This is a genomic window from Diaphorobacter nitroreducens, assembly GCF_002214645.1.
Lineage (GTDB): Bacteria > Pseudomonadota > Gammaproteobacteria > Burkholderiales > Burkholderiaceae_C > Diaphorobacter > Diaphorobacter nitroreducens.
The window spans coordinates 3,557,501-3,615,171 of sequence record NZ_CP016278.1; the positions used below are offsets into that span (position 1 = coordinate 3,557,501).

Below are 57,671 nucleotides of genomic sequence, written 5' to 3' on the forward strand. Positions count from 1 at the left end.
CTCCTGAGACTCAGCGAAGTTGAAATGTTTGTGATGATGCAATCTCCCCGCGGAAAGACGGAAAGACCCCATGAACCTTTACTGTAGCTTTGTATTGGACTTTGAACGGATCTGTGTAGGATAGGTGGGAGGCTTTGAAGTGAGGTCGCTAGATCTCATGGAGCCAACGTTGAAATACCACCCTGGTGCGTTTGAGGTTCTAACCTAGGTCCATTAGCTGGATCGGGGACAGTGCATGGTAGGCAGTTTGACTGGGGCGGTCTCCTCCCAAAGCGTAACGGAGGAGTTCGAAGGTACGCTAGTTACGGTCGGACATCGTGACGATAGTGCAATGGCATAAGCGTGCTTAACTGCGAGACTGACAAGTCGAGCAGATGCGAAAGCAGGACATAGTGATCCGGTGGTTCTGTATGGAAGGGCCATCGCTCAACGGATAAAAGGTACTCTGGGGATAACAGGCTGATACCGCCCAAGAGTTCATATCGACGGCGGTGTTTGGCACCTCGATGTCGGCTCATCTCATCCTGGGGCTGTAGTCGGTCCCAAGGGTATGGCTGTTCGCCATTTAAAGAGGTACGTGAGCTGGGTTTAAAACGTCGTGAGACAGTTTGGTCCCTATCTTCCGTGGGCGCTGCAGATTTGAGGAAGCCTGCTCCTAGTACGAGAGGACCGGAGTGGACACACCTCTGGTGTATCGGTTGTCACGCCAGTGGCATTGCCGAGTAGCTAAGTGTGGAAGAGATAACCGCTGAAAGCATCTAAGCGGGAAACTCGTTTCAAGATGAGATCTGCCGGGGCCTTGAGCCCCCTGAAGGGTCGTTGTAGACCACGACGTTGATAGGCTGGGTGTGGAAGTGCAGCAATGCATTAAGCTAACCAGTACTAATTGCCCGTGCGGCTTGACCCTATAACTTTGACTGCCAATCGCAGCTCAAGACTGTTATGCCAAGTACGCAATCAAATCCACGCTGATTCACAGACTCTATGAATTCGCTGTGCAGTCCTCACTGCTCAGCAACCCTTTATGCCTGATGACCATAGCAAGTTGGTCCCACTCCTTCCCATCCCGAACAGGACAGTGAAACGACTTCGCGCCGATGATAGTGCGGGTTCCCGTGTGAAAGTAGGTCATCGTCAGGCTCTTACAGCCCAAACCGCCCTCCCACTAACATAGTGGGAGGGCGTTTTGCTTTGGGCTTGAGCGGTCAACATCAGCTGGCGCACAGCATTCAACAACTCCCCTGTAGATCTGCAGCCAATTCGACCTGCCCCCCTTAGACGTGTTATTCGAAGAGTTGACGGTTTGGGCTGCTGCTGGTTTCAAAGACACCTTGTTAAGGCGGAAGTGAAACCGGAGGTGGTTCATGGAGACAAGAAGGACATTCAGCCGAGAGTTCAAGTTCAAGCGGTCAAGCTGGTCACGAGCGTGGTGTGGTTGTGGCCAGGTGACCGGCCCCCCATCAGTCGTACCAAGCTGAAGTTAGTGAAATCCGTTAACCACCAACAGAATGACGGACATGAAGAAGAACAGATTCACTGACGAGCAGATCATCGGATTCCTCAAGCAGGCTGAGGTCGGCATGCCGGTCAAGGAGTTGTGCCGACTGGGCGGCTTCAGCGATGTGACCTTCTACAAGTGGCGCGCCAAGTTCGGCGGCATGCAGGCCAGGCGCGAAGCGGTCGCCAGGATGGTCGAGCAACTGGCCATCAGCGAACGCCGCGCGCTATACAAGGTTGTCACGAATGAGCTACCCAGAGCCGCCCAGGATGAATGCCGCCATGGCCGAGCTGAGTACGCGCATCGTCGAGGTGGCCCATGAGTGCCGACGCTTATAAAGTCCCTGACGCAGGCCAGACAGGAGATCACCCGATGGCGGTGGGACTACAACGAGGTTCGCCCGCGCGCTGGCGATGTCATGCAATCACCGGAGATCAAGTAATCTCCAAAAACCTGGACCGCTACTTAACACTGCCACGTCTGAAGAGGGCCGGTCACAATCTACCAAAGAACTGGACATTCACGAAGACGTGATGCGCAAGTGGGTTCGTGAACTGCGAGACGAACCCCAGGAGGCCTTCCTTGGCAACGGCAAACTAAACCCAGACGCGGAAATAGCGCAGCTGCGCAAGAAAGTGGCTGAGCTCAAGATGGAGCGCGACATCCTAAAAAAACCTGGCCTACTTCGCGAAGGAGTCGATGTGAAGTTCGGCTTCGTGGCGAAACACCCAGGGGCCTGTCCGGTCGATCTGATGTGCGAGGCGCTCGGTGTCTCGCGGGGTGGCTTCTACGCGTGGCTCACACGGCCCAGGGGTTGGCGCAGCCTCATGATGAAGTGCTGGCGCGCAGGTCTACCAGAGCTTCGTACGCAGCGACCGCACCTATGGCGCAGGCCGTGTGTGGCACAAGGTGCTGGAGCAAGGTCAGGCCTGTGGTCTGCGCCGCATTGAACGGCTCATGCGCGAAAAGGCTTTACAAGCCAAACCCCAACGGCGTGGACCGTCTAAGGACCGTGGCGTGCGCAATGCCGTGACCAATAACGTACTGGACCGGCGGTTCCAGGCTGACTACCCGAACCAGAGGTGGGTAGCCGACTTTGCCTACATCTGGACGGCAGAAGGCTGGCTGTACGTAGCAGCGGTGCTGGACCTGTACTCGCGGCGCATTGTGGGTTCGTCTATGCAGGAGAGCATGTGTGGCGTCGGGCAAGTCGGTGGCCTTGCAGCATCACTCGGATCAGGGCAGCCAGCACACCAGCGAGCAGAGGCTGCTGGATGAACAGGCCATCACTTGCAGCATGAGCCGGGCCCGCGAGGTCTGGGACAACTCGGCCATGGAGAGCTTTTTTCGTTCTCTCAAGATCGAACGCATCGCCAGGAGGTGTACTGAACACGAACGCAGGCACGTTCAGATGTATTCGATTACATCGAGTGCTTCTACAACCCGACGCGCCAGCATTCGACGCTCGGCTATCTCAGTCCGTACGGTACGAGCAAACTCAAAAGGCTTAGGTTGGTGTCAACGGAACAGGCAGCAGCCCACTCAACCAACAGCCGCCCATGAGTCGCATCCTGGCCATGAGTAACCTCCTGGAACTCAACGGCTAGCTCGCCAAACCGTCGCCACCGACTACATAAAGATCCGCCACGACTAAAACAAAAAATAGTGACATCGGCGCAAGGACCAAAAAGGCTGTATACTTCTAAATTCTTCGGAGGGGTGCCCGAGTGGCTAAAGGGGGCAGACTGTAAATCTGTTGGCTTACGCCTACACTGGTTCGAATCCAGTCCCCTCCACCAGATTGTGGTTTGAAGGCGTTGGACCGTACTTGCGCGAAATTCGGTCTTGCGGGAGTAGTTCAATGGTAGAACCCTAGCCTTCCAAGCTAATGACGCGGGTTCGATTCCCGTCTCCCGCTCCACGGTTTGGATAGGTTGGTTAAGAGGAGTTTGACTCCTTGTTGCCCATGTGGCTCAGTGGTAGAGCACTCCCTTGGTAAGGGAGAGGTCGCGGGTCCGATTCCCGCCATGGGCACCACAGTTTCAGGTGCGTCTCCGTTTGGGGTGCATCAATATTTGTCGTGTTGGTGTAGATTTTTTCGGAGTCGAAAAGATGGCAAAAGGTAAGTTTGAACGTACCAAGCCCCACGTGAACGTGGGCACGATCGGTCACGTGGACCATGGCAAGACGACGCTGACGGCGGCCATCGCCACGGTGCTGTCCAAGAAGTTCGGCGGCGAAGCCAAGGGCTACGATCAGATCGACAACGCCCCTGAAGAAAAGGCGCGCGGCATCACGATCAATACCTCGCACGTGGAATACGAAACGGCCACCCGCCACTACGCCCACGTCGACTGCCCCGGCCACGCCGACTACGTCAAGAACATGATCACCGGCGCCGCTCAGATGGACGGCGCCATCCTGGTGTGCTCGGCCGCTGACGGCCCGATGCCCCAGACGCGCGAGCACATCCTGCTGGCCCGTCAGGTGGGCGTGCCCTACATCATCGTGTTCCTGAACAAGTGCGACATGGTCGACGACGAGGAACTGCTCGAGCTGGTCGAGATGGAAGTGCGCGAGCTGCTGGACAAGTACGACTTCCCCGGCGACGACACCCCCATCATCCGCGGCTCCGCCAAGCTGGCCCTGGAAGGTGACCAGTCCGACAAGGGCGAACCCGCCATCCTGCGCCTGGCCGAAGCCCTGGACACCTACATCCCCACGCCTGAGCGCGCCGTGGACGGCGCCTTCCTGATGCCCGTGGAAGACGTGTTCTCCATCTCCGGCCGCGGCACCGTGGTGACCGGCCGCGTCGAGCGCGGCATCATCAAGGTCGGCGAAGAAATCGAAATCGTCGGTATCCGCGACACGCAAAAGACCACCGTCACCGGCGTGGAAATGTTCCGCAAGCTGCTGGACCAGGGCCAGGCTGGCGACAACGTGGGCCTGCTGCTGCGCGGCACCAAGCGCGAAGACGTCGAGCGCGGCCAAGTGCTGTGCAAGCCCGGCTCCATCAAGCCCCACACCCACTTCACGGCTGAGGTGTACGTGCTGAGCAAGGACGAAGGCGGCCGTCACACGCCCTTCTTCAACAACTACCGTCCCCAGTTCTACTTCCGCACCACCGACGTGACCGGCTCCATCGAGCTGCCGGCCGACAAGGAAATGGTGATGCCCGGCGACAACGTGTCGATCACTGTGAAGCTGATCAACCCCATCGCCATGGAAGAAGGCCTGCGCTTCGCTATCCGCGAAGGCGGCCGTACCGTGGGCGCCGGCGTCGTTGCCAAGATCATTGCGTAATCTAGTGGGGATCGAAGGGGTATAGCTCAATTGGCAGAGCGTCGGTCTCCAAAACCGAAGGTTGTAGGTTCGATTCCTACTGCCCCTGCCACTTCAAGGTGGTAACAAAACAAGCCCGCCAGCCCCTGGCGGGCTTCGGCGTCTTGTAAGGCGCGATCAAATAGGCGAATTTATCTATGGCCACATCCCAGGTTGAGACGGTCACGACTGGTGCGGACAAGGCAAAGTTGTTCGCGGCAGTGGCGATTGTTCTCGCGTCCATTGCCGGTTTCTATTTGCTGGGTAAGCAAGGGCCCCTGATTCAATGGGGTGTGTTGCTGTTGGGGCTAGTGCTGGCTGTAGCGGTTTTTCTCGTTTCCGAGCACGGACGCCAGTTCGTCGGGTTTGCAAGCGATGCGTGGCGTGAGGTCAAGAAGGTCGTCTGGCCCACGCGCAAGGAAACGCTGCAAATGACGGGCTATGTGTTCGCTTTTGTGGTGGTGATGGCGCTGTTCCTTTGGTTCACGGACAAGACCTTGGAATGGGTTCTGTACGACTTGATCTTGGGCTGGAGGAAGTGATGGTGGATGCCGTGGACACGAATGGTGTGCAGCCTCCGGTGGATGTTGCGGTGAATCCAGATCTGCGCTGGTACATCGTTCATGCCTATTCTGGTATGGAGAAGGCGGTGGAGCGCAACATCCAGGAACGCATTGCGCGTGCCGGTATGCAGCAAAAGTTCGGCCGCATTCTGGTGCCCACTGAAGAAGTGGTGGAAATGAAGAATGGGCAGCGCAAGACTACCGAGCGTCGCCTTTTCCCTGGTTATGTGTTCGTCGAAATGGTGATGGACGATGACACCTGGCACTTGGTGAAGCACACCAGCAAAGTGACAGGATTCGTGGGCGGGGTGAAGAACCGCCCTGCGCCTATTTCCGAAGAAGAGGTGCAGAAGATTGTCAGCCAGATGCAGCAGGGAACGGACAAGCCGCGCCACAAGATCGAATTCATGGTGGGCGAGTTGGTGCGGGTCAAGGAAGGTCCGTTCACCGATTTCAACGGCTCCGTAGAAGAAGTGAATTACGAGAAGAACCGCTTGCGCGTTTCTGTGATGATCTTTGGCCGCTCCACCCCGGTGGAACTGGAATTTGCCCAGGTCGAAAAGACCTGAGCGTCAGTGAAGTATTCGCGCTTTTCGACTCGGTGCGATGAGAGAAGAGAGTCGGTAACCCCGGGGAGCCTGGTGAACGATCAGGCGTTAATACCCGCAAGGAGCAAACATGGCGAAAAAAATCGTCGGCTTCATCAAGCTGCAAGTGCCAGCTGGTAAGGCCAATCCCTCCCCTCCGATTGGTCCCGCGCTGGGCCAACGCGGTCTCAACATCATGGAGTTCTGCAAGGCGTTCAACGCGCAGACCCAAGGCGTCGAGCCTGGTCTGCCGCTGCCCGTGGTGATCACGGCTTTTGCAGACAAGAGCTTCACTTTCGTCATCAAGACGCCGCCCGCAACGGTGCTGATCAAGAAGGCGATCAAGCTGGACAAGGGCTCCTCCAATGCCTTGAGCACCAAGGTGGGCAAGATCACCCGTGCACAGCTCGAAGAGATCGCCAAGACCAAGCTCAAGGACATGAATGCTGCTAGCGTTGACGCGGCAGTGCGCACGCTGGCTGGTTCTGCTCGCTCGATGGGCGTGACGGTGGAGGGTCTGTAAATGGCAAAGCTGACCAAGAAGCAAAAGGCCCTGCAGGGCAAGGTGGACTCTACCAAGCTGTACGCTTTCGCTGAGGCGGTGGCTCTGGTGAAGGAAGCCGCTACTGCCAAGTTCGACGAATCCATCGATGTTGCTGTGCAACTCGGCGTGGATGCCAAGAAGTCGGACCAAGTGGTGCGTGGTGCCGTGGTGCTGCCGAATGGCACGGGCAAGACGACGCGCGTTGCCGTGTTCGCCCAAGGCGCCAAGGCAGAAGAAGCCAAGGCCGCAGGTGCCGACATCGTGGGCATGGACGACTTGGCCGCTCAGGTCAAGGCTGGAGATATGCCATTCGATGTGGTGATCGCTGCTCCCGATGCCATGCGCGTCGTGGGTACGCTGGGCCAGATCCTGGGCCCCCGCGGTCTGATGCCGAACCCCAAGGTAGGCACGGTGACGCCGGATGTGGCGACGGCCGTGAAGAACGCCAAGGCGGGTCAGGTGCAGTTCCGTGTCGACAAGGCCGGTATCGTGCACAGCACCATTGGCCGTCGGTCGTTCGACAACGACAAGTTGCAGGGCAACCTGGCAGCTCTGATCGAAGCGCTGAACAAGGCCAAGCCTGCGACCAGCAAGGGCGTGTACCTGCGCAAGGTAGCCGTGTCGTCCACGATGGGCGTCGGCGTCCGCGTGGATACGCAGACCATCGCAGCGTAATTGCGAAATCTTCAGGCGTGGTGCCCATGAGGGCGGCAGGTCTGATGTGGTGGGCTGACAGCTCCTTTGAGGGCTGGCAGGCCATCCAAGACCGTTGGTGTGCAAGGTGCACTTAAACCTTTCGAGGCCAACGCAGATGGCGATCCCGCTGCAGATGGAATGCATGTTCCAAAACAGTTGGTCGCTGCAACAAGAGCGCGCACGGAGGCTTGTCCGAAGTGCGCATATGAAGGAGTAGACCTTGAGTCTTAATCGCAGTGAGAAAGAAGCGGTCATCAATGAAGTGACCAGCCTCGCCGCTAAAGCTCAAACGCTCGTGATCGCGGAATACCGTGGCATCACGGTGGCCGACATGACCAAACTGCGCGTGGAAGCTCGCAGCAAGGGTGTGAGCCTGAGTGTTCTGAAGAACACCCTGGCCCGCCGTGCTGTGGCTGGCAGCCAGTTTGACGTGGTGGCCGACCAGATGACCGGTCCTCTGATCTATGGCTTCTCCGAAGACGCTGTGGCCGCCGCCAAGGTGGTGGCCGATTTCGCGAAAACCAACGACAAGCTGGTGATTCGCGGCGGCGCTTTCGCAGGCAAGGCCCTGGACGTGAACGGCGTGAAGCAACTGGCCAACATTCCTACCAAGGAAGTGCTGCTGGCCCAGCTGTGTGGCTTGCTGATGTCGCCGATCTCCCGCACCGCCGTGGTGCTGGGTGCCCTGGCGGCCAAAAAAGGCGAAGGCGAGCCTGCTGCTGCCTGAGGCAGCGTGGCAATCGTCCCCCCTCTCAACCAATTGTTAGGAAATCAAAATGGCATTCGATAAAGACGCATTCTTGACCGCGCTGGACAGCATGACGGTCCTGGAACTCAATGACCTGGTGAAGGCCATTGAAGAGAAGTTCGGCGTGAGCGCTGCCGCTATGGCTGCTCCCGCTGCTGGCGGCGCTGCCGGCGGCGGTGCTGCAGCTGCTGAAGAAAAGACCGAGTTCAACGTGGTGCTGGCTGACGCCGGCGCCAACAAGGTGGCGGTCATCAAGGCAGTGCGCGAAATCACCGGTCTGGGCCTCAAGGAAGCCAAGGACCTGGTGGACGGCGCTCCCAAGAACGTCAAGGAAGGCATTGCCAAGGCTGACGCCGAAGCTGCCGTCAAGAAGCTGGTGGAAGCCGGCGCCAAGGCCGAACTCAAGTAATCGACCTTGTCTCCTGGGCTGGGGGTCTTGCGAAAGGCCTCCAGCCTTTGGTGCTTATGGGACGCACTTTAGAGCGCACCAGAAAGCGGCCCCCGTGGACTGTTTTCTAGTGTCTTCTGAACCATCCGACAGCAGAAGACGCCTTGGTTCGGGCGATGTGCAACGCATCGCCGTCCGCCATGGTTGGTAGTGGCCAACCGCCAAGCCTGCAAGGTGGCCGCCTTGCAGGGCAGTCGTCGAAGATCCCATTCCATGTCCTTGCCCGGAGATCTCATGGCCCAAACATCCACGTACAGTTATACCGAACGCAAGCGCATTCGCAAGAGCTTCGGTAGCCGCGACAGTGTGCTCAAGGTCCCGTACCTGCTGCAGATGCAGCGGGATGCCTATACCGCGTTCCTGCAGGCCGACACGGCCCCGCAAAAACGCAGCATCGAAGGTTTGCAGGCTGCGTTCAATTCTGCGTTCCCCATCGTCTCCCACAACGGTTTCGTGGAGATGAAGTTCGTTGAATACAACCTGGCCAAGCCGGCATTCGACGTGCGCGAATGCCAGACCCGTGGCTTGACTTTTGCATCGGCCGTGCGTGCCAAGGTGCAGTTGATCATCTACGACCGCGAGTCCTCGACCTCGCAGTCCAAGGTGGTCAAGGAAGTGAAGGAGCAGGAGGTCTACATGGGCGAAGTGCCCCTGATGACCGATAAGGGCTCCTTCATCATCAACGGCACCGAGCGCGTGATCGTCTCCCAGCTGCACCGCTCGCCCGGCGTGTTCTTCGAGCACGACAAGGGCAAGACGCACAGCTCTGGCAAGTTGCTGTTCTCTGCGCGCATCATCCCCTACCGCGGCTCCTGGCTGGACTTCGAATTCGATCCGAAGGACATCCTGTACTTCCGCGTGGACCGTCGCCGCAAGATGCCGGTCACGATCCTGCTCAAGGCCATCGGCCTGAACCCCGAGTCCATCCTGGCGAACTTCTTCGTCAACGACAACTTCCGCCTGATGGACAGCGGTGCTCAGCTGGAGTTCGTGCCCGAGCGTCTGCGTGGCGAGGTGGCGCGCTTCGACATCACCGACAAGGCCGGCAAGGTGATTGTGGCCAAGGACAAGCGCGTGACGGCGCGCCACACGCGTGAGCTGGAGCAGTCCGGCACAACGCACATCAGCGTGCCTGAGGACTTCCTCATCGGCCGCGTGGTGGCCCGCAACATCGTGGACGGCGACACCGGCGAGATCCTGGCCAAGGCCAACGAAGAGCTGACCGAGGCGTTGCTCAAGAAGCTGCGCGCTGCTGGCGTGCAGGACCTGCAGGTCATCTACACCAACGAACTTGACCAAGGCGCCTACATTTCGCAGACGCTGCGCATCGACGAAACCGTGGATGAATTCGCCGCGCGCGTGGCCATCTACCGCATGATGCGCCCCGGCGAGCCGCCGACCGAGGATGCCGTGCAGGCCCTGTTCCAGCGCCTGTTCTACAACCCCGACACGTACGACCTGTCGCGCGTGGGCCGCATGAAGTTCAACGCCAAGATCGGCCGCGACGAAGCCACCGGCCCGATGGTGCTGTCCAACGACGACATCCTGGCCGTGGTCAAAATCCTGGTGGACCTGCGCAACGGCAAGGGCGAGGTGGACGACATTGACCACCTGGGCAACCGCCGCGTGCGCTGCGTGGGTGAACTGGCCGAAAACCAGTACCGCACGGGCCTGGCACGTATCGAAAAGGCCGTGAAGGAGCGCCTGGGCCAGGCCGAGCAAGAGCCGCTGATGCCGCATGACCTGATCAACTCTAAGCCGATTTCCGCGGCGCTCAAGGAGTTCTTCGGTGCGTCCCAGCTGTCGCAGTTCATGGACCAGACCAACCCGCTGGCCGAGATCACGCACAAGCGCCGTGTTTCGGCCCTGGGCCCGGGCGGTCTGACCCGCGAGCGTGCCGGCTTCGAGGTGCGCGACGTGCACGTGACCCACTACGGCCGCGTGTGCCCGATCGAGACGCCTGAAGGTCCGAACATCGGTCTGATCAACTCGCTGGCCCTGTACGCGCGCCTGAACGAGTACGGCTTCATCGAGACTCCGTACCGCCGCGTGGTGGACGGCAAGGTCACGATGGAAATCGACTACCTGTCGGCCATCGAAGAAGGCAAGTACATCATCGCCCAGGCCAACGCCACGCTGGATGCCGAAGGGCGTCTGACGGGCGACCTGGTGTCGGCGCGCGAGAAGGGTGAATCGACCCTGGTGTCCGCCGACCGTGTGCAGTACATGGACGTGTCGCCTGCGCAGATCGTGTCGGTGGCGGCTTCGCTCGTTCCGTTCCTGGAGCACGACGACGCGAACCGCGCGCTGATGGGCGCCAACATGTCGCGCCAGGCCGTGCCCGTGCTGCGTCCCGAGAAGCCCATGGTGGGCACGGGTATCGAGCGCGTGGCGGCCGTGGACTCCGGCACGGTGGTGACGGCCAACCGCGGCGGCGTGGTGGACTATGTGGACGCCACCCGTATCGTGGTGCGTGTGAACGACGACGAAGCCGTGGCCGGTGAAGTCGGCGTGGACATCTACAACCTCATCAAGTACCAGCGCTCTAACCAGAACACCAACATCCACCAGCGCCCCATCGTCAAGAAGGGCGACAAGCTGGCCAAGGGTGACGTGATTGCCGACGGCGCTTCGACCGACCTGGGCGAGATCGCCATCGGCCAGAACATGCTGATCGCGTTCATGCCCTGGAACGGCTACAACTTCGAGGACTCGATCCTGATCAGCGAGCGCGTGGTGGCCGAAGACCGCTACACCTCGATCCACATCGAGGAGTTGGTGGTGATGGCCCGCGACACGAAGCTGGGCGCGGAAGAAATCACCCGCGACATCCCGAACCTGTCCGAGCAGCAGCTGAACCGTCTGGACGAGTCCGGCATCATCTACGTGGGCGCCGAAGTGCAGCCCGGCGACACGCTGGTCGGCAAGGTCACGCCCAAGGGCGAAACCACCCTCACGCCTGAAGAGAAACTGCTGCGCGCCATCTTCGGCGAGAAGGCGTCCGATGTGAAGGACACCTCGCTGCGCGTGGACCAGGGCTCGCAGGGCACGGTGATCGACGTGCAGGTGTTCACCCGTGAAGGCATCCAGCGCGACAAGCGCGCCCAGCAGATCATCGACGATGAACTCAAGCGCTTCCGCCTGGACCTGAACGACCAGTTGCGCATCGTAGAGGCCGACGCGTTCGACCGTATCGAGAAGCTGCTGACCGGCCGCGTGGCCAACGGCGGCCCGCAAAAACTCGCCAAGGGTACGAAGATCGACAAGGCCTACCTGGCCTCGGTGGAGAAGTTCCACTGGTTCGACATCCGCCCCGCCGAGGAAGAGGTCGCCACGCAGCTGGAGTCCATCAAGAACGCGCTGGAGCAGACCCGCCACAGCTTCGACCTGGCCTTTGAAGAAAAGCGCAAGAAGCTCACCCAAGGCGACGAACTGCCCGCGGGCGTGCTGAAGATGGTCAAGGTGTACCTGGCCGTCAAGCGCCGCCTGCAGCCTGGCGACAAGATGGCCGGCCGCCACGGCAACAAGGGCGTGGTGTCCAAGATCGTTCCGGTCGAAGACATGCCCTACATGGCCGACGGCACCCCCGCCGACATCGTGCTCAACCCGCTGGGCGTGCCTTCGCGGATGAACATCGGCCAGGTGCTGGAAGTCCATCTGGGCTGGGCCGGCAAGGGCATGGGCCAGCGCATCGGCGACATGCTGCAGCGCGAGGCCAAGACGGCTGAGCTGCGCAAGTTCCTGGAAGAGATCTACAACTCGCGCGGTCGCAAGGAAGACCTGTCCCAGCTGAGCGACGACGAAATCCTGGCCATGGCGCGCGAGCTGACCTCGGGTGTTCCCTTCGCATCGCCCGTGTTCGACGGCGCGTCCGAAGAGGAAATCAAGGACATGCTCAAGTTGGCCTACCCGGACGACCTCGCCCAGGCCAAGGGCCTGACCGAGACGCGCACGCAGGCGTACCTGTACGACGGTCGCACGGGCGAGCGTTTCGAGCGCCCGACGACCGTGGGCTACATGCACTACCTGAAGCTGCACCACTTGGTGGACGACAAGATGCACGCCCGCTCGACCGGTCCGTACTCGCTCGTCACGCAGCAACCGCTGGGCGGCAAGGCGCAGTTCGGTGGCCAGCGCTTCGGGGAGATGGAAGTGTGGGCGCTGGAAGCCTACGGCGCCGCCTACGTGCTGCAGGAAATGCTGACGGTGAAGTCCGACGACGTGCAGGGCCGTACCAAGGTGTACGAGAACATCGTCAAGGGCGAACACGCGATCGAAGCCGGCATGCCGGAGTCGTTCAACGTGCTGGTCAAGGAAATCCGTTCGCTGGGCCTGGACATCGAGTTGGAACGTTCCTGAGCAGGATCGAGTTTTTAAAAAAGTGAGCGGCTGGCGCTCACCTCGTCTGGGTTTGCAAATGTTTTGTGCTGCAAATCCTTATGTGGCAAGCGCCAGCAGCTATGTTTTTAGGTGAAAAGGAAAGAGTCACATGAAATCGCTACTCGACCTGTTCAAGCAATTCACGCCCGATGAGCATTTCGATGCCATCAAGATCGGCATGGCTTCGCCCGAGAAGATCCGTTCGTGGTCTTTCGGCGAAGTGAAGAAGCCCGAAACCATCAACTACCGCACGTTCAAGCCCGAGCGCGACGGCCTGTTCTGCGCCAAGATTTTCGGGCCCATCAAGGACTACGAATGCCTGTGCGGCAAGTACAAGCGCCTGAAGCACCGCGGCGTGATCTGCGAAAAGTGCGGCGTTGAAGTCACGCAGACCAAGGTGCGCCGCGAGCGCATGGGCCACATCGACCTGGCCGCGCCCTGCGCCCACATCTGGTTCCTGAAGTCGCTGCCTTCGCGCCTGGGCCTGGTGCTGGACATGACGCTGCGCGACATCGAGCGCGTGCTGTACTTCGAAGCCTACGTGGTCACCGACCCCGGCATGACCCCGCTGAAGAAGTTCGGCATCATGTCCGAGGACGACTACGACGCCAAGCGCAAGGAATACGGCGACGAGTTCGTCGCCAAGATGGGCGCCGAGGGCATCAAGGAGCTGCTGGAAGGCATCGACATCGAGATCGAGATCGAGAAGCTGCGCGGCGACCTGACGGGCTCCGAAGTCAAGGTCAAGAAGAACGCCAAGCGCCTGAAGGTGCTGGAGGCCTTCAAGAAGTCCGGCATCAAGCCCGAGTGGATGATCCTGGAAGTGCTGCCCGTGCTGCCGCCGGACCTGCGTCCGCTGGTGCCGCTGGACGGTGGCCGCTTCGCCACGTCGGACCTGAACGACCTGTACCGCCGCGTCATCAACCGCAACTCGCGCCTGCGCCGCCTGCTGGAGCTGAAGGCGCCCGAGATCATCGCGCGCAACGAAAAGCGCATGCTGCAGGAAGCCGTGGACAGCCTGCTGGACAATGGCCGCCGCGGCAAGGCGATGACGGGCGCCAACAAGCGTGCCCTGAAGTCGCTGGCCGACATGATCAAGGGCAAGTCGGGCCGCTTCCGCCAGAACCTGCTGGGCAAGCGTGTGGACTACTCGGGCCGTTCCGTGATCACCGTGGGTCCGACGCTCAAGCTGCACCAGTGCGGCCTGCCCAAGCTGATGGCCCTGGAGCTGTTCAAGCCCTTCATCTTCTCGCGCCTGGAGGCCATGGGCATTGCCACGACCATCAAGGCCGCCAAGAAGGAAGTGGAAGCCGGCACGCCCGTGGTGTGGGACATCCTGGAAGAGGTCATCAAGGAACACCCGGTGATGCTCAACCGTGCGCCCACGCTGCACCGCCTGGGCATCCAGGCGTTCGAGCCCATCCTGATCGAAGGCAAGGCCATCCAGCTGCACCCGCTGGTCTGCGCCGCGTTCAACGCCGACTTCGACGGTGACCAGATGGCCGTGCACGTGCCGCTGTCGGTGGAAGCGCAGCTGGAAGCCCGCACGCTGATGCTGGCCTCCAACAACGTGCTGTTCCCCGCGTCCGGCGAGCCCTCCATCGTGCCCTCGCAGGACGTGGTGCTGGGCCTGTACCACGCCACCCGCGAGAAGATCAACGGCAAGGGCGAAGGCCTGGTGTTCGCCGACACCGGCGAAGTCCAGCGCGCGCTGGATGCCGGCGAGGCCGAGCTGCACGCCAAGATCAGCGTGCGCCTGACCGAGTGGACCAAGGACAAGGCGACGGGTGAGTTCGTGCCCGAGACCAAGCTCGTGGACACCACCGTGGGCCGTGCGCTGCTGTCGGAAATCCTGCCCAAGGGCCTGCCCTTCAGCAACCTGAACAAGGCGCTGAAGAAGAAGGAAATCTCCAAGCTCATCAACGCGTCGTTCCGCAAGTGCGGCCTGAAGGACACCGTGGTGTTCGCCGACAAGCTGCTGCAAAACGGCTTCCGCCTGGCCACGCACGCGGGCTTCTCCGTGGCGATCGACGACATGCTGGTGCCGCCGCAGAAGGCCGAGATCCTGGCCCGCGCCGAAGCCGAGGTGAAGGAGATCGAGCAGCAGTACGTCTCCGGTCTGGTGACGGCCGGCGAGCGCTACAACAAGGTGGTGGACATCTGGGGCAAGGCCGGCGACGACGTGTCCAAGGTGATGATGGATCAGCTCAAGGTCCAGAAGACCATCGACCGCAACGGCAAGGAAGTGAACGAGGAATCGTTCAATGCCATCTACATGATGGCCGACTCCGGCGCCCGCGGCTCGGCGGCCCAGATCCGTCAGCTGGCCGGTATGCGCGGCCTGATGGCCAAGCCCGATGGCTCGATCATCGAGACGCCTATCACCGCGAACTTCCGCGAAGGCCTGAACGTGTTGCAGTACTTCATCTCCACCCACGGTGCCCGTAAGGGCCTGGCGGATACGGCGTTGAAGACCGCGAACTCGGGCTACCTGACCCGTCGCCTGGTGGATGTGACGCAGGACCTGGTGGTGACCGAGGACGACTGCGGCACCTCGAATGGTTCGCTGATGCGCGCCATCGTCGAGGGCGGTGAAGTCATCGAGTCCCTGCGCGACCGTATCCTGGGCCGTACCGCGGCCGAGGAAGTGCTGCACCCCGAAACGCGTGCCGTGCTGGCGCAGCCGGGTCGGATGCTCGATGAAGACCTGATTGAAGAGCTCGAAGCCGCAGGCGTGGACGAAGTGAAGGTGCGTACCGCGCTGACCTGCGAAACCCGCTACGGCCTGTGCGCCAAGTGCTACGGCCGCGACCTGGGCCGCGGCGGCCTGATCAACCTCGGCGAAGCCGTGGGCGTGATCGCCGCGCAGTCCATCGGCGAGCCCGGCACGCAGCTGACCATGCGTACGTTCCACATCGGTGGTGCGGCATCGCGTGCGGCGGTGGCGTCCAGTGTGGAAGCCAAGTCCAACGGCATCATCGGCTTCAACGCCACGATGCGCTACGTGACCAACACCAAGGGCGAGCTGGTGGTGATTGCGCGCTCGGGTGAAATCATCATCCAGGACGAGCACGGCCGCGAGCGCGAGCGCCACAAGGTGCCGTACGGCGCGACGCTGACGGTGAAGGCCGACCAGACCATCAAGGCCGGCACCATCCTCGCCAACTGGGACCCGCTGACGCGCCCGATCATCACCGAGTACGCAGGTACGGTGAAGTTCGAGAACGTCGAGGAAGGCCTCACGGTGGCCAAGCAGGTGGACGAGGTCACGGGCCTGTCCACGCTGGTGGTGATCGACCCCAAGCGCCGCGGCTCTGCCAAGGTGGTGCGTCCGCAGGTGAAGCTGGTGGACGCCGATGGCAAGGAGGTGAAGATCCCCGGTACCGACCACTCGGTGACGATCGGCTTCCAGGTCGGCGCGCTGATCCAGGTGCGCGACGGCCAGGAAGTGGGCCCCGGCGAAGTGCTGGCCCGCATCCCGATGGAAGGCCAGAAGACCCGCGACATTACCGGCGGTCTGCCCCGCGTGGCCGAGCTCTTTGAAGCCCGCAGCCCCAAGGACAAGGGCATGCTGGCCGAGATGACCGGCACGATCTCCTTCGGCAAGGAAACCAAGGGCAAGGTGCGCCTGCAGATCACCGATCCGGACGGCAAGGTCTGGGACGAGCTGGTGCCCAAGGAAAAGAACGTGCTGGTCCACGAAGGCCAGGTGGTCAACAAGGGCGAGCTGATCGTCGACGGCCCGGCCGATCCGCAGGACATCCTGCGCCTGCTGGGCATCGAGGAGCTGTCGCGCTACATCGTTGACGAAGTGCAGGACGTGTACCGCTTGCAGGGTGTGAAGATCAACGACAAGCACATCGAGGTGATCGTGCGCCAGATGCTGCGCCGCGTCGTGGTCGAGAACCCGGGCGAGTCCACCTACATCGCCGGCGAGCAGGTGGAGCGTTCCGAGATCCTCAACACCAACGAGGCGCTGCAGGCCGAAGGCAAGCTCCCTGCCACGTACTCCAACGTGCTGCTGGGCATCACCAAGGCGTCGCTGTCCACCGACTCGTTCATCTCCGCCGCGTCGTTCCAGGAAACGACCCGCGTGCTCACCGAGGCTGCCATCATGGGCAAGCGCGACGAGCTGCGCGGCCTGAAGGAGAACGTGATCGTGGGCCGTCTGATCCCCGCCGGCACGGGCTTGGCTTACCACCAGGCGCGCAAGGCCAAGGACGCCATGGACGAGGCCGAGCGCCGCGCCATCGCAGATGCCGAAGCCGCCGAGCTGGCCTCTGCCGGCACCGACGACGCAGCCGCCGAGATCGACGGCAGCGCCGACACGGCTGATTAAGCCGTTGCCAGTCCCGCCTCTCGCATGCGGGTACTGAACGCTCCCGGCTTGCCCATCCGGCAGGCCGGGAGTTTCTTTTTTGTCGTGTTACCAATCCCTCGGTTGGCAGGGGCCGTGCCCGCTGGCGCGAAGCCCCGGCTGTGAACATGTTGACCACCTGGATACTTCTCGCCCTGTTCCTGTTCTGGGCCGTGGGCGCCTACAACCGGCTCATCCGCCTGCGATCCGCGGCGCTGCAGGCCTTTGGCGGGCTGGACACCCACATGGTGCGCTGGATTGCCCTGCTGGGTGAGTACGAGGCTGCGCACGGTGCGCCTGGCGCGGTCCAGGCCATCGTGGGCGACGAACCGGCGCCGGCGGCGGGCGCGCATGACGCCCATGCCGCCCTTTGGGCCGCGGCCACGCAACTCGGCGCCTCGCTGGCAGTAGCGCGCGCGCGCCCGCTGGACAGCGGCGCCGCCGCCGCCCTGGCGGCCGCATCGCAGGTGCTGGAGAACGCCTGGCAGACCGTTGTGCGCGAAGCCGCGCAGGTGAGCGAAGGTGTGGCACCCCCTGCACTCGCCCCATGGGTGGTGCGGCGCGAACAGGTGGCGCTGCACAGCGACGAGGCGCGCCGCCTGTTCAACGATGCCGTGGCTCAGTACAACCATGCCATCGCCCAGTTTCCCGCCAGCCTGCTGGCGTGGCTGTTCGGCTTCAAGAAGGCGCAGACGCTGTGAACAAGCCTACTTCTATCCCGCCGCAGGGAACTCCCTCGGTCGCGTTGAGCCAGTTGCTGGACGCCACCGCCTTGGCGCTGCAGGCGGTGCGCGCAGGGCAGTCGGGCACCGTGGCGCTGGAGACCACGGCTGCCGCGCTGCGCCCCGGCGTGCAGGCGCTGTTGTTCCAGGTGCTGCGCCACCTGGGGCGCGCACAGGCCTTGCGCCGCCAGCTGGCACCCCGCAACCCACCGCCGCGGGTGGATGCGCTGCTGTGCACCGCCCTGGCACTGGCCTGGGACCCGCAGACTGCTCCCTACGCGCCGTTCACCCTGGTCAACCAGGCGGTCGAGGCCGCCAAGCGCCACCCCGCGACGCGGGCGCAGGCGTCTTTCGTCAACGCCTGCCTGCGGCGCTTCCTGCGTGAGCGCGACACGCTGGTGGCCGCCACGCAGGGCGACGAGGTCGCCGTGTGGAACCACCCCACATGGTGGATCCAGCGCCTGCGCCGCGACCACCCCGATCAGTGGCAGCAGATCCTGCAGGCGAACAATGCGCCCGCGCCCATGGCGCTGCGGATTTCTAAGTCAAAAAGCACTCCGGCGCTTTACCAGCAAGCGTTAGAAGCTATCAATATTGAAGCGATGGCGGTAGGCCCCGAAGGGCTGGCGCTGGCACGCCCCGTGCCGGTGCAGCAACTGCCTGGCTTTGCAGAGGGTGTTGTCTCGGTGCAGGATGCCGCCGCGCAGATGGCGGCGCCGCTGCTGCTCAACGGGCTGGACGCCGCGCAGCCGCTGCGCTTATTGGATGCCTGCGCCGCCCCCGGCGGCAAGACCGCCCATTTGCTGGAATGGGCCGCCGCACTGCGGGCCCCTTGGCGGGTCACCGCGTTGGAGGTGGATGCGGCACGCGCCGAGCGCATCCATGACAACCTGCATCGCCTGGGGCTGAGTGCCCAGGTGCTGGTGGCCGATGCCGCCGTGCCCGCCGACTGGTGGCAGCAGGCCAGCGGTGGTGAGCCGTTCGACGCGATCTTGCTCGACGCGCCCTGTACCGCCTCGGGCATCGTGCGCCGCCACCCCGACGTGCGCTGGCTGCGGCGCGAGAGCGACGTGGCCCAGCTGGCCGCGCAGCAGTCGCGTCTGCTGGCGGCGCTGTGGCCGCTGCTGCGCCCTGGCGGGCGGCTGCTGTATTGCACCTGTTCGGTGTTCCGGGCCGAGGGCGACGGGCAGATCGCAGCGTTTCTTGCGCACAACACTGACGCACGCCTGCTGCCGTCGCCGGGCCATTTATTCCCCGGCAGCCCAGACAAGCGCGACGGGCTCCGTGACAATGGGCCGGGTGAACACGACGGTTTCTTTTACGCCCTGTTGCACAAGGCCCCCGCCTGAACGTGCCGGTCTGCGCAGGCCGGGCTGGCTGTGGGCCGCGCTGGTTTGTCTGCTGGCGCTGTGGATCGCGGCCATTCCCGCCGCCCACGCCCAACAGCACGGCGAGATTGTTGAACTGCAACTCGACCCGCTGCCCGAGGGACTGTATCTGTCGGCCACGCTGCAGCTGGAACTCCCCGAACTCGTCAAGGATGCGCTCTACAAGGGCATTTCCGTGTTCTTCATCACCGAGGCCGAGGTGGTGCGCCAGCGCTGGTACTGGTCCGACAAAGTGGTGGCGCAGGCCAGCCGTTTTCTGCGGTTGAGCTACCAGCCCCTTACGCGGCGCTGGCGTGTGGTGCAGTCGTCCACGCCCTTTGCACCGTCGGGCCTGGGCGTGTCGCTGGGCCAGAATTTCGACACGCTGCAGGATGCGCTGGCATCGATGCAGCGCATCGCGCGCTGGAAGATCGCCGACGAGGGGCAGGTTGATGAAGGCGTGACCTACGTCATGAACTTCCAGTTCCGGCTGGATACCTCGCAGTTGCCCCGGCCCTTGCAGATCGGTGCGGTGGGCCGCTCGGGCTGGAACATGGTGCTTGCGCGCAGCGTGCCGCTGAGCGTGGTGGAGGCTGCGCGGTGAAAGCGGGCGATCCGCGTCCCGCGGGTTCGGCCCGCCGCGCAGAGACACGCGCACGCGCCGTGCGATGGGCGCTGGGCCTCGGCACGGGGCTGATGTGCGCCATCGCATTGGTACTGCTGTTCCTGCTGACGCTGGCCACCAACAACCGTGACCTGTACGAACGCAACTTCGCCTGGCTGCTGGGCGTGAACGTACTGGTGGCGCTGGTGCTGCTGGCCGTGTTGGTCTGGGGCGCGCTGCGCCTGGTGGTGCGCCTGAGGCGGGGGCGCTTCGGCAGCCGGCTGCTGCTCAAGCTCGCGGGCATCTTCGGGCTGGTGGGCGTGATCCCCGGGCTGCTGATCTACGTGGTGTCCTACCAGTTCGTCTCGCGTTCCATCGAGAGCTGGTTCGACGTCAAGGTCGAGGGCGCGCTGACCGCCGGTGTGAGCCTGGCGCGCGTCACGCTCGACACCATTGCCAGCGACCTGGCCTCCAAGACGCGCACCGCCAGCAGCCAGCTGGCCCAGGTGCCCGACGCGGCCGCGGGCCTGGTGCTGGAGCGCATGCGGGACCAGTTGGGGGCCACCGACCTCGTGCTGTGGAACGCCGCGGGCCAGCCCGTCGCCGGCACCGGGCAATCGCGCTACATGCTCAACCCCGAGCGGCCAAGCGCGCAGCAGTTCCGTATGGCGCGGCAAGACCGCGTCACCTTCCAGATCGAGGGCCTGGACGACATCACCGACCCGCTGGCCGCGGAGAACGCGCGCGTGCGCGCGCTGGTGCTGGTGGCCAACCCCGGCGTGGGTCTGCTGGCCGAGCCGCGCTTCGTGCAGGCTACCGTGCCCTTGCCCCAGGCGCTGGTCGCCAACGCCATTGCGGTGCAGGAAGCAAACCGCGAATACCAGGAACGCGCGCTGGCGCGCGGCGGGCTGCGGCGCATGTACATCGGCACGCTGACGCTGAGCCTGTTCCTTGCCGTCTTTGGCGCGGTGCTGCTCGCCGTGGTGCTGGGCAACCAGCTTGCGCGGCCCCTGCTGGTGCTGGCCGACGGCGTGCGCGAGGTGGCGGCAGGCAACCTGTCGCCCAAGGCCGCGCTGCAGACCAAGGACGAGCTGGGCGGGCTGACGCGCTCTTTTGCCCTGATGACGCAGCAGCTTGCGGACGCCCGCGGCACGGTCGAGCAAAGCCTGAACGCGCTGGATGCCGCGCGCGGGCACCTGCAGACCATCCTGGACAACCTCACGTCGGGAGTCATCGTGCTGGATGAAAAAGGCATCGTCCAGTCGTCCAACCCTGGTGCGACCCGTGTCCTGCGCGCGCCACTGGCGGCCTATGAAGGACGGCCGCTGGCTGAGGTGCCGGGGCTGGCGGATTTCGCGGCGGCCGTGCAGCGGCACTTCGATACCTTTTTGCTGGATCGTGACCACCACGGTCTGGACCACTGGCAGCAGACCTTTGAGCTGCACGCGGCGGGCGGTGGCGTCACCACGCAAGGCACCAGCCTGGTGGCGCGCGGTGCGCAACTGCCCAACGAGGCGCGGCTGCTGGTGTTCGACGACATCTCCGAAATCGTCTCCGCGCAGCGCGCCCAGGCGTGGGGCGAGGTCGCTCGGCGTTTGGCGCACGAGATCAAGAACCCGCTGACGCCGATCCAGCTCTCGGCCGAGCGTCTGGAGATCAAGCTCTCGGGCAAGCTGCCTGCGGCAGAGCAGGCCGTGCTGACCAAGTCGGTGAAGACCATCGTGGACCAGGTGGATGCGATGAAACGGCTGGTCAATGAATTCCGCGACTACGCGCGCCTGCCGTCTGCGGAGCTGCACACGCTGGACCTGAACGCACTGGTTGCCGATGTGCTGCATTTGTATGGCGCCGAGACTGCGCAGGTGCCAGTCGAGGCCGAGTTGGACCCGCGCTGCCCCATGATCTCGGGCGATGCCCAGCAATTGCGCCAAGTGGTGCACAACCTACTGCAGAACGCTCAGGACGCGACACAGCAGGCGGCCGAGCAGGGGGGCGTTCCACCGCCGCCCGTACGCATCAGCACACGCTGGAGTGCATCCGCGCAACGTGTGCGGCTGACGGTGTCGGACTGCGGGCCGGGCTTTCCTCCACACATCCTGCAGCGCGCCTTCGAGCCCTACGTCACGACCAAGCCGCGGGGCACCGGGCTGGGACTGGCCGTCGTCAAAAAAATCGCGGATGAACATCGCGCGCGGATCGATCTGGTCAACCGCGTGGAAGACGGCGTGGTGAAGGGCGCACAAGTGTCGCTATCATTCGCCCCTGAATCGGCGGTGGCGCTCTAACAACACCGCACGTGCAGCAAGGGTGCATTTACACACATGGCAAATATTCTGGTGGTCGACGACGAACTGGGGATCCGGGACCTGTTGTCAGAAATTCTGAACGACGAGGGGCATAGCGTCGACCTTGCCGAGAACGCCACGCAGGCCCGCAACGCGCGCTTGAATGGCAGCTATGACCTGGTGCTGCTGGATATCTGGATGCCCGATACCGACGGGGTATCGCTGCTCAAGGAATGGGCCATGGCCGGCACGCTGACCATGCCAGTGATCATGATGAGCGGCCACGCCACCATCGACACGGCCGTGGAAGCCACGCGCATCGGTGCCTTCTCCTTTCTCGAGAAGCCCATCACCATGCAGAAGCTGCTCAAGGCAGTGGAGCAGGGCCTGGCACGCAGTACGGCGCAGCCACCAGCAAGCGCTGCCGCGCCGGCCCAGACCAATACCGCACCTGCACCCGCAACAACCGGCGCCATTGCCAATGGCGCGCCGGCTCCTGCGCCTGTTGTTGCAGTGATGGAGCAGGCGCCCATGTCCCACCAGGGCTTCAATCTCGACCGACCCTTGCGTGAGGCGCGCGACGGTTTTGAGAAAGCCTACTTTGAATTCCATCTCGCCCGCGAAGGCGGCTCGATGACACGCGTCGCCGAAAAAACAGGATTGGAGCGCACACATCTTTACCGCAAGCTGCGCCAATTGGGGGTGGACCTCGGGCGCAACAAACGCAACGCGTGAATTGGCAAAAATTTTGCAGCTTGGTGTCATGCATCGATTTCTCGGGCTATAATTCAAGGCTCAGGCCCGGTAGCTCAGTTGGTAGAGCAGAGGATTGAAAATCCTTGTGTCGGCGGTTCGATTCCGTCCCAGGCCACCATCTTCCTTTCTCAGACGATCCCAAGTCAGCTCAGAAGTCCTTGTAAATCAAGGACTTAGCCCGAAAAGGCGGCTCAAGCGGTATCGCTGAATCCCACAAAGTCCTGTTCTTGCGTGTACCCAACGGTGTACCCCAGACTGCTTTTCAATCGCAGTCGATTTTGGGTACACCATGGGGCAACTCAACGAGCTTCAGATCAAGGCGGCAGCGCCGCGTGACAAGGAATATCTGCTGGCGGACGGCGAAGGTCTCTACCTTCGCGTGCGGCCGACCGGCAAGGTGTGGGTCTATCGCTACAAGCAGCACGGCAAGGAAGCCAAGCTCAGCATCGGGCACTACCCGGTGGTGACGCTTGCGGCGGCGCGCAAGAAGGCGCGCGCCGAAGCCGAGAAGCGAGCCGATGGCGTCGATCCACGGGAGGCGCGGCGCGTGGAGGAGGAGCGCGATCGAGTTGCCCGCCTCAATACCTTTGAACGGACCGCCCGCGCTTGGCATGCGCAGGCGCGGAAGGACCGCGAATGGTCGGCCAGCTATGCTGAGAAGGTGATGCGCCACCTGGAGCTGCACATCTTCCCGTGGATCGGTGCGCTGGCCATGGAAACCATCGTGCCGACCGAGGTGGTCCGGTGCCTGCACCGCATCAAGGAGCGTGGCAATCTGGAGACGGCGCAGCGCGTGCGCGAAGCGGTGCAGCACGTGTTCCAGTACGCCGTCGACGTGGGCACGCTGGATCCGGCCAGGAACTTCGTGAACAACCGCACCGGCGGTCTGCCGCCGCCCCGGGCTCGCCACTACGCCGCCATCACGGACCCGCAGAAGCTCGGCCAGTTGCTTCGGGACATGCGGGCCTACAACGGCAATATCATCACGCGCGCGGCCCTGCAGCTCTCGCCCTTGCTGTTCCAGCGGCCAGGCCAGCTGCGGCTGGCGCATTGGGAAGATGTTGACCTCGACCAAGCGCTGTGGCGCTGCCCGCCGGAGAAGATGAAGCTGCGGGAGTGGAAGAAGCGCGACATGCGCACCCCGGCTCACCTCGTGCCGCTGCCGACGCAGGCGGTGGAAATCCTGCGCGACATCCATCCTCTGACCGGCCCCAGTGGGCCGATCTTTCGCAGCATGGCGAAGCGCTCCGAGAAGACGCGCTACATGAGTGACAACACCGTCAACAGCGCCCTGCGCACGTTGGGCTACGACACGAAGGAGCAGATCACCGGCCACGGCTTCCGCGCCACCGCGCGGACCCTGATCCGGGAGCTGTTGGGGTGGGACCGTGAAGTGATTGAGCGGCACCTGGCTCACGTGTCCGATGAGGAACTGGGCGGCAGTTACGACCGTACGACGCACTTCGAGCAGCGCCGCAGGATGATCCAAGTCTGGGCCGACCTGCTCGACGATCTCGCTGAAGGCAAGGCTGTTGAGCCGGCACGCGATATGCGCAGCTTTGATGCTGCGCGGCCGACATCGCGGATGGGGGCGGGCTCTGCCGCAGGTGTTGGTAACGAGCAAGGGTTCAGGGCTGCGGCGTAACAGACCTTCGGTAGCCTTCCGGATCGTCGATCCATGCCTGAAGTTCTGCGCTTTGCCATGCGGGGGCCCGACCTCCCAGGTGAACGGGGCTGGGGAAGCGGCCCTCCGAAATGCGGCGATAGATCGTCGAACGACTGAGTGCTGAAATGCGCATCACGTCGTGCAGACGGTAGAAGGCGGGCGGTGCTTTCGACAGGCTGAGGTTGGGCAAGGCTCGATGGAAAAGCATGGAACGTCCTTCTCTTGAGCGATGTCGGAAGGATGCGTCCGAGGGCGATTCGCGCAAACCCAGGACAGCGCAATCTGTCGCACTGCATCAAATCGGGGCCGAATCCGTCGACAGGTCACTTGTGTCATTCGGGGTCATTGAGCCGCCACAGTGGCAATCGCGGCAACGACCTCTATCGAAGCCACTGCTGAACAACTCACGCCTGCGTCGCCAGCCCAGCTTCGACACGGCGCTTCTCCGTTGCCTTCTTGTTGTCATCGATCAACTTCAGCGCAGCCGCGAGCTCCTCCACGTCAGCAAGGAACTCGTCCGGCTGGGGGAGCGCGGGCGGCGCCTCGGCGCCACCTTCGTGTGTGAAGTTGGAGCACCGCGTCATGCCGTTGTACACGGCGCTTGCTTCGGCATCGTCGACGGAGACATACCGCAGCTTCGACGTCTCGATGGAACGCCTGAAGCGCTTCACGGTGCCCGCAAACAGGTGCTCCTCGATTAGTAGCTCCCACGTGTCCCGCATCCGCCTGTAGCCGTTGCGGACGATGTCGTTGTAGAACTTGTGGTTGTGCTCTTCTTCCAGCACCTTCTTTGCGCGCTTAGCCTGCTCTCGGAGCTCATTGACCCGCGCGCTCAGCTTCTTTCCTTCAAAGGGCAAGCCATCACCACAGATGCCTTTCTTTGCGCCCGCCGAGAAGACGTGGCGGTCCACGTCGGCAACGCCGTTCTCATCAGCGAAGTCCTTCAATGCCCAAGCGAAGGCTAGGTCGTGCGTGAACACGATGATCTGCCGCTTCTTAGCCTCAAGGGCAAGGCGCTTCGCGATCCTCTCGCGACGCACATGGTCCAAAGATGAAACCGGGTCGTCGAAGATGAGACCCGACCGGCCAGGCTCGATGCCAACCTCCGCCAAGAACAGGGCCATGGCGATGACCCGCTGCTCACCCTCACTGAGGATGTCCGACACCTTCGCGCGCGCGTACCGTGGCGCGGTACGAAGCTTGAGCTGCTGCATGCGAGCACCCTTTTGCCCCGTCATTTCCAAGACGACGTCCAGCCTACCGAGGCCGAGATTCGCGAGCTCCTGCGTAAACGCTGCGCGCAGTTCCTCCGTCACATGCGCTTCGTACAACTCGGTGGCCTTGCCGGTGACAAGGCGAGTGCTGCATCCCTTTATGGCCTCGCCAAACGCATGGTCACGCTTGTGCCACTCGATTGCTTCAAGCGCCTTGGGTAGGAGTCCCGCAAGCTTCGTCCTGGCCTCTAGGTCGGCAAGCACCTTTCTCTTGCGCTCGCGCTCTTCAGACGTCATTGCCTTCTCGAGCCGACCCGCCTCCCCAAGCTGCTTGCCGATCAACTCGTCCAGCGCTGCAATCGGGGACGCAGGTAGCACCTCCAGAGGATCCAGCTTCCGGTTCGGAGCCATTGCGACGATGCTCGCCTGTCGAGCCTTCAAAGCCGCCACGTACTCGTGGATGGCGACGACCAGAGCCGGTTGGCTTTCATGAAGCTCGTCCAAAAGCGCACGGTCAGAAGGAAAGGGGTCGAAGTTCAGCGAGGAAATCGCCCGGTAAAGCCTCTTGGTGATCTCCCGCGCCTCGGTGGCCTTTTTCTGCGCGTCGGCTTCTAGAAACTGAACGAAGGTCTTCAGCCTGTCGGTAGCCTCGTCGGTGAGCGGTTGCTGGCAGAGCACGCAGTGAGCGTCGCGGTCCGGTCCCGGGAATTCGTGCCCTGGGTATGCAACCTCCGTCGCGTACTTCATCGCGCTGCGCAGCAAGATCTCCCAGGGCTCAGTACCGGTCCCGACGACCTTCGCACCCCCAGCCTGAAGCGTGTTCGCCGCAAGCTTCGATGCAGCCTCTGCCGCCACCATGGCGACAAAAGCCTCGGCCAGCTGACCGGTAGCTCCGTCCAGCAGTGGTGCCTCCAAGGCTGCGAGCTCATTGCGCAGGGTGTGAAGGCGCGTTGCGGTGCAACGGATGGCGGCCGCGAGCTTGACCGGGTCCTCGTCTCGAAAAAGCTTGCTGAGCACCTGTCGCTCCGCCTCCTCTTCCTCCGACAACACGGCAAGCCTCTTGAACGCCTCCGGATCACTTTTTCGGCCAAGCTGCGCGTGTGCTAGACCGACGACGGTTGTGCCTGCGAGCGAAGAGAGCTGGGCCTGATCGAAGAAGTCTCCCCTCCTGTCCGCCTCAATCAGGCGTTGGACAGCGCCCAAGGCCTCGGACAGCCCGTGAATGATCTCCATTCCGTCGGGCACGAACAGGACCTTTGCCTGGTTGTCGACGAATACACGAGCACAGTGGGCATCGAAGACTGATATCTGCGAAAGGGGCGCAGGCGGAACAGTGCCCACCGTCCACTCCTGCGACTGGGCTGCCTGCCCCTCGTTCCATTCGAAGATCGCGCTGGCGAGCGCCGGCCCCTTCGAATCAACGTACACGTCAGGAAGGATGTCCTCGACGTTGCGTGCGCGGCAGGCTTTCTTCAATACCCTTGCGTAGCCAGACTTCCCTGCACCATTGTGGCCGTACACAACGGTCAGGCCTGCCGCTTGGAACGTCAGCGCCTGACTGGTGTCAATCGCATTCAGGTGCTGCGGCGAGCGCAGCGCGAGCAAGCTGACGTCCACGCCGGCTTGGGCAACCGCAGGTATCGTCTTCGGGTCGAGCCGTACCGCAATTCGGCCATCCGGGTCAGGCAACCCGTACTCGGACTTCGCTAGAGCAGCCAGCTCCTGCAGATCCTTGGGTGTCAGGCCTCCAGTCACCAGCCGCCGAACAGCGTCGTCGACCCACGCCGGCTGCTCTGCAGCCCAGGCCGCAATTTTCTGGATAATTTGCATCCGCCCCTCCCTGTCCTGTTTTTAGCTAAGAGCCAATGTTGCCCCGGGCCGCGGCCGCCGAATAAGACCGCCACCGTTGGTTCACTGCCATGTGCCTTCGGACCGGAGTTTCTGCAGCAGTTTCACAAGGTCCTTAGCCTGACGATCGGTGGGGACCCATCTGGGATTCGACGCCACGCGCAGAAGTCCGTCCTCGCCTGGGGTGGTGGCCTTTGTTTCACCGGCTCGCTGGCGCAACTTCGTCCAGTTGTCGGCGCCGAATGCCATGACCTCCTGCAAGGCATCCACGCCGGCGTCGATCCTTGCCTCCGCTCTGGCGGACCGTCGAGATGCCACCGCATCCTCGGACGCTACCAGCTCCGTCTCGAAATCCGTCAGGAAGGGGATGGGTGCCGCCTTCATGCGTTGCCAGGCAAGCTCCTTCTTGCACCACTCCGTCACGTTCTGTATGCCCGCCTCGGGGTGGGTGATCACGGCATACGCAGCCTTTGCAATCAGGCGGAGCTGCTCGATCAGTGCAGGCGAAAGTTCCTGTGCCCTCCAGAGCTGCTGGAAATTGAATTTGCAGGCGTCTGCACGGCTTTCGATCATGTGAGCGAGCTTGGACAGCGAGAAGGTAACGATGTTTGCCCTGTAGCCGCCGTCGTACCAGTCCTCTTTCGGAACGATTCGCTCCAGGGTTCGGAACATCAGGGCCTTGGCGACCAGTTGCCTGAAGTACTCATCGTGGAAGACCTCCGGGTCCCGTTCCCATTCCGTCGTGATGTGCTCGGCGAAACGGATGAAGTTCTTCTGCGCTCCGCGGCTCACCTCATGGGGAAGCTGGCGCCAGGAGTTCTCGAACTTCGCCAAGTCGGTCTTCGTGATGATCTGCTCGCGTGGGGCCTCCGTTTCGAAGCGCTTTCGCTCTCCTGCGCTCAGCCGACCGAGCTCGACCGCATACTGACCACGTGCGCGTTCGTAGAACCAGAAGCTCTCGACCTGTGCCCCCTTTCTGGCAGGTGCCCTGAGCCGGCGCGAGATCTTCTCGATACGCCGATGGAACTCATGATTGGCAAAGAAGTCGGCGTCGGAGACCTTGTTCTGCGAATTCGAGAAGCGAGAGATGAGCGGGATGAAGGTCCCTGCGCGTTCTTCGTCCACAACGGACAGCTTCATCTGAACGAGAACGCCCGACAGGTCGACATCGGCCTTGCGCCTGGCGTAGGACATCGAGGCCGTCGTCTGTCCACCGTTGACGATCTGGAAGTCGGCGGCCGAGACCACGCGCTTTCCCTCGGCGGTGTCGAGAATCTGGACACTGGATGCCGTGGCCGCGATGCCGTTGTTGTAGGCGAAGAACATGCCGGGTTCCCGCTGCAGCGTCTGCTGGATGCCCTTGTTGACCTTGCCGGTCGTGCTCAGGAAGGCTCGCACGTTGCCCTCGAGCAGGCGGCTGCCGTGCGTTTCATAGATGTCCGCGAGCGTCGCACCCGGGATGACGCACAGATACCCCTCGTACGCATCGGAGTTCATGCTCGCTGGAAGGCATGGCAGACCGCCCGATGGCAGGCTTCCGAAGTCGATGACGAGCTCATCCCTTCCTGATCGGGACAGATGTGCTCTGTGAAATCGTGAGAGGTCCCAGATGTGGAACTCGACGGGGCTTCCTCCGATCGAGCCTTCCGGCCAATCCTTGATTCGTGTGCTCAACGGCCGGTCGCTCACGAGATACAGCCGGTAGCGGGAGATATCGGCAGCCCGGGCGCGCAGATCTCGAGCGAGTCCGTGCTCGGGCGAGCTCTCCTCGGTCATCTCGATGACTGTTCCCGCAAGGGATTCCTCGACGAAGGCCTGTAGTTCCGCAAAGAGCTTTCGTGCCTCCACGCCGGTGAGGTTGCCTGGCTCATCAATACCGGAGTAGTCCGCTACCACGATGCGTGCCGACTGATCGGCATCGTCGAAGGCATATCCATCCACCGACAGCTTCCTCGATCCGGCCTTCGGCAGCCGAAAGAAGCATGGCGTGAAGTCGCTGAGTTCCTCCGCTTCCTCCAGCAGTTCGCCGCACAGTTCGACGAACGCTGTGTATCCGAGATTCCGATCGGCGCTTGCTCGGACCTTGGCGCGGGCCAGGAGCTCGCGGCGAAAATCCTCCGGTGAATCCATGGCTACAGTTCTCCTGCTATTTCGAAGGGTTCAAGGCTGTCGAGCAGCAAGCTGTACTTGCCGTCGGATATCGGCTGTGGTAGCTGGCTGCGTTTCAGACAGGGAAAGCCTTCAGCAACGGATATCCAGCGCGTGCGCACGAGACGGAACTCCTCCTCCGCATACTCGGCGCGATCGGTGAAGCCGGCCTGCCGCAACAGACCCTCGAAGCTGTCGGAGGGTTGGATTGCGTCCACCACCTGTGTTCGTATCACCGAGACGAGGGATGAAAGGCTGTGCCCGCCTGTTCCTTTCGCACACGGCGCGAACTCACAGACCGCAAGCGTCAGCGCGTCCGAGGAGATGTCGAGCTGTTCGAGAGAGCTGATGCCTATCTCGGCCGTGCCCGCGCGGATCGCCTTGACCTCCACGAATCCACTGGGGAGAAGAAAGTCCTGCGGAGCGTCAAGGGGGCCACGCCAGCCCGCGACGGCTTGCTCTGGCCCGAAGCGATCGATGGCGCGGGTCAGGATCGTCAGCTCCCCGAGCAGCCCCAGTCGCTCCTCCCCCGAAAGAAGACCGTCCGGACCCAACGCGAGCAGTCTCTGCCATCGAGCGAGAAGCTGAAGCACGAAGCTGCCGGCCTGTGTCCCAGCGGCTGTCTTCATGCCCTGCTGCACGATCTCGTCGCACATCGCTGCGAACATGGGGCGCAGGATGGGCTGCTTGAGCGACAGGGATGTGGCCCACTTGCCATCCGCGCGCAGTCCCAGGCTGACGTCCACCGCGGCGTACGTGGGCACAGTTCCGGGCGACTCGTCGGAGATGGCAAGCAGCCCGACCCTCTCCTGCCCATCCAGCTGCGCAAAGAGGTCGAGGGGATGGTGCGGCGATACCCGTCGATGTACAGGCAGGGGGAACGCACCCGCCAGTTCGGCCCACTGACTCTCAATCATCGGAATCATCCCCATCCGGTTCATCCTCCTCCTCCTCGATGGCGTGATCGCGCAGCCAGGTGGTGTTCACGCGATAGGCCACCGTCTTGGTGAGTGTCTTGTCGTCGAACTGGGGAAAGCTCAGGCCATAGGCCACGAAGAGATCTTCCTCGGTTAGGCCCTTCCAGATGCCGTCATTGCCCGCGTGATGAGGGACGACTGCATAGATCAGTAGAAGCGGCCTCTCCCTCCGCGAACGAAGCTTGTGGTCGGCAAGATTCTTGCCCTCGGCCTTTGCCTGCGCGACCAATTCATCCACCACATTCGTCGGGATTCCCTCGCGCTCGACACCGCGCGATCCCACACGCGCCTTGGCGCCGGAGACCAGCACGGTCTGGTCGCTGTCCGAGGTGGTGACGACGCGCTTCACCGGTTTGAGCTGGATGCCGCTGTTCAGGAAGTCACGCTCCTCCAGCTCTCCCTGAGGGAAGACCACGTCCCAGAACTGCAAGGAAGATGCATCCGTTTCCGCGATGAACTTGCCGAGTCCGAAATCCGCCTTCTCGTCGTCTGCCACATAGAGCTTGAAGTTGTGCGGGTGGACCTCGAACGAGTCGATGAACCTGGCGATCACCTCCTTGGGTACACCCCGGGCGATCGGATTTCCCCACTCGGATTTCTCGACCGGAATCTTCCGTTCCTCCAGCGATCTGATCATGGCTTGCGTGGTGCGCCTGTTCGCGCCGTTCGACATTGCCCGAAGCTTCGTGGTTTCCGCTCCTTCGGCGCTCCAGGATATCTGCTTGATCACCGTCTGCGACTTGCGCATCTTGTTGCGTGCCGTGACGATCAGGGTGTCCGGGTGCGAGCGAACCTTGAGGCCGAAATCCTTCGGGGTCAGGTCGAGGCGGCGCATTCGGCGAACCTCGTCTCTCAGCTCCTCCGTGGCCGAGGCGACGTGCGAATACCACTGCTGCGCATCCGTCGTGATCCACAGTCGGCAGAGATCCTCGTATCCCTTCCGATAGCCGAACCACCGGCCCATTTGGAGCAGCGTGTCGTAGGCCTGGGGATTCCGGTGGAAGTAGCTGACGCACAGACCTTCGAGCGTGAGACCTCGCGAGAGGCTGTTGCCGCCGACTGCAATGACTCGCAGGCCCGTATCCTCCTGTTTTGCGTAGTCGAGACTGGCAGCTCCCGATTTCTGGTTCACGGACCGGACCACAATGGGCGCAGTGGCTTCGAAAAGCGCTGCCAGCACCTGCTCCCAGGTGAATCCGCAGCCCAGATATTCCTCGGTGAAGAGAGTGGCGATTTCATTCAGCACGGCGCTCTGTTTCCACGCGGCGCCGTCGAGCCGACTGAAGTTGCGGATGTGCTGCTTCGCGTGTTCCGTCACGGTGTCCACGAGGTCCCTGACGCGATCCTGCACCTCAGTGAATCGGCTGACATTGATGAGCATCGAGCGGTGCGCGGTCGAGTCCCCACGAAGGTCGCGTATGGCGTTCGCGACGAGGAACTGCAGGATGGCGCTGTGCAGACTGGCGGGCAGCCTGTCGAACTGAAGACCGCTCTTGTGCTTCAGTGGAAACACTTCCTCGGCATCCTCGAGGTCCTTGATCAGTCCGGCATCACCATCTTCACCGAAGATGCGGGTCGCGCCGACGTAGTTGGTGGGGGCGTCCAGGGCATAGATGAAATCCCGCGGAAAGAGCTCTTCCTTGTGGAAGTCGTCGTCCGATGTGTCCGGGTCTATGAAGACGTTGGCGAACGGCGTTGCGGTGAACCCGACATAGGTGCTGCGGGTGAAGATGTTGAGGAGGCCGCGTATGCTGCGATTGATCGCTGTCGGATCCTTGTCCTCGTCGTTGGTGTTGACGGAGGCATTGTCGGCCTCGTCGTCTATGAGCAGCAGGCTCTCCCGGATCCTGCCGCTGGTGTCGGCGTTGTAGGCCTGCAGCCACGTGGCAAGGTTCTCGATGATGCTCTTGTGCTTCTTCACCACGAAGAGCACGGGCTCCTTCACTGCGCTCAAGGTAAGCTGACGAGAGTTGAGCACGTCCTTGTTGAAGTCGCGGGTCCGTGACGTGAAGACTGCGGCGAATCGCTTCTGATTGTCCAGGCCGGCTCCCACGGCACGGGATTTCCAACCGTCCTTGCCCTTCGTCGGCAGGAACTCCGAGCTGTCGAGACCTGCGAATCCTTCGTCGAGCCGCTTCTGTGTCTGACGTCGGAGACTTTCCAGGCTTCCTGCAAGGAGGACGATGGCCTGATAGCCCGCGTCGGCTGCCTTGCAGCAGAGTGCGGTGTAGGTGGCCGTCTTGCCTGACTGCACATCTCCGATCACGAGACCGCGACGCTTCCATTGATCCTCTGGCGCAGCGGGGTTGCCACACAGATCGAGAATCGCATCGGTGACCCTGTCGAAGTTGCGCAGAACCCCGGACGGCCATTCCTTCTGGAGATGGTTGCTGAAGCGCGTCCAGTAGAACGGATCGATGGTTGCCCGTCGGGCATCGAGCCATGGCTTCACGTCATCGGCCTTGAGCCCCGTTCCGACATCCATGCTCACTCGCAGTCGCGCCAGCAGCTCCTTGAGGACTTCGTCCCGCTCGGAGGCCGTGGTTCCCTGTCCGATGGTCTCGAGAACCGGCGCGAGCTGTGCCATCCGCTCCCTCAGCTGCGGCTCGGTTGGCACGATGTCGTCCTGGAATGACTTGACGACATAGTCGGCGAGCAGTTGAGCATTGCGCGAGAGTTTCACCTGAGCTTCTCCTTGATCTTCGTGGTCATGTCCGGATACTTGTTGAATGGCTCCAGCAGGTGGAGCCGTTCCAGCATCGCTGCTCTGTCCTGTGGCGTGCCCGCCAGGGCACCCAGGAGGTGCCCTGCGATCTCAAGGAGCCGATCTTCGACATCCTCAGGCCTCTCGTGAATGTCGGTACGCCTGTCGGACGCCATGTCAGCGTAGACGGCATCGAATGGGAACGAGTCCTCGATCATCTGGACAAAGCGCTCGAGGATCGGCGCGGCGCGCTCCGGCACTTCCTTCCGGAGCGCGCTGAAGAGGTCATGCTCGCGATTCACCTCGTACCGGATGTTCCTGTCGCGCATCTCCAGTCGCCTCCAGGCAGGAACGAGGTCGGGACTCCATCCGCGGTTGCCTCTGAAGGTGTAGACGCGCCTGCTGCGGTCGGCGATGCGCTCGACGATCCTGGACAGTCCCCGACGGACCTCCTCCGGTGGGTGTGCGGCAGACTTCTTGACGTCCAGCGACCAGAGATGGTCGAGGGAGTTGGGAATATCGACCACCACCCGGGCAAGCTTGGTCATCTCTTCCTGCTTGGCGAGTCGGAACCAGGTTCCCCAGGTGATGAGGCGACGGTTCCTGTAGACGTAGAAGCCTTGGTTGCGTCTCAGGCCTTCCTCGCCACCTGCGAGTGCAATTTCCTGCACGCTAAGCTTCGATGCGTGAGGCAGGATGTGTGCCTCCACACGCACGGCAGCACCGTCGACATGCAGCGTTTCCGGTGGGAGCGTCTGCCTGCCCTTCGCATTCAGGAGGAACGGATCGAGAGGTCGGACGGGCAGTCCGTTGATCGTGATCGTGAGTTCCGGGAATGACCCCTGAAGGAAGCGATGGAACACCAGCGAGAGATGGTCTCGCGCACGGTCCATCAGGCCCATCAACGCTTCCTCGGCGTTTGACTCTCCCGCCAGCGCACGGTCCGGATCTCGCCAGACCACCAGTGTCCCGGATGTCCGCTGCCGCAGGGCCGAGATGTTCGGCACCGAATCGAGATCCTGAGCATCCAGCTCGAGCAGCATCCAGTCGGCGCAGTCGTCCAGATTCCATTCAGCGCCGTTGATCGCCCCTCCAGCGGTGGAGGCGACCGTCATGCGGCGGCATTGGGAAAGACTGGCCGTCTTGAGGCCCAGACCGAACCTTCCCAGATCGTCGCGTCGTCGTTCCGACTGGGGGTTGCGGCTGCCGTGCCTCATTGCGGAGAACAGCTGATCGGCCTCCATTCCGCTGCCGTTGTCGCTGATCGAAACGTAGGGTGAGGGAGACAAGGAAAACATCACCTCGACTCTTGTCGCCGCTGCGGCGATGCTGTTGTCGATGATGTCGGCCAGGGCGGTCTCGAACGAATAGCCGATTGCCCGCATTGCCTCCAGCAGAGTGGGCGCCAGCGGAGGGGTGTACCTCTTCTTCAGAAAGCCTCCTTCCCTTGTTTTTCTCGTAACGTAACACAGATGTTACGGAAGGGCGGGAGTTCGCTGCCTTCGAGTCGAGCCGAGGGAGGGATCCTGGGGCAGAACGATCCTGTCATCATCTGCACATGCGTGTAACCACTACACCTCAGCGCAGCCGGATGATGTCCGGCATTCGCGGAAAGGACACACGACCCGAACTCGCTCTCCGGTCCGCCCTGTTCGCCGCGGGGCTCCGCTACCGGCTGCATCAGCGGGGCCTGCCCGGATCTCCCGATCTGGTCTTCCCGAAGTATCGCGCGGCATTGTTCGTGCATGGATGCTTCTGGCATCGTCACGATGGCTGCAGGTACGCCACGTCGCCGAAGACGAACAGCGATTTCTGGCGCCTGAAATTCGAGGGAAACGTCAGCCGGGACGCACGCAATGTCGCCCTGCTCGGCGAGCAGGGCTGGCGTGTGGCCATCGTATGGGAGTGCGCATTGAAACGCTCGGTGGACGAGGTTGCCCAGGCGGTCGGCATGTGGCTGCGGGGAAATGAGGCCGCGCTGACCATCGAGTGACTAATCCGCCTATACCAGATCCAGCATGGCCTGGCGCCTGTTCGAGACCGCCACATCGCAGGACTCAGGTCTCGATCCGGAAGCGACTCTGGACTTTCGCCTGTTCTCGCGATTCAACCCTGCAAGGAGACCGCGCACGATCTTCGCCAGCTTGTTTGCCAGGAGTGGGGGGACCGCATTGCCGACCTGGATGTACTGCTCAGTGCGGTTTCCTGCAAAGAAGTAGTTGTCCGGGAAGGTCTGCAGCCTAGCCGCCTCTCTGACCGTGAGGCTGCGGCATTGGGTCGGATCGTAGTGGATGTAGTAGTGACCATCCTTCGCGATGTGCGAGACGATGGTCGTGGCAGGCTCCCGGGCGCACTGCACCCGGAATCTGTCCTTGAAGGGAATGACCTCGGTGTCCCTGTCCTTCGGCACATTGATGTGATTCGGCAGGAGCCTTGGGGGGAACACATCGAGCCGCGGCGAGTACTTCTCCGACTGGGCAAAACATGCCGCGAACAGATAGCGGGCGAGGTCGGATGACATGTGCGAACGCGCCTCGTGCTGACAGACCCCATTGAGATTCCTGTCGGTCACCCAGCGCTGCAGTTCCGTCTGGTTCTTGAACTTCGGCTTGCGACCAGGCTTCTGAGCGAATGGCTTGCCCACTCCGCTGCTCAGTGCCGCCTGCGCCGAGGTGCGCATCAGTTCGATCATCGCCTCTTCGCTTTCCGTTCCCCAGCCCTTGACATAGGAGGGGCCCGCAAGCACGGCTGCGCGCCATGTTTCTGGGGAGTCGTTCCTGGAGAGCCTGCTGCGGATCCTGGGAAGGTCATCGATGGCCTGCTTCACCGTGACGGGCTTCGGGACAACAGGCAGCAGGTTGTGGCGAGACGCGCCCGCGTCCCTTCTGACCCCCAGAAGGATCACACGGTGTCTGCACTGAGGGATGCCATGGCGTTCCGCCTGAATGACGAAATCAACCGGGTCGAGAGTCTCGCTGTCCCCCGCCTTGACGAAGGACCGGATCTCGTACTCCAGCCCGGGCGCAGGCGCCGAAAGGTCTGCAAGGATCCTTTCGAACATCGGACTGCCCGAATGCTGGGAAGACAGGAGTCCCTTGACGTTCTCCATGACGAATATCGTCGGTCGATGAACCTTGATGATCCGCAGGTATTCCCTGTAGAGGAAGTGCTTCTCGTCCTCGTGGAACTTCTTGTCGTTCGCTCGCCTGGATCTGCCAGCGAGGGAATACGCCTGGCACGGCGGGCCACCGATGAGTACCCACGTGTCCTTGCCCTTCAGGGCAGCGCGGATGTCCGCGTCAATACCCTTCTCGTCCGCCTTGCCCAGTTCGAGGCATTGGGCCTCCTTCTCGGCACGGGCGAACGCCTCCGCAACGGCTGGAATCTTCCTGAACGTCGCCTCGTCGATCTCGTTGCGGATATAGGAGTAGTAGTGCTGGATGTGCCTGGTGCCTCGCAGCTGCCGGAAGACCGCACGCAACGTCAGCGTCTTGTGGGCGATGGGATCCTTCTCTATGGAAAGCCCAATCTCGAAGACCGGCTCGTGCTTGTGGTCCAGGAGCGAGGAGAAGCCTTCGCCCAGCCCCCCCGGACCTGCGAAGAGGTCAATTATTGGAATCGGCATTCGTGACCTGACTGTCTTCTGAAATGATGTTCTTCTGTTTGGGAGTACCAGCCCTGGCCGCGTGATCAAAGGATGTTCCGTTCATGCGGCGACGCTCTCCATGTACGGACGCATCACATTCGACACCCGGTCGATGCTTGCGTAGTGGGATAGCTCATCCATCGTCACCTTGCGCTGCGTCCAGCCTTCGCGCAATGCCTCCAGTGCGATATCGATGCCGATCTTGTTTCGGTACTTGAAGCAATCGGCAATTGTCTTGGCCGCGTTGAAGACCGGCACCTCCACTCCGTCGACCCGAACGGGCTCTATTCCCTCCGTCAGCGAAGTTCCCGACATTCGAATGGCCCGCAGCGACGGCCGGTGAACGCGAGGCGTGGGCGAGTTGTGAGGGATCGCAAGCCAGACCTGACGCGGTGCCTGTGTGCCCAGCCCATGGACGCGTAGTGCCGAGAGCAGGCAGATGACTCCTCGAGGAACAAGAAGCGCGACCTCCGCCAGCGAGTGGTGTTCACTCAATGGTTGGTCGGGAAGTGCATAGACGCCTCGGGCCACGCGCTTCAGCCTGCCATCCTGTACCAGCCGGCTGAGAATGACGGTTGGCAGGGAGCGGATGGCCACATCGCGGGCGCGCAGCAGGGATGTGCTGCTGGCGAGGGCCAGCACCTGTTCCTCCTGCGTCTGGCATGAAGCTGGGATCATGCTTGGTGGTGTTGCATTATTTAGTCATTATTTCACAATCGAATAAAGATCACAGCACTCCGGGAGGCGAGCCATCCGTGCTCCAATGCACGCCGATCGAAGCTCCGGGGTCGACAGGAAGGTACGCATGACGGAGCCTCGTTCATCGGATGTCGAAAGGGAATTGAATTCCTGCCTGAAAGCTCTTCAGGACCGGTTTGCAGCCGCGTGGCAGGGGCGTGAGAAGGAGGCCCTGATCTCGCTTGTCAGAGTTCTCGATCAGGTCGCGGCGGCATCGCTGTGGAAACTGGATGCCCATGATGAGGCATCCTCGCCCAAGGCCCGGATGGGTTCTGCATTCGCTCGCATGGGGGCCGGGGCTGCGCTGCGGCCGTTCCTGTCTGCGGTAAGAGACATGCCCGGCGGAGTTCCATGGGGCCCCAGTTGGCTCAAGGCGCAGCAATATTCCTATTCCTATCTCCATGTCTGCGGCGAGCTGACGTTCCTGCGCCGCATGGCCGCGCTGGAGCGCTACGGACTGGCGTCTTCGGAGCGACAGGGGCCAGGGTGTTTCAGGATCGAGACCGCGGGAAGCGTGCCGGAGCTGGCCATGATGGCCGCGACCCGGGCTCTCAGGGAGCGACTCACCGAGTCCGACGAACGCGCTCATTCCGACGCGGAGTGGACACGCATCCATGCTCGGATGGCAAGGTACGTGGACACGCCGGACGGGTGGTTCATCCGTTATGACAACGACTGGGAGATCGTGTCGATCTACCGCGACGCGGCTTGGCAGTTCGGTCGCAGCTTCCTCGAGGCGGAAGCGCTGCCCGATGACGTGGTTATCGGGGACAGAAGGTTCGGAGAATGGAAGCATGCCTGCGAGCAGGCTCTGGGACGAGTACTCGCGCACATGAACTTCGCCCGGCTGCTCCAGAAGAAGGTCCCGGCGATCAACCTGAGCGACGTTCTCACCATCTTCGCAACGAGAGACGACGTGAGGAGTGTCTGGGAGGAGGCGGGAATTCCAAGGACGCGCATTCCTGCCACCATGAGGGCGCTCACACTGGAAATCGACGGCCTGGACGACTGGGACAATGCGTTCGAGACGCCCACTCCCTTTCATGTGGATCTCGGCAGGGATTTTGTGCTGCTTCCCTGTTTCGGCGCCCTGACGAATCCGTACTTTGCGCTCTTCCGTCACCTGAGGCAGTCCTACAGGGCGGACTGGGATAGAGGCGTCGATCGCCGTGAGGAGGTCTTTCGCGCGGACCTGGCAAGATTGTTTGCCGAGCCGAGGTTCGTCGTGCCGCCCCGTGGATTTCGGCTCTCCCGCAGCGATGGCACGCTGCTGACCGACATCGATGCCATCATCATCGATCGGGAATGCGGGTCGGTCGCACTCGTGCAGCTGAAGTGGCATGACATCTTCGGCCTTTCTCTGTCCGAGAGGGAAAGCCGCAGACGAAACATTGCCAAGGCCAGCGAATGGACCGCCAAGGTCGCTGAATGGGTAGGAGGTCGATCGTCGCAGGAGGTCCTGCGACGGCTTCGGATCGACGCGCCCGCCTCCGATCGTCCTCCGCTGCTCTATGTCATTGCTCGGTACACGGCCCGGTTCTCAGGTGACGAAGGTCAGGATACGCGTGCATCCTGGCTTGGCTGGCCGGAGGTGCAGAACGCAATGGCCGATGCATTCGTGGCCTCGGATCCGCTGGCGCTGATACCGGAGCAGGTGATGAATCATCAGAAGAGGTACGAGTCGCCCGTTTTGGAAGACGTGGCCTTTCGGTTCCCCGGGCTTGAAGTGAATCTGCGGATGCGCGTGTCGCATTGAGTGTCGCCATTCATTCAGACGGGCGATGGACTCTTGCCAGGGGGAGCGCCGTTCTCTCTGATTGCAGCAATCGGTGACGGACCTGCTGCCAGGAGACGCGATGGGTCTGATCGTGACATGTGCCCGTGGCAATCAACGCGAGGTTGCGGATTAGGTCGTACCAACCAAGGACTTGCATGCCAGCCAGGGGCATTGCTATGTTTCAACGCCGAAGTAGCGACGAACCAAATGTGGCCGGCGGGCCAGGAATCGCTCGAGATGAAAGCGATCCAGCTTTCGCGTCGGAGCAAGTCGCCTATGATTTGCGATGGCATCTACTCGGTCATGGAGGGTTGCATCGATGTATCCACTGCACATGATTCCATAGCCATGGGCGCCGTACTGCTCGATGGTGTCGCCGATGGCCTGTAGGTGCCTCGGCGTTAGCGAGGTTTCCGCACCTATATGCTTGCACTGGAAGATGAACTTCTCAGCTGGACGATGCAGATGCCATCTGGGGATGGTCCAAGCGACGATATCTCGGCCACCGTCGCGTGACCTTGACTTCCCGATCTTTTCGATGCGCTCCTTGTCGAATTCTGGGTGGGCAAAAAGATAGTCAAAACACAGTTGCTCGAATCTTTCATCGTCAATTCTCGACCATGGAATCGAAATGAGTGACGTTGGAGGCTCTCCGTCTCTCATGGAGACTTCCAAACCAAGAAGATGTTCCGCATACGGAAGTCTCTCCTTGGAGTCCATCGGGTGGAGGTTCATGAAAAGAACGCTGAAACCGTCACATCGAAGGAGCGCGCGGGTTCCAAATTCTCCAACAAGGACGGCGGGCGAGCTTCCTCCGGAATCGGTGCGCGCTGGAGCACCGCAGAAGTTCAGGAGATCATGTACATCATCGCGGCGATGATGCCGCCGCATATAGTCATCTCCGCAAGCCAGCGCGTTCAGTAACCGGGAGACCGGCATGTGAAGGACAGCATGGTTTGCGAGAAACATGGTTCTATGGACAGAAGTCAGTACTTCTCCCGCGAGCAACTCCTCTTGTGGGATATCGAGCTGCGTTGCCACATCCTCAGGGCTGATGTTGCTGGGGATGATCCAGTCGTCGGTCGAGCACAGGACTGCAGAATCTTCCACGCGTACTGCTCGAGAAACAAAGAACCCATAGCGTCGCTCGGGGTGGATTTTTAGCTCTGCTTCTACTGCTTCCCCTTCCCATTCATAGTAGCCGCCGTGAATCATGTTCACGAGATAGCTGTCTGCCAGCTCGGGAAACAGGAGGTCCATGCTTGCCAGCTGCTCTTCGTGGTCCAGGACTTGTTCGCGAGCAATCTGGTGCTCTTTCCACTCGGCGACACCATCATCGCCGGTGGAATTCAAAACCGAAGCCATCCTGGCCAATTCGTGAGCCAAAGTCTCCTTGACGTACGCTCCCAGCGTCAGGTGAAGGAATTCGAAATGATCGCGATTGACCAGATCAATGCGTCGCTCCTGGCAGTGGCGACCAAGGCATTCCGCGACAAACGATGCCTCGGCAAAGTCCCAGGCTATATCGAGGTATGAGTTGGAATGCCCGATTGAAGGCAGTGGGATGACGACGACAAGCTGCTGTTGGTCTCCTGTCGCAGCCAAGAAAATGGCCACTAGGTCGTCAAACGATCCGGCTTCTTCTGGAATGTCCAGTGAGATCGGTGTCATCCTCTGGTCCGCTCATCGATCAGGAGGGGAGGTCATTCGCTGGAAAAGGTTGGCGTCCCGATGCGGCTGAAATAGGCGCCAAAGCGCTCCACCAAGGATGGAACGAACTGCGGAGTAAGGGAGGCCCAACGGTTGGCTGTCAGTTCCTTGGGAACATCCGCAACTGGGACTGCCCTGAGCTCATGGAACTGAACGAACCAAGGGCCAATCTGTTTGCCATTGCGGTCCAGCAAAGGTGGGAGAAAGTGCTGCTTGGCCGCATTGTCGTGCTGTGAGAGTTTGTATTGTTCCTTTGTGGACTTGCCGTTCCAGCGCTCGGATATATCCACGCACTTGGCCACGACGACAGTCGCTACCTTGCCCGCATTCGCTAGGTCACATCTGGGAGTCACGACGATCCACAGTCCAGCCCCATCCTTGACGAGATCCCCGGTGTCCAATCGTTCCTTGAGTGGGGGGACGAAATATGTTTCTTCCGGGTGTGCTGCGCCGCCATCAGCATCGAGCAGCGTGTCATGTATGTGCGCGACGACATGCCTCGCCAACATGGGCGCAACGCCGTCCTTCTGATCCTTCATCCAATGCGTCCATCTTGGCCAGATCGACGCGAAGAAAATGCGTGCGGTCTCCCGCTCCACTGCGTCGCGCGTCCCCCTCAGATGCAGAAGCATGTCGCGCTGCCTGTCCAGCCAATCAAAGACAGGGTCCAGCCCGTTGCCTCGATCGAAGACTTCCACCTGTGGATACTCATCGACCTCGGCCTCCTGTCCCTGACCTGTGTAGATCGCGATGGCAACTGGATGTGTGTGATGTGCGTGGCGGACTAGGGCATTGCCATGATCGTTCGGCTCGGCGTGATCGACTGTTTGCAGCCGAAGATCGACGACGATCGCATCCAGCTTTCTCGATTGGAGGACAGCCTGGGCCTCGGCAACTGACCTTGCGACGGTCGTTTCAACCGAGAAGCCCTTGGCCTCTGCGTCTGCGTTATGCGAGGCCGCCTTGTCCTGCCACGCCTCGATATTGCTGTCTTGATCCTCCACAAGCAGAACTTGCAAATAGGGGACGGCCATCTTCTTCTCCTCGCTCTGTTGTCAGCTTCTCTGAATTTCTATGACGAAGGTTGTCTGCTCGGCCTCCGGGTCGTGGACAACTTTTCCCTTGCTGGCCTGCATCGCCTCTCGCGCGATGGCGAGACCCAAGCCGGAACCTTCGGGCTTCAAGGTAAATCCTGGCTTGAACAGGTTTTTCGCGAGAAGCTCATCTATCCCCGGTCCATTGTTGGACAGGGCGATACGAACCCATTTCTTCGAGTAGGTTGCGCTCACCTTGAGCTCGCGGGGCTTGTGTGGACTGGTACCGAGCCAATGCACCGCGTTGTCAACAATATTGAGTACCGCCGCCATGAGGTCGGCCTCGTACACGGTGACCTTTGGAAGTCCGTCCTGAGAAACCTGGCTGACGCTTATGCCATTCGCGGTCGTTGCATCCGTGAAAAGGGAGAGACAGCGATCCACGACGTCCATCGGATCGAGTACCTTGGGGCGACCCCGCTTGCGACTTGCCAGCGGATCCAGGGCTCGGAAGAGCTTGGTGAGATTTCCGGCGGAGTCGTGAATCGAGCGAGCGTTCTTCCCAAAGGACTCTCGAAAGTGAGCCCCAAAGTTGCTTTGTTCAAGCAACCTCGGCGCTCCGTCGGCCAATCCCTTCGAACGGGTGTTGATGTCGCCCAGGAATCGCCGGCCATCATGGAGAACCTGGGAGACAACGAGCCCCAGACTGGACTGGGCCGCCAGCTTGTGTTGGTAGGCCTCCAGATCATCGAGGGAGTTCCTGAGGGCAACGCTTTCCTGCCGGAGAGCTTTCTGGATCTTGTCGCGATAGCGTGGCGGCAGCGACGCGATAGCCTTGGCCGTTGCCTGCAACCCGGCTTGGTTGCGAAGCCCTCCGGTATCGCCTTCCTGTTTGCGGCTGATGCCGACCATCTCCCGGAAATCGACACGGAGCGCTTCCACGCGGGTCATGATGTCGGCGATCTGCCGCTTGAGCCTCACGAACGAGCCGTTGTGCTCAAGGCCTTCGCGACTGCTTCGCTCGATCAGGCCAGATAGATCCTCGTCGGCAATGCTGACAATGCCCCAGAGTTGATTCAGCCCCAGCTTTTGAGAGGGATTCTGAACGCGCTTGCTCTCCAGTTCGAGCCAGTCGGACTCCGCATCGCCGTAAGGCCTGATACGAAACCCGTTCCGATAGATGCTGACGCCGATGTTCTCGTCCAGCACCTTGCGCGCATCCAGCCGTCCGATGGAGGACAGTCCCAACTTCTTGAACAGATCGACGACGGCATCGCCTTCTCGGTCGTATATGTTCAACGCCAGATGGACAGGCCCGCAGGGCTCCTCGCCGCTGGCGATCTCAGGTGCGGGTATGGTCAAGGTCTGCGTCTGCCCGTCGGCACGCTGATTGACGAATTTTCCGGTGAATGCCCCCGTCTCATCGAATGATCCTTCCACTCGATAGTGGAAAACGTTGCCGAGCGAGAAGGGGCGAATCTCGGTTGCGTCCTGGGTGCCGTTTCTTTGAGCGTCCGTTTCTACTGCGCCAAAGATGCCCGAGATCAAGGATTGGCCGTCAAATCCATGACCAGCCACGGTAAAGCCGCTCAGGTCCAGAAATATCTTGAAGCCACTTTCCTTCGCGTCCTGAGGTGAGGCCAAGCGCCTGAGCTCGCGAATGAGCAGCTCGAGCTGCACCTTGGTCCACGGGTCCCGGAGTTCGGATATCTCCAGTGTCACTCCCGGAACTTCTCCCCGCTGCCCTGCTCGCGTTGCAATATCGATGTCGACCTCGTCGAGGTATTCACTCGTCTCAAAGTCGCGCCAGTCGACGGAGATTTCACTGACCTCAAGCAATTTGCCCGGCTTCTTGCTTGCGCATTTAAGATGAAGAAGCCTGCCAAGTCGGGCGGTCGCAAATCTTCCAACACCCTTGGCACCGAGTAGCCGTCGCCTTCCAGGACTGGTTTGCCGTTCCAGCTTGTCGGTCGTGGCTGGCTCAAACCACTTGCCGACCAAGTCCTCTGCCGACATTCCATGCCCGGTGTCCGCGACCACGATCTTGCCGGACTCTCGGCCACCCTGGATCGAGCCGGGAGGAGTGATGGATATCCTGACCGCAGCTGAATCAGCGTCATACGCGTTCTTCACCAGCTCGATCAGTGCGGCTTCGGGACCGCTGATGAGCTGATCGCCGATTGTTCTGACAATTCTTGCCCTTGGACGGAGCTTGGCCACTCTCTCCTCCCTATGTGGTCGGCTTGGTCATGGTCTGGACTGGAGCAGTGACTTCTGCTTGTTACAGGCTGTTATATCACGGGGTCATTACGTGCTTGGATGGTCGCCTTGGGCTGGCCTGCACTGGTATGAAAGGCGATGCGCGCTCTGCTTTCCCATGCCGTGTGGATGCGTGGAGGGGCGGTTTGCTGTTCCCTTCATGCTGCCACACCGTTCTCGCCGTCAAGGTCTGCGCGTGCTCCGCGCACGCTGGCGGCCTTCGGCCGTCTATCGAACCCTGACGGCTGCGCTGCGGCGTGCCGGTTTCCGGTCTCGGGCAATCCCGCCCGATCACTGGAGTTCGCCATGTCGCACGATCTGTTCTCGTCCCTTGATTCCCTCCCTTCGGTTCTCTCGTCTTCCCTGTTGGTTCGCGATGTCGCGGGCGAGTATCGGCCGGCCGAGGCCGAGGAAGTGCTGGCTGCGGCACAGCGGGTTTTGGCGAGCCGGGTGCGCGGCGCCAACGTGCTGACGTCGCCGGCTGTGGTCAAGGACTTCCTGCGGGCGCGGCTCGGGGCCTTGCCCCATGAGGTCTTCGCGGTGGTCCATCTGGATGCGCAACATGTGGTCCTGGACTACGTCGAGATGTTCCGGGGCACGGTGACGCAGACCTCGGTCTATCCGCGTGAAGTGGTCAAGGATGCGCTGGCGCTGAACAGCTCCGCGATCCTGCTGGTGCATTGCCACCCGAGTGGCTGCGCCGAGCCCTCGCGGGCCGACGAGCATCTGACGCAGACGCTCAAGCAGGCGGCGGCGCTGATGGACGTGAGGGTGTTGGATCACTTGATCGTCGCGGGCAGCACTGTCCTGTCGATGGCCGAGCGAGGGCTTCTGTGATGCACGGGCCTGTGGGCCCTTGCGCCAGTGTGCCGACGTGCGCCCTATGCGCGCGGCATGTCGGCTTCTGCCGCGGCGCCCTCTGCCTTGGGCAGCAGGCTCACGGACCAATGGCCGCCTTCCTCCTGCTGGGGCGCCAGCAGGTCGTAGGTCTTGACCATGTTGAGCAGTCCCGAGTGGCCGTAGGTCTGGGGCGAGAAGGCAGGGTCGGTGCGCTTGAGGTACTGGCCCAGGACGCCCAAGCCGACCTTGCCCTCTGACGTGTCGCTGGCCAGGAGTGCCACGGCCTCGACGAGGAAGCGCGGCCGGCGCTTCGGCGCCAGCTTGGGCGGTTCCTGCTTTGGCTGCTCGGGCTTGGCCGGCTCCGCCTTCGGGGTGGCCTTTGGCGCGGCCTCGACAACCGCTTCCACAGGAGGCTCAGGGCGGACCCATTCGAAGAACTGGTCGCTGGCGTTGCGCAGGGCGTCGGGTGTCTTGGGTTCGCCGACGATGCAGACCGTGGCGCCGCGCTCGCGCAGCTTGCGGCACAGGTAGGCGAAGTCGGAATCGCTGGTGACCAGGCAGAAGGTGTCGGCCCGCTGGTCGAAGAGCGCTTCCAGCGCGTCCAGTGCCAGGGCGATGTCGGCGGTGTTCTTGCCGGCGGCGTACTGATACTGCAGGCACGGCGTGAAGGCCAGGCGCACCAGGGCCTCCTGCCATTTGTTGGCCAGCGTGCCCTGGTTGCCGTAGCCGCGGCGCAGTACGACGCGGCCAAACTGGGCCACCATGCGCAGCGCGTGTTCGAGGATGTCGGGCGGCACGTTGTCGCAGTCGACCAGGACGGCCACGCGCGTCTCCGTTGTTGTTGGGGTGGTACTCATCCGGGGTTACGTGTTGTTGGGTTGATTTGCTCACAACAGTAGCTGATTCCGGGCGTCTCCGGCCATGGAGGTGATGGCCGGCCGCGCCGTCGTGCTGCGCATCGAGCCGCCCTTGGCGTCTCGCCCCTTTGGGCTTCCATCGTTCCCGCGCTTCGCTTGGCTGACGCCTTCGGCCCGGCTCGCTGATCCGGGCCTGCGCGCTGCGCTTGGCGCCCCTTTGTTCTGCCGAACCGGCTGCGCCGGATCGGCCTTCGCGCCTGCGGCGCTGCGCGCTTCGCTTGCGTGGGGTCGGCGAGGAAGGCGGCCGTTGCCTGTCCAGCCATCTTTCCTTCCCTCATCACCTTGTCCGCGACCGTAGCGCGCGCCGGGGCGCCGTCAAGGCGCGCCAGGCCGTGTCCTCGCCTTCGGCTGCGGGCCGCACCACCCCTGTCGCTTCCTCCTTGACGGCGCCCCGGCGCGCGCTCCTTTCGTCGCGGGCGATGAACTCAGGAAAGACGGTGGCAACGAGGCCAACCGGGTTCTTCGTGCCGACCCCACCGGAAGACCCGAAGAGGGCTCCGAATCTAGGAATCCGGTGGGGGTTGTTCAACAGCCAACTTCGTCAGGAGAAATCACCATGCAACTTGCATCCCGTTTCGCCAACCACTCGCCGGTGCTGCGCTCGGAATCCCCACTGTCGGACGACCAGATCAGGACCGTGGCGCCGTCGATCTTCGCGCAGGCCCCGCACGGTAGCCGCTCGGAGCGCTACAGCTACATCCCCACGGCCACCGTGTTGCGGGAGTTGAGAGGGGAGGGCTTCGAGCCCTTCATGGTGTGCCAGACCCGTGTGCGCCAGGAGGGGCGGCGCGACTTCACCAAGCACATGATCCGGCTGCGCCATGCCAACCAGATCAGCGCCCGCGAAGCCAACGAGATCATCCTGCTGAATTCGCACGACGGCACGAGCAGCTATCAATTACTGGGTGGCATGTATAGGTTCGTTTGCCAGAACGGCCTGGTCTGCGGCGACACCGTGGCCGATGTGCGCGTGCCCCACAAGGGCGACGTGGCGGGCCAGGTGATCGAAGGCGCCTATGCCGTGCTGGAAGGCTTCGGGCAAGCCCAGGCCTCGCGTGAAGCGATGCAGGCCATCACGCTCGACGCCGGGGAGTCGGCAGTGTTCGCGCGTGCCGCGCTGGCCCTCAAGTACGACGAACCGGACAAGCCCTCGCCCATCACGGAAACGCAAGTCCTGACGCCGCGCCGCACGGACGACGACCGTCGCGACCTGTGGAGCGTGTTCAACCGCACGCAGGAAAACCTCATCAAGGGTGGCTTGGCCGCCCATGCTGCGAACGGGCGCCGCCAGAGCACGCGGCCCGTGCAGGGCATCGACCAGAACCTGCGGCTGAACCGTGCCCTGTGGCTGCTGGCCGACGGCATGCGCCAGCTCAAGGCCTGAACCCTGCCGGAGGGGCTCGGCCCCTCCCTTCATCCATTCCTTTATTCCCCGTCTTCTTCATCTTGTCCCTATAGGAGCCACACCATGAACACCGCTACCTTTCAAGAAACCGCCGCCGTCGCGGCGTCGCAGGAACTGCTGCTGATCCCGCTGTCCCAACTGCGGCCTTCGAGCCGCAACGTGCGCAAGAGCGGCGGCACGTCGATTCCCGAACTCGCCGCGAGCATCGCCCGCGTCGGCCTGCTGCAGAACCTCACCGTGGTGGCCGCGCCCGATGGCGAGCACTACGAGGTGGTGGCCGGGCGCCGACGTCTGGCCGCGCTGAAGCTGCTGGTCAAGCGCCGCAAGCTGGCGAAGGACCACGAGGTGCACTGCCTGCTGGTGCTGGACGACGCGGCGCGTACCGTGAGCCTGACCGAGAACGTGCAGCGCGAGGCCATGTCGCCCATCGAGGAGCTGTTCGCCTGGAAAGACCTCGTGGCCGAGGGCCGGCCCGTGGAGGACATTGCGGCCGACTTCGGGGTGACGCCCCTCGTGGTGCAGCGGCGCCTGAAGCTCGCCAACGTCTCGCCCCGGCTGCTGGCGGACTTCGGGACGCAGGCCGTGACGCTGGAGCAGTTGATGGCCCTGGCCATCACCGACGACCATGCGGCGCAGGAAGCCGCCTTCTACGACGCGCCGCAGTGGCAGCGCAGCCCGGAGGCGCTGCGCGACCACCTGACCAGCGACGAGGTCGACGCCGGCCGCGATGCGGTGGCGCGCTTCGTCGGGCTGGAGGCCTACGAGCAAGCGGGCGGCGGTGTGCGCCGCGACCTGTTCGCGGACGAGCAGAACGGCGTCTTCCTGACGGATGGCGCGCTGCTGGATGCGCTGGCGCGCGACAGGCTCGCGCCGGTGGCCGAGCAGGTGCGGGCCGAGGGCTGGGCCTGGGTGGACGCGGCACCGCGCGCCACGTCCTCCGACCTGTACCAGTTCCAGCGGGCGCGCAGCACGCGCCGCGAACCCGGCAATGCCGAGGCCAGGCGCATCGCCAAGCTGGAAGACCAGCAGGCGAAGCTGCAGGAGCGGCTGGACGCCAGCGGGGCCGGCAGCGCTGGCTTCGGGGAATCAGGATTTCAACCCGATGGCAGGGTCGTCTCGTTCCTCCGCGGCGGCCGATCCGACGGCGGTGCAGAACCGCCAGGATGCGAAGGAGGCGTTTCTCGCGAAGGCGGGCGATGGCGCGGCGCGCCATCCGGGCAGCCTGCAGTTGCCGGCTTCGCCGTACCAGGTGATGGCCGGGACGATCATTCCGGCGGCATTGGTGACGGGGATCAACTCGGACCTGCCGGGGCAGGTCATCGCCAACGTCACCGAGGCGGTCTACGACACGGGCACGGGCAGGCACCTGCTGATCCCGCAGGGCTCGCGGCTGATCGGGCGCTATGACAGCCAGGTGGCCTTCGGGCAGCGGCGGGTGCTGCTGGTGTGGACGCGGCTGATCCTGCCGGACACCTCCTCGGTGGCGCTGGACCGGCTGCCGGGCATCGACCCGGCCGGTTATGCGGGGCTCGAGGATGGTGTCGACTGGCACTGGGACCGCATCCTGGCCGGGGCGGCGCTGTCGACGCTGCTGGGTGCGGGCGCCGAGCTGGCGGCGCCCGAGAGCCGCACCGATGGCAACCGCATCGTGATCGCGACCCGGGAAGGGGCGCAGGATGCGGTGAACCAGGTCGGGCAGGAGATCACCAGGCGCAACCTGAGCATTCAGCCGACGCTGACGATCCGGCCGGGGTTTGCGGTGCGGGTGATGGTGAACAAGGATCTGGTGTTGCGGCCTTATCGGCCGCTGTTTTTCCGGCGGGGAGAGCCGTAATGAGCAAGAACATAGGGCGGTTGAGTCTGGGCGCCTTGCCCAGAATGGAAACGGTCAAAGTCACCGTCCGCTACCTGTGGACCTGAAATCGCAGCTCGACCGCTATGCAGCCCTGCACAGTCAGGCGCATGGCGAGGCGGTCGATGCAGTAGCGATGATTCCCCACATGCTGGCCGCTTTCGTGGAGCGAGACAGGGTGTTCAAGGCCTTGTCTCGCAGTCCCGTTGCATGCACGAACGCGAAGGCGCGGATGTCCGTGGATCCACCATCCGACACGCATCGGCGTGAAAGCGACCGCGGGCTGTAGCGCCCTGGTGTCCGAAATATGCCTACAAATTTCGGGCAAATGATCGCCACCCAACCGGAGGCCTCTGAAAACGCCCAGTAGGACGTGAAGGGCGATCTACGTCGGCGAGCGGCGCAAGGCATCAACTGCCGTTGGCAATCTGAATGCGCATCTGCTGATCGAGGCCGACTAGAGAAATCAGTGGGGCGATTTCCCGAAGCGTGCTGACCAGCGACGGGAAATCGTTGGCAATGAGCGCGGCAAGCTGGCTGTTCTGGCCGGAGACGTCAATGTAGTACAAGGGCTTTTCACGGTCGTTTTTCATGTACTCGTAGACAGTGATTTCTGCGCCAGCGGCCTCTGGTATCGGCGTGCTGATCTGGCTGTAGTACCCAGCAGCCGCTATGTTGTCTTCATAGCTGCCATCGTCTTCGGCAATCTGCAACTGACCATTGATAAGTGCGTAGCAGGTCATGTTTCCTCCATTGGCCCATGCTAGCACTGGGCTTGCAATCACTATCGAAGAGGTCGGACACGCTTGCCAAGCCGAGCTTTTACATAGTGCTCTGTCATTTCCCGATTCTTGTGCGCCAGCAGCCTCTGCGAGTGTGTGAGGTCGCCCGTATCGGTCGCCGCCTTCGCTCGAATGTTCCGAAACTGAAAGTTCAGAGGAGAAGACCGCGGGCAGGTCATGTGCTTGTGATTAGGAGAGGCCGGTGGCCTCCGATAGGAACTTCTCTGCTTGGCCCCGCATGCCTTTCGAGATCGGTTCCCAGATGCGTTCGGGAAAGCCCTGGGGAAGTTGCGTCTCGACGGCTTCGAGGGCTAGTGCGACGCGGTCGGCTAAACCCTGCATCGCTTCCCAGACCAGAGGGCCGCCGTTCTTCATCGCTAGGTCGTGCCAATGGCGGGCACGGATCGTGTGGAGCTCGTAGTGCGTGTTCTTCGAACGCAGTGCCATCGCAAGGCGCACGTCGCGCCAGTGCAGTTGTCCCCGGCTCCTGCCCAGGTACGGCCATACGGACAGGACGTCGTACAGGGGCGTCATTTCGTAGGCATTGCCTTGGCGCAGGAAGATCGAATAGTTCTTCGCGTGGCCGTCGGGCGCCGCCATGAGCCAGAAGGCCAACTGGGCAAGTTGGAAGGCCATCCGGTCCGTCTCCGCGTCCGCGCTCCCGGCCAGCAGCGTGAGCCCTGCAGCGGCAGATGGTCCGCCATCGTCTTCGTATTTCAGGCGCGGGGGCAGTCCCAGCGCCTGGCAGAAGTCTTCCTGGGGAAGCCGGGCGATCCACTTCCCATCTTCCATCCATTCCCGGTCGAAGCGCTCCACGATCAGGGCTCGCTGGTCGCCGAACGTGGCCATTTCGGTGTGTGCCATCGGCAGGCCGAGCGCCTGGATGATCTGCGCGCAGAGCCATTCGTTCTCGACGGAGTCGAACATGTTCACTCGGGTCGTGTTGGCGATCACGCCGAGCGGGAGCTTGAAGATATGGGTGCTCGGAGTGGCTCCGACGGGGCTGCACCACTGGCCGTTGACCCGCACGAAAGCGGTCTTTTCCTGGGCTCCCGCCAAGGAAATACGGAACGGCGGAGCTTCGTTGATGTGGCGCGCGACCGGGTCATCGGGCACGGCGCGAAGTGCGGCCGCGACCTGTTCGTCGGTCAGCGGCTCGCATGCCACATGGTTCCACCCGTCCGGTGTCGTTCCCTCCGGAAGCAACTGCACTGCGCCGACGCAGTCACGGCCAATGGCCTCCAGCAAGGCGAAGGCATCGAGCGTCCTGGTCTTGAAGCGCCGGCCGATACGCTCGCGGATCCGCTCGTTGTCCGGTAGCAGGTTGTCGAAGTAGTTCGCAACGACCTCCCCCTTGATCTCCAGGGTGCGGGTGAGGGGCAGCGACAGGGACAGCGGCCGTGACTTCTCGGACTCCAGCCATGAGGGGGCGTACGAAAAGCTGTGGGCTCCGCGGTTGACCTGCCAGGCCCCGACGAATTCGCCATTCATCCACGCGTTGAGCGCCACCATTACCACGAGCCCTTCTTGGGGCGGATGACAAAGTTGCGCCTGGATGTCGGTGTGACATCCGCGTTCGGGTTCGCGTCCCGCAGCGCTTGCGCGTCCGATGAGGTCTTTGCGTCAGTGCGGCTTACGAGAACCGATGTCGCCTCGCGCCGGCCGCCGCCAGTCAATGGCCGCACGTGCCACTGGCCAGTCGGCGGGGTGTTGACCGGCGGCTGCTTGGCCTGCTTGCGGGGGTTGTTCGAAGGAGCGGTGGGAGGCGAGGCGGCCGCATCCGGACGGTTCGCGGTCACTTCGAGCATGTCATCCCTCAACACCAGGGATGCGCGCAACGCCGAGACCACTTTCATCAACTGGTCGACGCTCACGGCGCCAGGGTTGCTTTCGATCTCGGCGATGCGGGCCTGTCCCACGCCGAGCAGCCGCCCGAGAGCGGCTTGGGTCAGGCCGCGCGCCTTCCTGAGCGCCCGCAGGTGCTCACGGAGTTGGCTGGTCAGGTGGATGGGGAAGTCCATGCTCATCTCTATCGGCAAATGCCAATATATATGCCAAAGCAAGTTTTTTCAAGATACTGGTTTTGGTGTATGAATGGCATGTATCGGAGATTGCCGATATTTGTGTGTACACACCAGCAGCGCAGCGGCGCAAGCGAGTGCCCTGTCCGGCAAAGTGGGATAATTTGGCATGGCGATCAGGTTCCAAACCGGAATCGAATCGCTGCTACTGGTCTGGTGTACCCAAAGGTGTACCCAGGAACCAGGACAGTCAGGGAAAAGTGAGTGGTGGCGCGGGTTGCGGAGGTTTTTTCGAACCAGCCCCAGCCACCACATACAACGCCCAACCATTCGGTTGGGCGTTTTTGTTTCTGCACTGCCACGCTGCATGGAACGACACAGTGGTTGCGTGTCCTCATCCTCCAGCGCTGCACAGGACCTCTCCGTGATTCGGGGCCCTTCTCTTTCACGGAGCGGTAGTCCTTGCTTTGGAAGCCAATACCTGCAGGCACGGGCGCGGGGCGTACAGCAGCCACGCACTGTCCATCCCCCAAAGATCACGCGCTGCGGGCAGCGCTACGCAGGGCGACACTTCGGGCTGCATGTACGCCCATGTGTCATGAGCGTGTGACGGCTTTGAACTACAGTGACCGGATGCAAGACTTTTCACGCACGCTTTCGCTGACGGGGGCGTCCAACTTCCGTGATCTGGGAGGCTATACGGGGCTGGATGGACGCACGGTACGCTGGCGCCGGTTGTTCCGCTCCGATCATCTGGCGGCCCTGACACCGCAGGATGCGCAGGTGCTGGCCGGTCTGGGGCTGACCCGCTCGGTGGACTTCCGCGGGCTGGTGGAGAGCGCGGCCCAGTCGTATGCGTTGCCGCAGGTGCGCTATCACGCGTTGCCGATCGAGCCGACCGTCGTGCAGCGCGCCAAGGAACTGGCGGTAGCGGGCCAACAGATCACGGCACCCGTTGCGGTAGGGCTGATGCAGGACACCTACCGCGCCTTTGTTTCCGACAACGCGCAGCAGTTTGCGGGCTTGTTCGAGCAGTTGCTGGCAGAGGATTCTCCCCTGGTCTTTCACTGCACTGCAGGCAAGGACCGCACCGGTTTCGCCGCGGCCCTGATTCTGCTGGCGCTCGGCGTGTCGCGCGAGGTGGTGATGCAGGACTACCTGTTGACTAACGCGCTGTACCGTCGGCCCGCGGGGCTGGTCAGCTCTGCGCCGCAGGAGGTGCTGAACGTGATCTGGCGCGTGCAGGAGGACTTCCTGGAGGCCGCATTGCAAGCCGTTGACCAGGACCACGGCGGCGTGCAGCGTTACCTGGAGCGTCGACTGGGCGTGGACGATGCTGCACGTAACCGCCTGGCGCAGCTGTACCTGCAGCCGTTGCCGGACTGAGGCGCCGCGGCCGTGCGCCCTGAGTCGCTTGGGTATAAAAAAAAGCAGCCCGGAGGCTGCTTTTTTTTGCGAAACCCGCGCCACGGTGTCAGAGCGTGGCGTCCTTGAGTTTCTTCAGTGCGCGGGTCTTGATCTTGACCGACGCGGGCTTGGCGGGGAACCAGCGCTCTTCGCCGGTGAACGGGTCCTTGCCGAAGCGCTTCTTCTTGGCGGGCACTTGCTGCAGGCCGATCTTGAGCAGGCCGGGCAGCGTGAACTCGCCGGAGCCCTTCTTGTGCACGGAAGCCAGGATGGCCGTCTCCAGCGCGGCGAGCACGGCCTTGGCGGCCTTGGGCTCGACACCCGCCTGCGTGGCGAGATGGGCGATCAGCGCGGTCTTGGTGAAGGCTTCCTTCACGGGCTTGATGGCAGCAGGAGCTGCGGGGGCGGCTGCCTTCTTGGCAGGTGCCGCAGCCTTTTTGGCGGCGGTCTTTTTCACCGGAGCGGTGGTCTTCTTTGCAGTTGCCATGATGTCGGATCGTTGTAAGGTGTATAGAAGCAGGCCAGCCAGGCTGGTGATCGGATTCTAGGCGCTGTCTGTGCGCGTGGGGTGCCCTATTCATGCGGGTTTGCGCGAGAAAACCACGCTATCGCGGGCCTGTGGACGGTACAGGGCACGCACGTGCCGCACGGGTGGCGCGCATGCGGGTAAGCTGTGCAACCATTCCCTGATGTACCAGGAGCAGGCCATGAGCGATAGCACCCCTTTCGGCTTCGGGCGTTTCGTCCCGGGATTTGATTTCCTGCAGAACCTGGCCAAGGGCGCTGCGGCGGGTATGCCCACCATGCCGGGGCTGTCGGGCTGGGTGGCGCCCACGGTGAGTGTGGACGAGCTGGACAAGCGCATCCAGGAGCTCAAGGCCGTGCAGTTCTGGCTGGAGCAGAACGCGCGCGCCCTGGCCGCCACCGTGCAGGCGCTGGAGGTGCAGAAGATGACGCTGGCCACGCTGCAGGATATGAACGTGGCGATGGGCGACCTGGCCGCGAGCTTCGGCGCCGCCGCAGGCCAGGACAAGGAGCGGCCCGCCGCACGAGCCGCCGAGCCACCGTCCGCGTTCCCGTTCACCTCTCCACCCGTACCCACACCTGCACCTGCACCTGCACCTGCACCGGAGGCGCCGCCCCCGGCCAACAACGCCTCGGCGGCGCGCAGCGCGCGAACACCACCGGACGATGAGGCCGCGCCCGAGCAGACCAAGGGGGCGGCCGACCCGATGCAATGGTGGGGTGCGCTGACCAGCCAGTTCCAGCAGATCGCGGCGCATGCCCTGCGGGATGCGGGCACGCACCAGGCGGCCTTCGATGCCACGCGCGAGATGGCCAGCGGCGCACTCAAGACCGCCTCCAGCATGGCGGCGCAGATGGCTGCGCAGGGCATGCACGGCATGCACGCGGCGGCGCAGGCCGCCGGTGCGGCGCCTGCGGCAACGCCCGCACCTGCCGCCGGGAAGCCTTCCGCAAAGGCGGCCGCCCGGCCGGCGACCCAACCGGGCGGCAAGGCCAACGACAAGTCACGTCCGGCCGCCAAGCGGGCTGCCGCGGCCAGCGCGGGCGCCAAGCGTGCCCCCGCACCATCGCCCACCCAAAAGGCTGCCGCGTCCCGCACGCGGCGGCCGGCAGGCTGAGCTGCGCGGCGGCGCCTGTACCCCACCGCAGGGCTGACACATGAGACTCTTTCCCAATGCACACGCCACCCATCCGCAGTGGCACATGGCCGCGGTGCTGGTTCTGGCGCAACTGCGGGCGCAGATGGCGCTGCCCCAGTACGCCAGTGCACCCACGCTGGGGCTGCTCTACATCACCGACCACTACGCGGACGATGCCGCGGCCCTGCTGGACCTGCTGCGGCGCGAACTGCCGACGGTCACCGACTGGGCAGGCGCGGTCGGCGTGGGCGTGGCGGGCAACAACGTCGAATATTTCGATGAACCCGCGCTCTCGCTGATGCTGTGCGACCTGCCGCGCGCGCACTACCGCGTGTTCTCGGGCGTGGCGCCGCTGGCGCACGGCGATGCGGCCGGGGTGGGCTTTGCGGCCCACACGGCGCTGGTGCATGCGGACGGCCAGACACCCGAACTGGCGGACCTGGTGGCCGAGATGGCGGGCCGCACCAGCAGCGGCTACCTGTTTGGCGGCGTGGTGGCCAGCCGCGGGGCGCAGGTGCAACTGGCGCTGCCCGCCGGCGGCGAGGGCGACGGCGTGCTGCACGGCGGCCTGTCGGGCGTGGCCTTTGATGCGCAGGTGGAACTGGTCTCGCGCGTCACGCAGGGCTGCCAGCCCATCGGCGCGCAGGCGGCCATCACCGCCGCGCAGGACAACGTGGTGCTGGAGCTGGACGGCGAGCCCGCGCTGGACGTGCTGCTGGACACGCTAGGGGTGACACTGCAGGGCGACGCCCAGGCCGCCCTGCGCGCCGTGCGCGCCACGCTGGCAGGGCTGGAGGACGCGGACGCACCGCAGCGCCAGCGCACGGGCCATTTCGGCGCCGACACGCGCGTGCGCCACATCGTCGGGCTGGACGCGACGCGCAGCGGCGTGGCGCTGGGTGACCATGTCGAGGTGGGCATGCGCCTGGCCTTCTGCCAGCGCAACGTCGGCGCGGCCCGTGCCGACCTGATGCGCATCTGCGCCGAGATCCGTGAGGAGCTATCGCCCCAACTCGAAGAGGCGCAGGCGCTGCCCGCCGCAGGCAGCGCGCCGCATGCCGAGCCGGCGGGCGGCCGGCGCATTTGCGGTGCGCTGTATGTGAGTTGCTCGGGCCGCGGCGGGCCGCACTTCGGTGGGCCCAGCGCCGAGCTGCAGATCGTGCGCCATGCGCTGGGCGACGTGCCCCTGGTGGGCTTCTTCGCAGGCGGCGAGATCGCCGCGCACCGGCTCTATGGCTACACGGGCGTGCTGACGGTGTTCGTCGCGCCGGACGGGGCTTTATAAGCCTTTTGGGCCTCTAGCGCCCGTCCACCAAGCGCAAGCAGCTATGCAATGCATAGCGCCGTGGCGCTTGCTCAAACGCCGATGACGGCGGGGCGGGGCGCCGCAGCAGGGCGCGGCAGGCCGCAGAACGCGAAGTCCAGCTCCGGCTCCAGCCCGCTCACGATGCGCGCGATGGACTTGCCCGAGCCGCAGGCGTGGGTCCAGCCCAGCGTGCCGTGGCCAGTGTTCAGGAACAGGTTGCCGTAGCGCGTCTTGCCGATCAGCGGCACGTTGCTCGGCGTGGCGGGGCGCAGGCCGCTCCAGAACTGCGCCTGGCTCGCATCGCCCGCGCCGGGAAAGAGCTGCTCCACGCGCCGCACGATGGCTTCGCAGCGCACGGCGTTCAGTGCGCGCTCGTAGCCGTTGAGCTCGGCCGTCCCCGCGATGCGCAGCCGGTCGCCCTGCGCGCTGGTGTAGCGCGAGAAGACCAGCTTGTACTCATCGTCCGTCAGGCTCACCTGGTAGGCGGCGGCCGCGTCGCGCACCGGCAGCGTCACCGAATAGCCCTTGGCCGGGTAGATCGGCAGGCGCAGGGCCAGGGGCTGGGCCAGCAGCGGGCTGAATGCGCCCAACGCCAGCACGTAGGCGTCGCCGCGCACGCGCTCGTAGCCGCCGGCCTCGTTGGTGATCTCCACATGGTCGATGGCGCCGCCCGCCTGGTGCAGCGCGGTGATGTGGCAACCCAGGCGGAATTGCACGCCCGCGGCCTGGGCCACGCCGGCCAGCGCGCGCGTGAACAGGTGGGCGTCGCCGGACTCGTCCTCCGCCGTGTAGGTGGCGCCCGCCAGCTGCGGGCGGACGTGGGCCAGGGCTGGCTCGATGCGCACGGCCTCGTCTGCGTCCACCACGCGGCGGTGGCAGC

Annotated in this window: 39 protein-coding genes, 5 tRNA genes, 2 rRNA genes and 5 pseudogenes (2 of these 51 running past the window's edge); 34 read left to right on the forward strand and 17 right to left on the reverse strand. The window is 62.9% G+C overall.

The window, feature by feature from the left end; all coding sequences use genetic code 11:
• From BA022_RS16665 to BA022_RS16785, 24 genes and pseudogenes are all read left to right on the forward strand, one after another.
• Positions 1 to 907 (forward strand): 23S ribosomal RNA (locus BA022_RS16665); it begins 1,969 nt to the left of the window's first position.
• 120 nt (positions 908 to 1,027) lie between these two features.
• Positions 1,028 to 1,140: ribosomal RNA gene (gene rrf, locus BA022_RS16670) — 5S ribosomal RNA — on the forward strand.
• 377 nt (positions 1,141 to 1,517) lie between these two features.
• Positions 1,518 to 1,697 (forward strand): annotated as a pseudogene (locus BA022_RS16675) (transposase); the annotation flags it as partial.
• A gap of 295 nt (positions 1,698 to 1,992) precedes the next feature.
• Positions 1,993 to 3,061, forward strand: a pseudogene (locus BA022_RS19515) (IS3 family transposase); the annotation flags it as partial.
• A gap of 150 nt (positions 3,062 to 3,211) precedes the next feature.
• Positions 3,212 to 3,297 (forward strand) — tRNA-Tyr (locus tag BA022_RS16690).
• A gap of 48 nt (positions 3,298 to 3,345) precedes the next feature.
• Positions 3,346 to 3,419: transfer RNA gene (locus tag BA022_RS16695), tRNA-Gly, on the forward strand.
• A gap of 41 nt (positions 3,420 to 3,460) precedes the next feature.
• Positions 3,461 to 3,535, forward strand: a tRNA-Thr gene (locus BA022_RS16700).
• Between the two features lie 75 nt (positions 3,536 to 3,610).
• Positions 3,611 to 4,801 carry an elongation factor Tu gene (tuf, locus tag BA022_RS16705; RefSeq protein ID WP_011806991.1) on the forward strand — a complete coding sequence of 397 codons (1,191 nt, stop codon included), beginning with the start codon at positions 3,611 to 3,613 and terminating at the stop codon, positions 4,799 to 4,801.
• Between the two features lie 15 nt (positions 4,802 to 4,816).
• Positions 4,817 to 4,892 (forward strand) — tRNA-Trp (locus BA022_RS16710).
• 85 nt (positions 4,893 to 4,977) lie between these two features.
• Positions 4,978 to 5,361: a preprotein translocase subunit SecE gene (gene secE / locus BA022_RS16715; RefSeq protein WP_015914495.1), complete on the forward strand. Its 384-nt coding sequence runs from the start codon at positions 4,978 to 4,980 to the stop codon at positions 5,359 to 5,361.
• Entirely contained in the window at positions 5,361 to 5,951 is a 591-nt protein-coding gene (nusG, locus tag BA022_RS16720; protein ID WP_015914494.1) for a transcription termination/antitermination protein NusG, read from the forward strand. Before secE ends, nusG begins: the two co-directional genes overlap by 1 nt.
• A 109-nt stretch (positions 5,952 to 6,060) precedes the next feature.
• Positions 6,061 to 6,492, forward strand: a complete 432-nt coding sequence (rplK, locus tag BA022_RS16725) for a 50S ribosomal protein L11 (protein ID WP_011806988.1) — start codon at positions 6,061 to 6,063, stop codon at positions 6,490 to 6,492.
• Positions 6,493 to 7,188 (forward strand): 50S ribosomal protein L1, encoded by a 696-nt coding sequence (gene rplA / locus BA022_RS16730; protein ID WP_011806987.1) that lies wholly within the window; start codon positions 6,493 to 6,495, stop codon positions 7,186 to 7,188.
• A 241-nt stretch (positions 7,189 to 7,429) separates the two neighbouring features.
• Complete coding sequence (gene rplJ, locus BA022_RS16735) at positions 7,430 to 7,936, forward strand: 50S ribosomal protein L10 (protein WP_011806986.1); 507 nt, start codon at positions 7,430 to 7,432, stop codon at positions 7,934 to 7,936.
• Positions 7,937 to 7,985: 49 nt separating this feature from the next.
• The gene (rplL, locus tag BA022_RS16740; protein ID WP_015914493.1) at positions 7,986 to 8,366 is read left to right on the forward strand and encodes a 50S ribosomal protein L7/L12; all 381 of its coding nucleotides are present in this window, start codon (positions 7,986 to 7,988) and stop codon (positions 8,364 to 8,366) included.
• 273 nt (positions 8,367 to 8,639) lie between these two features.
• Positions 8,640 to 12,764: a DNA-directed RNA polymerase subunit beta gene (rpoB, locus tag BA022_RS16745; protein ID WP_088888203.1), complete on the forward strand. Its 4,125-nt coding sequence runs from the start codon at positions 8,640 to 8,642 to the stop codon at positions 12,762 to 12,764.
• 130 nt (positions 12,765 to 12,894) lie between these two features.
• Complete coding sequence (gene rpoC / locus BA022_RS16750) at positions 12,895 to 17,124, forward strand: DNA-directed RNA polymerase subunit beta' (RefSeq protein ID WP_015914491.1); 4,230 nt, start codon at positions 12,895 to 12,897, stop codon at positions 17,122 to 17,124.
• Positions 17,125 to 17,270: 146 nt separating this feature from the next.
• Positions 17,271 to 17,843, forward strand: coding sequence for a LemA family protein (locus BA022_RS16755; protein ID WP_041838907.1), 573 nt, complete (start codon positions 17,271 to 17,273; stop codon positions 17,841 to 17,843).
• Positions 17,840 to 19,213, forward strand: coding sequence for a 16S rRNA (cytosine(967)-C(5))-methyltransferase RsmB (gene rsmB / locus BA022_RS16760; RefSeq protein ID WP_088888204.1), 1,374 nt, complete (start codon positions 17,840 to 17,842; stop codon positions 19,211 to 19,213). The genes BA022_RS16755 and rsmB overlap by 4 nt, the downstream gene beginning before the upstream one ends.
• On the forward strand, positions 19,164 to 19,835 hold the full coding sequence (locus BA022_RS16765) for a DUF4390 domain-containing protein (protein WP_011806980.1): 672 nt from the start codon (positions 19,164 to 19,166) through the stop codon (positions 19,833 to 19,835). Before rsmB ends, BA022_RS16765 begins: the two co-directional genes overlap by 50 nt.
• Positions 19,836 to 19,927: 92 nt before the next feature.
• Positions 19,928 to 22,120 carry a sensor histidine kinase gene (locus tag BA022_RS16770; RefSeq protein ID WP_376752780.1) on the forward strand — a complete coding sequence of 731 codons (2,193 nt, stop codon included), beginning with the start codon at positions 19,928 to 19,930 and terminating at the stop codon, positions 22,118 to 22,120.
• 36 nt (positions 22,121 to 22,156) lie between these two features.
• Entirely contained in the window at positions 22,157 to 22,855 is a 699-nt protein-coding gene (locus BA022_RS16775) for a response regulator (RefSeq protein ID WP_011806978.1), read from the forward strand.
• Between the two features lie 63 nt (positions 22,856 to 22,918).
• A tRNA-Phe gene (locus tag BA022_RS16780) sits at positions 22,919 to 22,994 on the forward strand.
• A 171-nt stretch (positions 22,995 to 23,165) separates the two neighbouring features.
• The gene (locus BA022_RS16785; RefSeq protein WP_088888206.1) at positions 23,166 to 24,521 is read left to right on the forward strand and encodes a tyrosine-type recombinase/integrase; all 1,356 of its coding nucleotides are present in this window, start codon (positions 23,166 to 23,168) and stop codon (positions 24,519 to 24,521) included.
• Here BA022_RS16785 and BA022_RS16790 read toward each other — a convergent pair.
• The 6 genes from BA022_RS16790 to BA022_RS16815 form a co-directional block, all read right to left on the reverse strand.
• The gene (locus BA022_RS16790; protein WP_088888207.1) at positions 24,505 to 24,750 is read right to left on the reverse strand and encodes a helix-turn-helix transcriptional regulator; all 246 of its coding nucleotides are present in this window, start codon (positions 24,748 to 24,750) and stop codon (positions 24,505 to 24,507) included. The genes BA022_RS16785 and BA022_RS16790 overlap by 17 nt on opposite strands.
• Before the next feature lie 196 nt (positions 24,751 to 24,946).
• Positions 24,947 to 27,586, reverse strand: coding sequence for an AAA family ATPase (locus BA022_RS16795; protein WP_088888208.1), 2,640 nt, complete (start codon positions 27,584 to 27,586; stop codon positions 24,947 to 24,949).
• Between the two features lie 81 nt (positions 27,587 to 27,667).
• A complete protein-coding gene (locus tag BA022_RS16800) occupies positions 27,668 to 29,734 on the reverse strand; it encodes an AIPR family protein (RefSeq protein ID WP_088888209.1) in 2,067 nt (688 codons plus the stop codon).
• Positions 29,735 to 29,736: 2 nt separating this feature from the next.
• Positions 29,737 to 30,693, reverse strand: a complete 957-nt coding sequence (locus BA022_RS16805) for a PD-(D/E)XK motif protein (RefSeq protein ID WP_088888210.1) — start codon at positions 30,691 to 30,693, stop codon at positions 29,737 to 29,739.
• Positions 30,662 to 33,412, reverse strand: a complete 2,751-nt coding sequence (locus BA022_RS16810) for a Z1 domain-containing protein (protein ID WP_088888211.1) — start codon at positions 33,410 to 33,412, stop codon at positions 30,662 to 30,664. Before BA022_RS16810 ends, BA022_RS16805 begins: the two co-directional genes overlap by 32 nt.
• On the reverse strand, positions 33,409 to 34,818 hold the full coding sequence (locus BA022_RS16815) for an ATP-binding protein (protein WP_088888212.1): 1,410 nt from the start codon (positions 34,816 to 34,818) through the stop codon (positions 33,409 to 33,411). The genes BA022_RS16810 and BA022_RS16815 overlap by 4 nt, the downstream gene beginning before the upstream one ends.
• Positions 34,819 to 34,991: 173 nt before the next feature.
• On the opposite strand from BA022_RS16815, the gene BA022_RS16820 reads away from it, so the two are divergent.
• The gene (locus BA022_RS16820; RefSeq protein WP_088888213.1) at positions 34,992 to 35,426 is read left to right on the forward strand and encodes a very short patch repair endonuclease; all 435 of its coding nucleotides are present in this window, start codon (positions 34,992 to 34,994) and stop codon (positions 35,424 to 35,426) included.
• Between the two features lie 9 nt (positions 35,427 to 35,435).
• Here BA022_RS16820 and BA022_RS16825 read toward each other — a convergent pair whose 3' ends face one another.
• Both BA022_RS16825 and BA022_RS16830 read right to left on the reverse strand, forming a co-directional pair.
• Positions 35,436 to 37,058 carry a DNA cytosine methyltransferase gene (locus BA022_RS16825; RefSeq protein WP_088888214.1) on the reverse strand — a complete coding sequence of 541 codons (1,623 nt, stop codon included), beginning with the start codon at positions 37,056 to 37,058 and terminating at the stop codon, positions 35,436 to 35,438.
• An 81-nt stretch (positions 37,059 to 37,139) separates the two neighbouring features.
• On the reverse strand, positions 37,140 to 37,757 hold the full coding sequence (locus BA022_RS16830) for a type IV toxin-antitoxin system AbiEi family antitoxin domain-containing protein (protein WP_088888215.1): 618 nt from the start codon (positions 37,755 to 37,757) through the stop codon (positions 37,140 to 37,142).
• Between the two features lie 127 nt (positions 37,758 to 37,884).
• Between BA022_RS16830 and BA022_RS16835 the strand changes: the two genes are divergently transcribed.
• On the forward strand, positions 37,885 to 39,573 hold the full coding sequence (locus tag BA022_RS16835; protein WP_148665196.1) for a hypothetical protein: 1,689 nt from the start codon (positions 37,885 to 37,887) through the stop codon (positions 39,571 to 39,573).
• 195 nt (positions 39,574 to 39,768) lie between these two features.
• Here the strand turns inward: BA022_RS16835 and BA022_RS19250 are convergent, their stop codons facing one another.
• The 3 genes from BA022_RS19250 to BA022_RS16860 are packed head-to-tail and all read right to left on the reverse strand — an operon-like array spanning position 39,769 to position 44,558.
• Positions 39,769 to 41,265: a restriction endonuclease gene (locus tag BA022_RS19250; protein ID WP_148665197.1), complete on the reverse strand. Its 1,497-nt coding sequence runs from the start codon at positions 41,263 to 41,265 to the stop codon at positions 39,769 to 39,771.
• Between the two features lie 32 nt (positions 41,266 to 41,297).
• Complete coding sequence (locus BA022_RS16855) at positions 41,298 to 42,338, reverse strand: DNA-binding transcriptional response regulator (protein WP_088888220.1); 1,041 nt, start codon at positions 42,336 to 42,338, stop codon at positions 41,298 to 41,300.
• Positions 42,339 to 42,359: 21 nt separating this feature from the next.
• Positions 42,360 to 44,558, reverse strand: coding sequence for a sensor histidine kinase (locus tag BA022_RS16860; RefSeq protein WP_088888221.1), 2,199 nt, complete (start codon positions 44,556 to 44,558; stop codon positions 42,360 to 42,362).
• Between the two features lie 345 nt (positions 44,559 to 44,903).
• On the opposite strand from BA022_RS16860, the gene radC reads away from it, so the two are divergent.
• Positions 44,904 to 45,434, forward strand: coding sequence for a RadC family protein (radC, locus tag BA022_RS16865; RefSeq protein WP_088888222.1), 531 nt, complete (start codon positions 44,904 to 44,906; stop codon positions 45,432 to 45,434).
• A gap of 44 nt (positions 45,435 to 45,478) precedes the next feature.
• On the opposite strand, the gene BA022_RS16870 is transcribed toward radC, so the two are convergent.
• Positions 45,479 to 46,294 carry an NYN domain-containing protein gene (locus BA022_RS16870; protein ID WP_088888223.1) on the reverse strand — a complete coding sequence of 272 codons (816 nt, stop codon included), beginning with the start codon at positions 46,292 to 46,294 and terminating at the stop codon, positions 45,479 to 45,481.
• A 616-nt stretch (positions 46,295 to 46,910) separates the two neighbouring features.
• Between BA022_RS16870 and BA022_RS16875 the strand changes: the two genes are divergently transcribed.
• From BA022_RS16875 to BA022_RS16890, 4 genes and pseudogenes are all read left to right on the forward strand, one after another.
• Positions 46,911 to 47,738: a DUF932 domain-containing protein gene (locus BA022_RS16875; RefSeq protein ID WP_088888224.1), complete on the forward strand. Its 828-nt coding sequence runs from the start codon at positions 46,911 to 46,913 to the stop codon at positions 47,736 to 47,738.
• A gap of 84 nt (positions 47,739 to 47,822) precedes the next feature.
• Positions 47,823 to 48,101: pseudogene (locus BA022_RS19670) on the forward strand (ParB/Srx family N-terminal domain-containing protein); the annotation flags it as partial.
• A gap of 697 nt (positions 48,102 to 48,798) precedes the next feature.
• Positions 48,799 to 49,593: pseudogene (locus BA022_RS16885) on the forward strand (TraB/TrbI/VirB10 family type IV secretion system protein); the annotation flags it as partial.
• Positions 49,593 to 49,900 (forward strand): annotated as a pseudogene (locus BA022_RS16890) (DUF2274 domain-containing protein). The pseudogenes BA022_RS16885 and BA022_RS16890, both read left to right, overlap by 1 nt.
• Positions 49,901 to 50,021: 121 nt before the next feature.
• Here the strand turns inward: BA022_RS16890 and BA022_RS16895 are convergent.
• The 3 genes from BA022_RS16895 to BA022_RS16910 all read right to left on the reverse strand — a co-directional run bounded on the left by BA022_RS16895 (position 50,022) and on the right by BA022_RS16910 (position 52,414).
• Positions 50,022 to 50,354, reverse strand: a complete 333-nt coding sequence (locus BA022_RS16895) for a hypothetical protein (protein ID WP_088888225.1) — start codon at positions 50,352 to 50,354, stop codon at positions 50,022 to 50,024.
• Between the two features lie 228 nt (positions 50,355 to 50,582).
• The gene (locus tag BA022_RS16905; protein ID WP_088888226.1) at positions 50,583 to 51,905 is read right to left on the reverse strand and encodes a type II toxin-antitoxin system HipA family toxin; all 1,323 of its coding nucleotides are present in this window, start codon (positions 51,903 to 51,905) and stop codon (positions 50,583 to 50,585) included.
• The gene (locus BA022_RS16910) at positions 51,905 to 52,414 is read right to left on the reverse strand and encodes a helix-turn-helix domain-containing protein (RefSeq protein WP_228403646.1); all 510 of its coding nucleotides are present in this window, start codon (positions 52,412 to 52,414) and stop codon (positions 51,905 to 51,907) included. Before BA022_RS16910 ends, BA022_RS16905 begins: the two co-directional genes overlap by 1 nt.
• Before the next feature lie 633 nt (positions 52,415 to 53,047).
• On the opposite strand from BA022_RS16910, the gene BA022_RS16915 reads away from it, so the two are divergent.
• Positions 53,048 to 53,800, forward strand: coding sequence for a tyrosine-protein phosphatase (locus tag BA022_RS16915; protein ID WP_088888228.1), 753 nt, complete (start codon positions 53,048 to 53,050; stop codon positions 53,798 to 53,800).
• A gap of 88 nt (positions 53,801 to 53,888) precedes the next feature.
• Here the strand turns inward: BA022_RS16915 and BA022_RS16920 are convergent, their stop codons facing one another.
• A complete protein-coding gene (locus BA022_RS16920) occupies positions 53,889 to 54,308 on the reverse strand; it encodes an HU family DNA-binding protein (RefSeq protein ID WP_011806976.1) in 420 nt (139 codons plus the stop codon).
• 220 nt (positions 54,309 to 54,528) lie between these two features.
• On the opposite strand from BA022_RS16920, the gene BA022_RS16925 reads away from it, so the two are divergent.
• Together BA022_RS16925 and BA022_RS16930 are read left to right on the forward strand one after the other, a co-directional pair.
• Complete coding sequence (locus tag BA022_RS16925; protein WP_088888650.1) at positions 54,529 to 55,464, forward strand: PhaM family polyhydroxyalkanoate granule multifunctional regulatory protein; 936 nt, start codon at positions 54,529 to 54,531, stop codon at positions 55,462 to 55,464.
• Between the two features lie 40 nt (positions 55,465 to 55,504).
• A complete protein-coding gene (locus BA022_RS16930) occupies positions 55,505 to 56,770 on the forward strand; it encodes an FIST signal transduction protein (RefSeq protein ID WP_088888229.1) in 1,266 nt (421 codons plus the stop codon).
• Between the two features lie 71 nt (positions 56,771 to 56,841).
• Here BA022_RS16930 and BA022_RS16935 read toward each other — a convergent pair whose 3' ends face one another.
• Positions 56,842 to 57,671: the 3' portion of a D-amino acid dehydrogenase gene (locus BA022_RS16935; RefSeq protein WP_088888230.1), read on the reverse strand. 481 nt of this gene lie beyond the right edge of the window; the window shows 830 of its 1,311 coding nt (coding positions 482–1,311); the start codon falls outside the window, past its right edge; its stop codon occupies positions 56,842 to 56,844.

Excerpts from the sequence above, each read along its gene's own strand:
- tuf (WP_011806991.1), top strand. The coding sequence starts at position 3,611 with ATGGCAAAAGGTAAGTTTGAACGTACCAAGCCCCACGTGAACGTGGGC.
- secE (WP_015914495.1), top strand. The coding sequence starts at position 4,978 with ATGGCCACATCCCAGGTTGAGACGGTCACGACTGGTGCGGACAAGGCA.
- nusG (WP_015914494.1), top strand. The coding sequence starts at position 5,361 with ATGGTGGATGCCGTGGACACGAATGGTGTGCAGCCTCCGGTGGATGTT.
- rplK (WP_011806988.1), top strand. The coding sequence starts at position 6,061 with ATGGCGAAAAAAATCGTCGGCTTCATCAAGCTGCAAGTGCCAGCTGGT.
- rplA (WP_011806987.1), top strand. The coding sequence starts at position 6,493 with ATGGCAAAGCTGACCAAGAAGCAAAAGGCCCTGCAGGGCAAGGTGGAC.
- rplL (WP_015914493.1), top strand. The coding sequence starts at position 7,986 with ATGGCATTCGATAAAGACGCATTCTTGACCGCGCTGGACAGCATGACG.
- rpoB (WP_088888203.1), top strand. The coding sequence starts at position 8,640 with ATGGCCCAAACATCCACGTACAGTTATACCGAACGCAAGCGCATTCGC.
- rpoC (WP_015914491.1), top strand. The coding sequence starts at position 12,895 with ATGAAATCGCTACTCGACCTGTTCAAGCAATTCACGCCCGATGAGCAT.
- BA022_RS16755 (WP_041838907.1), top strand. The coding sequence starts at position 17,271 with ATGTTGACCACCTGGATACTTCTCGCCCTGTTCCTGTTCTGGGCCGTG.
- BA022_RS16770 (WP_376752780.1), top strand. The coding sequence starts at position 19,928 with ATGTGCGCCATCGCATTGGTACTGCTGTTCCTGCTGACGCTGGCCACC.
- BA022_RS16775 (WP_011806978.1), top strand. The coding sequence starts at position 22,157 with ATGGCAAATATTCTGGTGGTCGACGACGAACTGGGGATCCGGGACCTG.
- BA022_RS16785 (WP_088888206.1), top strand. The coding sequence starts at position 23,166 with ATGGGGCAACTCAACGAGCTTCAGATCAAGGCGGCAGCGCCGCGTGAC.
- BA022_RS16790 (WP_088888207.1), bottom strand. The coding sequence starts at position 24,750 with ATGCTTTTCCATCGAGCCTTGCCCAACCTCAGCCTGTCGAAAGCACCG.
- BA022_RS16795 (WP_088888208.1), bottom strand. The coding sequence starts at position 27,586 with ATGCAAATTATCCAGAAAATTGCGGCCTGGGCTGCAGAGCAGCCGGCG.
- BA022_RS16800 (WP_088888209.1), bottom strand. The coding sequence starts at position 29,734 with ATGGATTCACCGGAGGATTTTCGCCGCGAGCTCCTGGCCCGCGCCAAG.
- BA022_RS16805 (WP_088888210.1), bottom strand. The coding sequence starts at position 30,693 with ATGAACCGGATGGGGATGATTCCGATGATTGAGAGTCAGTGGGCCGAA.
- BA022_RS16815 (WP_088888212.1), bottom strand. The coding sequence starts at position 34,818 with ATGCGGGCAATCGGCTATTCGTTCGAGACCGCCCTGGCCGACATCATC.
- BA022_RS16820 (WP_088888213.1), top strand. The coding sequence starts at position 34,992 with ATGCGTGTAACCACTACACCTCAGCGCAGCCGGATGATGTCCGGCATT.
- BA022_RS16825 (WP_088888214.1), bottom strand. The coding sequence starts at position 37,058 with ATGCCGATTCCAATAATTGACCTCTTCGCAGGTCCGGGGGGGCTGGGC.
- BA022_RS16830 (WP_088888215.1), bottom strand. The coding sequence starts at position 37,757 with ATGATCCCAGCTTCATGCCAGACGCAGGAGGAACAGGTGCTGGCCCTC.
- BA022_RS16835 (WP_148665196.1), top strand. The coding sequence starts at position 37,885 with ATGACGGAGCCTCGTTCATCGGATGTCGAAAGGGAATTGAATTCCTGC.
- BA022_RS19250 (WP_148665197.1), bottom strand. The coding sequence starts at position 41,265 with ATGACACCGATCTCACTGGACATTCCAGAAGAAGCCGGATCGTTTGAC.
- BA022_RS16855 (WP_088888220.1), bottom strand. The coding sequence starts at position 42,338 with ATGGCCGTCCCCTATTTGCAAGTTCTGCTTGTGGAGGATCAAGACAGC.
- radC (WP_088888222.1), top strand. The coding sequence starts at position 44,904 with ATGTCGCACGATCTGTTCTCGTCCCTTGATTCCCTCCCTTCGGTTCTC.
- BA022_RS16870 (WP_088888223.1), bottom strand. The coding sequence starts at position 46,294 with ATGAGTACCACCCCAACAACAACGGAGACGCGCGTGGCCGTCCTGGTC.
- BA022_RS16875 (WP_088888224.1), top strand. The coding sequence starts at position 46,911 with ATGCAACTTGCATCCCGTTTCGCCAACCACTCGCCGGTGCTGCGCTCG.
- BA022_RS16895 (WP_088888225.1), bottom strand. The coding sequence starts at position 50,354 with ATGACCTGCTACGCACTTATCAATGGTCAGTTGCAGATTGCCGAAGAC.
- BA022_RS16905 (WP_088888226.1), bottom strand. The coding sequence starts at position 51,905 with ATGGTGGCGCTCAACGCGTGGATGAATGGCGAATTCGTCGGGGCCTGG.
- BA022_RS16910 (WP_228403646.1), bottom strand. The coding sequence starts at position 52,414 with ATGGACTTCCCCATCCACCTGACCAGCCAACTCCGTGAGCACCTGCGG.
- BA022_RS16915 (WP_088888228.1), top strand. The coding sequence starts at position 53,048 with ATGCAAGACTTTTCACGCACGCTTTCGCTGACGGGGGCGTCCAACTTC.
- BA022_RS16920 (WP_011806976.1), bottom strand. The coding sequence starts at position 54,308 with ATGGCAACTGCAAAGAAGACCACCGCTCCGGTGAAAAAGACCGCCGCC.
- BA022_RS16925 (WP_088888650.1), top strand. The coding sequence starts at position 54,529 with ATGAGCGATAGCACCCCTTTCGGCTTCGGGCGTTTCGTCCCGGGATTT.
- BA022_RS16930 (WP_088888229.1), top strand. The coding sequence starts at position 55,505 with ATGAGACTCTTTCCCAATGCACACGCCACCCATCCGCAGTGGCACATG.